The sequence below is a fragment of the Rhizobium acidisoli genome (assembly GCF_002531755.2).
Lineage (GTDB): Bacteria > Pseudomonadota > Alphaproteobacteria > Rhizobiales > Rhizobiaceae > Rhizobium > Rhizobium acidisoli.
In genome coordinates this window covers 2,993,727-3,051,397 of record NZ_CP034998.1, presented here as the reverse complement: position 1 = coordinate 3,051,397, position 57,671 = coordinate 2,993,727, and the positions used below count along the sequence as shown (strand labels likewise).

General features: G+C 60.3%; 45 protein-coding genes, 1 tRNA gene and 2 pseudogenes (2 of these 48 cut by a window edge). 24 read left to right on the top strand and 24 right to left on the bottom strand.

All coding sequences use genetic code 11. The annotated features are described in order from the left end of the window. Positions 1-1,156 carry the 5' portion of a peptidoglycan L,D-endopeptidase MepK gene (locus tag CO657_RS15035; protein ID WP_054182822.1) on the bottom strand. It extends 203 nt beyond the left edge of the window, so the window shows 1,156 of its 1,359 coding nt (coding positions 1-1,156); it begins with the start codon at positions 1,154-1,156; the stop codon falls past the left edge of the window. A 428-nt stretch (positions 1,157-1,584) separates the two neighbouring features. Here CO657_RS15035 and CO657_RS15030 point away from each other — a divergent pair, with 428 nt between their 5' ends. From CO657_RS15030 to CO657_RS15020, 3 genes are all read left to right on the top strand, one after another. Next, positions 1,585-2,463, top strand: coding sequence for a hypothetical protein (locus CO657_RS15030; RefSeq protein WP_054182821.1), 879 nt, complete (start codon positions 1,585-1,587; stop codon positions 2,461-2,463). Between the two features lie 666 nt (positions 2,464-3,129). Continuing rightward, on the top strand, positions 3,130-6,255 hold the full coding sequence (locus tag CO657_RS15025; protein WP_164918675.1) for a zinc dependent phospholipase C family protein: 3,126 nt from the start codon (positions 3,130-3,132) through the stop codon (positions 6,253-6,255). Positions 6,256-6,734: 479 nt separating this feature from the next. Continuing rightward, a complete protein-coding gene (locus CO657_RS15020) occupies positions 6,735-7,262 on the top strand; it encodes a hypothetical protein (protein ID WP_128715560.1) in 528 nt (175 codons plus the stop codon). A gap of 534 nt (positions 7,263-7,796) precedes the next feature. Here the strand turns inward: CO657_RS15020 and CO657_RS15015 are convergent. From CO657_RS15015 to xylF, 5 genes are all read right to left on the bottom strand, one after another. Then, positions 7,797-8,957, bottom strand: a complete 1,161-nt coding sequence (locus CO657_RS15015; RefSeq protein WP_054182818.1) for a hypothetical protein — start codon at positions 8,955-8,957, stop codon at positions 7,797-7,799. A gap of 413 nt (positions 8,958-9,370) precedes the next feature. Then, positions 9,371-9,447 (bottom strand) — tRNA-Arg (locus tag CO657_RS15010). A gap of 204 nt (positions 9,448-9,651) precedes the next feature. After that, positions 9,652-10,434 carry an ATP-binding cassette domain-containing protein gene (locus tag CO657_RS15005; protein ID WP_003592835.1) on the bottom strand — a complete coding sequence of 261 codons (783 nt, stop codon included), beginning with the start codon at positions 10,432-10,434 and terminating at the stop codon, positions 9,652-9,654. Between the two features lie 14 nt (positions 10,435-10,448). Further along, positions 10,449-11,762, bottom strand: coding sequence for a sugar ABC transporter permease (locus CO657_RS15000; RefSeq protein ID WP_003592836.1), 1,314 nt, complete (start codon positions 11,760-11,762; stop codon positions 10,449-10,451). 262 nt (positions 11,763-12,024) lie between these two features. Continuing rightward, positions 12,025-13,065 carry a D-xylose ABC transporter substrate-binding protein gene (gene xylF, locus CO657_RS14995; protein ID WP_054182817.1) on the bottom strand — a complete coding sequence of 347 codons (1,041 nt, stop codon included), beginning with the start codon at positions 13,063-13,065 and terminating at the stop codon, positions 12,025-12,027. A gap of 290 nt (positions 13,066-13,355) precedes the next feature. Between xylF and CO657_RS14990 the strand changes: the two genes are divergently transcribed. Next, positions 13,356-14,579 carry an ROK family transcriptional regulator gene (locus CO657_RS14990; protein ID WP_054182816.1) on the top strand — a complete coding sequence of 408 codons (1,224 nt, stop codon included), beginning with the start codon at positions 13,356-13,358 and terminating at the stop codon, positions 14,577-14,579. A gap of 18 nt (positions 14,580-14,597) precedes the next feature. On the opposite strand, the gene aac(6') is transcribed toward CO657_RS14990, so the two are convergent. Both aac(6') and CO657_RS14980 read right to left on the bottom strand, forming a co-directional pair. Further along, the gene (gene aac(6') / locus CO657_RS14985; protein ID WP_063856437.1) at positions 14,598-15,041 is read right to left on the bottom strand and encodes an aminoglycoside 6'-N-acetyltransferase; all 444 of its coding nucleotides are present in this window, start codon (positions 15,039-15,041) and stop codon (positions 14,598-14,600) included. A gap of 1,093 nt (positions 15,042-16,134) precedes the next feature. After that, positions 16,135-17,073 (bottom strand): LysR substrate-binding domain-containing protein, encoded by a 939-nt coding sequence (locus CO657_RS14980; protein ID WP_054182814.1) that lies wholly within the window; start codon positions 17,071-17,073, stop codon positions 16,135-16,137. A 232-nt stretch (positions 17,074-17,305) separates the two neighbouring features. On the opposite strand from CO657_RS14980, the gene CO657_RS14975 reads away from it, so the two are divergent. The 3 genes from CO657_RS14975 to CO657_RS14965 all read left to right on the top strand — a co-directional run bounded on the left by CO657_RS14975 (position 17,306) and on the right by CO657_RS14965 (position 20,626). Continuing rightward, positions 17,306-18,376 (top strand): alcohol dehydrogenase family protein, encoded by a 1,071-nt coding sequence (locus CO657_RS14975; protein ID WP_054182813.1) that lies wholly within the window; start codon positions 17,306-17,308, stop codon positions 18,374-18,376. A gap of 81 nt (positions 18,377-18,457) precedes the next feature. Further along, the gene (locus tag CO657_RS14970) at positions 18,458-19,573 is read left to right on the top strand and encodes a mandelate racemase/muconate lactonizing enzyme family protein (RefSeq protein WP_054182812.1); all 1,116 of its coding nucleotides are present in this window, start codon (positions 18,458-18,460) and stop codon (positions 19,571-19,573) included. Positions 19,574-19,624: 51 nt separating this feature from the next. Continuing rightward, positions 19,625-20,626 (top strand): glycine betaine ABC transporter substrate-binding protein, encoded by a 1,002-nt coding sequence (locus CO657_RS14965; protein WP_054182811.1) that lies wholly within the window; start codon positions 19,625-19,627, stop codon positions 20,624-20,626. Positions 20,627-20,892: 266 nt separating this feature from the next. On the opposite strand, the gene iolG is transcribed toward CO657_RS14965, so the two are convergent. Further along, the gene (gene iolG, locus CO657_RS14960; protein ID WP_054182810.1) at positions 20,893-21,885 is read right to left on the bottom strand and encodes an inositol 2-dehydrogenase; all 993 of its coding nucleotides are present in this window, start codon (positions 21,883-21,885) and stop codon (positions 20,893-20,895) included. Positions 21,886-22,062: 177 nt separating this feature from the next. Between iolG and CO657_RS14955 the strand changes: the two genes are divergently transcribed. Next, positions 22,063-22,347 carry a hypothetical protein gene (locus CO657_RS14955; protein ID WP_054182960.1) on the top strand — a complete coding sequence of 95 codons (285 nt, stop codon included), beginning with the start codon at positions 22,063-22,065 and terminating at the stop codon, positions 22,345-22,347. Here the strand turns inward: CO657_RS14955 and CO657_RS14950 are convergent, their stop codons facing one another. Beyond that, positions 22,348-22,818 carry a hypothetical protein gene (locus CO657_RS14950; RefSeq protein ID WP_054182809.1) on the bottom strand — a complete coding sequence of 157 codons (471 nt, stop codon included), beginning with the start codon at positions 22,816-22,818 and terminating at the stop codon, positions 22,348-22,350. It abuts the gene before it with no gap. A gap of 154 nt (positions 22,819-22,972) precedes the next feature. Continuing rightward, positions 22,973-23,980, bottom strand: coding sequence for a LysR family transcriptional regulator (locus CO657_RS14945; RefSeq protein WP_054182808.1), 1,008 nt, complete (start codon positions 23,978-23,980; stop codon positions 22,973-22,975). A 271-nt stretch (positions 23,981-24,251) separates the two neighbouring features. Here CO657_RS14945 and chvE point away from each other — a divergent pair, with 271 nt between their 5' ends. The 6 genes from chvE to araD all read left to right on the top strand — a co-directional run bounded on the left by chvE (position 24,252) and on the right by araD (position 32,548). Beyond that, positions 24,252-25,316, top strand: a complete 1,065-nt coding sequence (chvE, locus tag CO657_RS14940) for a multiple monosaccharide ABC transporter substrate-binding protein (RefSeq protein ID WP_054182807.1) — start codon at positions 24,252-24,254, stop codon at positions 25,314-25,316. Between the two features lie 99 nt (positions 25,317-25,415). Next, the gene (mmsA, locus tag CO657_RS14935; protein WP_054182806.1) at positions 25,416-26,954 is read left to right on the top strand and encodes a multiple monosaccharide ABC transporter ATP-binding protein; all 1,539 of its coding nucleotides are present in this window, start codon (positions 25,416-25,418) and stop codon (positions 26,952-26,954) included. Beyond that, positions 26,951-28,162, top strand: coding sequence for a multiple monosaccharide ABC transporter permease (mmsB, locus tag CO657_RS14930; protein WP_012558610.1), 1,212 nt, complete (start codon positions 26,951-26,953; stop codon positions 28,160-28,162). The genes mmsA and mmsB overlap by 4 nt, the downstream gene beginning before the upstream one ends. Before the next feature lie 119 nt (positions 28,163-28,281). Next, positions 28,282-29,277, top strand: a complete 996-nt coding sequence (gene araD1 / locus CO657_RS14925) for an AraD1 family protein (RefSeq protein WP_003592854.1) — start codon at positions 28,282-28,284, stop codon at positions 29,275-29,277. A gap of 35 nt (positions 29,278-29,312) precedes the next feature. Beyond that, positions 29,313-30,746, top strand: coding sequence for an aldehyde dehydrogenase family protein (locus CO657_RS14920; RefSeq protein ID WP_054182805.1), 1,434 nt, complete (start codon positions 29,313-29,315; stop codon positions 30,744-30,746). 62 nt (positions 30,747-30,808) lie between these two features. Further along, a complete protein-coding gene (gene araD / locus CO657_RS14915; RefSeq protein WP_054182804.1) occupies positions 30,809-32,548 on the top strand; it encodes an L-arabinonate dehydratase in 1,740 nt (579 codons plus the stop codon). A gap of 110 nt (positions 32,549-32,658) precedes the next feature. Here the strand turns inward: araD and CO657_RS14910 are convergent. Continuing rightward, a pseudogene (locus CO657_RS14910) lies at positions 32,659-32,878 on the bottom strand (HD-GYP domain-containing protein); the annotation flags it as partial. A 162-nt stretch (positions 32,879-33,040) separates the two neighbouring features. Continuing rightward, positions 33,041-33,943, bottom strand: coding sequence for a DMT family transporter (locus tag CO657_RS14905; protein ID WP_054182803.1), 903 nt, complete (start codon positions 33,941-33,943; stop codon positions 33,041-33,043). Positions 33,944-34,110: 167 nt separating this feature from the next. On the opposite strand from CO657_RS14905, the gene CO657_RS14900 reads away from it, so the two are divergent. After that, positions 34,111-34,980 carry a helix-turn-helix transcriptional regulator gene (locus CO657_RS14900; protein ID WP_054182802.1) on the top strand — a complete coding sequence of 290 codons (870 nt, stop codon included), beginning with the start codon at positions 34,111-34,113 and terminating at the stop codon, positions 34,978-34,980. A gap of 13 nt (positions 34,981-34,993) precedes the next feature. On the opposite strand, the gene CO657_RS14895 is transcribed toward CO657_RS14900, so the two are convergent. Further along, positions 34,994-35,611, bottom strand: a complete 618-nt coding sequence (locus CO657_RS14895; protein WP_054182801.1) for a TetR/AcrR family transcriptional regulator — start codon at positions 35,609-35,611, stop codon at positions 34,994-34,996. A gap of 96 nt (positions 35,612-35,707) precedes the next feature. Between CO657_RS14895 and CO657_RS14890 the strand changes: the two genes are divergently transcribed. Then, complete coding sequence (locus tag CO657_RS14890; protein ID WP_245292957.1) at positions 35,708-36,556, top strand: SDR family NAD(P)-dependent oxidoreductase; 849 nt, start codon at positions 35,708-35,710, stop codon at positions 36,554-36,556. Positions 36,557-36,581: 25 nt separating this feature from the next. Here CO657_RS14890 and CO657_RS14885 read toward each other — a convergent pair whose 3' ends face one another. From CO657_RS14885 to CO657_RS14870, 4 genes are all read right to left on the bottom strand, one after another. Then, the gene (locus CO657_RS14885; protein WP_054182800.1) at positions 36,582-37,844 is read right to left on the bottom strand and encodes an MgtC/SapB family protein; all 1,263 of its coding nucleotides are present in this window, start codon (positions 37,842-37,844) and stop codon (positions 36,582-36,584) included. Positions 37,845-38,232: 388 nt separating this feature from the next. Then, positions 38,233-39,057, bottom strand: a complete 825-nt coding sequence (locus CO657_RS14880; RefSeq protein ID WP_054182799.1) for a transglutaminase family protein — start codon at positions 39,055-39,057, stop codon at positions 38,233-38,235. A gap of 12 nt (positions 39,058-39,069) precedes the next feature. After that, complete coding sequence (locus tag CO657_RS14875; protein WP_003592872.1) at positions 39,070-40,011, bottom strand: alpha-E domain-containing protein; 942 nt, start codon at positions 40,009-40,011, stop codon at positions 39,070-39,072. Further along, positions 40,011-41,420 carry a circularly permuted type 2 ATP-grasp protein gene (locus CO657_RS14870; protein ID WP_003592875.1) on the bottom strand — a complete coding sequence of 470 codons (1,410 nt, stop codon included), beginning with the start codon at positions 41,418-41,420 and terminating at the stop codon, positions 40,011-40,013. Before CO657_RS14870 ends, CO657_RS14875 begins: the two co-directional genes overlap by 1 nt. Before the next feature lie 745 nt (positions 41,421-42,165). On the opposite strand from CO657_RS14870, the gene CO657_RS14865 reads away from it, so the two are divergent. After that, a complete protein-coding gene (locus CO657_RS14865; protein WP_054182798.1) occupies positions 42,166-43,065 on the top strand; it encodes a DMT family transporter in 900 nt (299 codons plus the stop codon). 235 nt (positions 43,066-43,300) lie between these two features. Here CO657_RS14865 and CO657_RS14860 read toward each other — a convergent pair whose 3' ends face one another. The 3 genes from CO657_RS14860 to CO657_RS14850 form a co-directional block, all read right to left on the bottom strand. Further along, positions 43,301-44,509 carry an MFS transporter gene (locus tag CO657_RS14860; RefSeq protein ID WP_054182797.1) on the bottom strand — a complete coding sequence of 403 codons (1,209 nt, stop codon included), beginning with the start codon at positions 44,507-44,509 and terminating at the stop codon, positions 43,301-43,303. A gap of 58 nt (positions 44,510-44,567) precedes the next feature. Beyond that, a complete protein-coding gene (locus CO657_RS14855) occupies positions 44,568-45,557 on the bottom strand; it encodes an AraC family transcriptional regulator (protein WP_003592879.1) in 990 nt (329 codons plus the stop codon). Between the two features lie 200 nt (positions 45,558-45,757). Then, a complete protein-coding gene (locus tag CO657_RS14850; RefSeq protein ID WP_054182796.1) occupies positions 45,758-47,530 on the bottom strand; it encodes a DEAD/DEAH box helicase in 1,773 nt (590 codons plus the stop codon). A 455-nt stretch (positions 47,531-47,985) separates the two neighbouring features. Here CO657_RS14850 and CO657_RS14845 point away from each other — a divergent pair, with 455 nt between their 5' ends. The 6 genes and pseudogenes from CO657_RS14845 to CO657_RS14820 all read left to right on the top strand — a co-directional run bounded on the left by CO657_RS14845 (position 47,986) and on the right by CO657_RS14820 (position 53,061). After that, positions 47,986-49,023, top strand: a complete 1,038-nt coding sequence (locus CO657_RS14845; protein ID WP_054182795.1) for a hypothetical protein — start codon at positions 47,986-47,988, stop codon at positions 49,021-49,023. A gap of 153 nt (positions 49,024-49,176) precedes the next feature. Further along, positions 49,177-49,260 (top strand): annotated as a pseudogene (locus CO657_RS37290) (DUF2200 family protein); the annotation flags it as partial. A gap of 36 nt (positions 49,261-49,296) precedes the next feature. Next, positions 49,297-49,977, top strand: a complete 681-nt coding sequence (locus CO657_RS14835; RefSeq protein WP_197283883.1) for a hypothetical protein — start codon at positions 49,297-49,299, stop codon at positions 49,975-49,977. A 126-nt stretch (positions 49,978-50,103) separates the two neighbouring features. Continuing rightward, a complete protein-coding gene (locus CO657_RS14830) occupies positions 50,104-51,315 on the top strand; it encodes an FAD/NAD(P)-binding oxidoreductase (RefSeq protein ID WP_054182793.1) in 1,212 nt (403 codons plus the stop codon). Then, positions 51,249-51,944 (top strand): hypothetical protein, encoded by a 696-nt coding sequence (locus CO657_RS14825; protein WP_128715559.1) that lies wholly within the window; start codon positions 51,249-51,251, stop codon positions 51,942-51,944. Before CO657_RS14830 ends, CO657_RS14825 begins: the two co-directional genes overlap by 67 nt. A 133-nt stretch (positions 51,945-52,077) precedes the next feature. Beyond that, positions 52,078-53,061 (top strand): type IV secretory system conjugative DNA transfer family protein, encoded by a 984-nt coding sequence (locus tag CO657_RS14820; RefSeq protein ID WP_054182791.1) that lies wholly within the window; start codon positions 52,078-52,080, stop codon positions 53,059-53,061. Here CO657_RS14820 and CO657_RS14815 read toward each other — a convergent pair. From CO657_RS14815 to CO657_RS14805, 3 genes are all read right to left on the bottom strand, one after another. After that, the gene (locus tag CO657_RS14815) at positions 53,058-54,173 is read right to left on the bottom strand and encodes a DNA alkylation repair protein (protein ID WP_054182790.1); all 1,116 of its coding nucleotides are present in this window, start codon (positions 54,171-54,173) and stop codon (positions 53,058-53,060) included. The two genes, CO657_RS14820 and CO657_RS14815, sit on opposite strands and share 4 nt — an antisense overlap. A 13-nt stretch (positions 54,174-54,186) precedes the next feature. Beyond that, positions 54,187-55,107, bottom strand: coding sequence for a hypothetical protein (locus CO657_RS14810; protein ID WP_054182789.1), 921 nt, complete (start codon positions 55,105-55,107; stop codon positions 54,187-54,189). A 261-nt stretch (positions 55,108-55,368) separates the two neighbouring features. Further along, on the bottom strand, positions 55,369-55,668 hold the full coding sequence (locus CO657_RS14805; protein WP_054182788.1) for a hypothetical protein: 300 nt from the start codon (positions 55,666-55,668) through the stop codon (positions 55,369-55,371). 309 nt (positions 55,669-55,977) lie between these two features. Here CO657_RS14805 and CO657_RS14800 point away from each other — a divergent pair, with 309 nt between their 5' ends. Continuing rightward, a protein-coding gene (locus tag CO657_RS14800) for a response regulator (RefSeq protein ID WP_054182787.1) crosses the window boundary here: on the top strand, positions 55,978-57,671 show its 5' portion. 1,687 nt of this gene lie beyond the right edge of the window; only the first 1,694 of its 3,381 coding nucleotides appear in the window; it begins with the start codon at positions 55,978-55,980; its stop codon lies off the right edge, out of view.

The window sequence follows — 57,671 nt, the reverse complement described above, 5'->3', positions numbered from 1 at the left end:
GGAAATCTGGATCTTCCCATGAAGCGGTCATGGGCAGGGCGGCGATCATGCTGGCGCTCGGCCTGGAGGCCTCCGCTGCAACAATGCGGGGATGGAAGCGGGCGTGATCAGGCAATGCCGAGATCTGTCTCCCAGGAAGTGCGGCAATCGGGCCGATCGACGCAGTCTCCAGTCCGTCGTCCACATCAGCGTCCCGCACAAGGGCAGGCGGGCGCATCGCCGGTATCGGAATCTGCAAAGATGAAAGATCCGGGGCGGAGCGTTTGTCATCCCGCTCGGTCGCGCCGGTCTGCAGCGCGAGCGCATTCACTGCCCGGCTTTTCGGCGTCGGCAGAAGCGCCGTCACCAGGTTGCCGTCTCTGGTGCCGCCGCTCGGCCTGACCGACTCCACCACCTCTTCGTCTTCTCCAGCGGTGCTGGCAATCTGGATCGCGGTGGGGCTGACGCGCTTCTTGTAGTTCGCAATCGCCTGATTGTATCCCGGCAGCGGCCGGCCATCGGCCGGCAGATGCATGGTCTGCCCATTCGGGAATATTCGCGCGAGTTCCTGCCGGGACATGCGGGGCCAGGCCCTGACATTGCCGACGTCGAGATGCACGAAGGGCGATCCCGAGGTCGGATAATATCCGACACCGCCGACCTGCATCTGCATGGCAAGCGCCCGCAGCGTCGCAAGCTTCACGCCGGGAACGTAGAAATCCATCGCCTTACCAAGCATGTGCTGGCTCTTCTTGGCGACACCCGTGCTGCGTGAGCGGTTGCGCAGCATATTGTTGGTGGTGGGGGAACGATAGGCGGAGACGATGTGGATATAATCCTTGCCGCCGCTGCGCTTATACACCTCCCAGACCAGGTCGAGCAGCCGCGGATCCATCCGGGTCGGCTCGTTCCTTCGCCAGTCGCGCAGAAACCGATTGATCTGGGCAAGGCCCTTGGGGTCGAACTTTCCGTCGCGCTTATAGGTAATCGTCGCCTTCTCGCCGGTATGGGTAAAGAACAGCTTCAGGGCGCGATCCTCCGCCGAGGCAAATGATGCGGAACCGACAAGTGCCGGCAGCGCAAACAGAGCCGGCAGAATGGTCTGCGCTGCGAAGCGCTCAACACGCGACAGGAGTGTGGCAACTCCGCCTGACAAACCTTGCAGTGAATACCTCAACGCCTACAATCCCGTCTCACACAAAACACTCGACGACTGGCGGGAACTCCGCATCCATCAGGCTTAGTAAAGCCAGCTTATGGTCAACAAATTGCTAACGAGTGGGTGGGGAAGCTTGGCAAAGTTGAGGATGCGGGCTATTCGAGGCGCAATCGCATAGTGCGCTCACGGACAGGGAGAGCGCCGAGCGCATTGTGCGGTCGCCGGCCGGATGATCCGAGAGGTGTCGCGAGAGGGCGCACCCCTAGGGGGAGCAAAATGTCTGGACCCTCCCAGGAGTTATCGTCCGGGGCCTTCGTTCGCAGTAAGAGCAAATAAGCGCCCCGGTTTCGTGAAAACAAGGGTATAACTGTCTGTCGGATCGGGGGTTAATATCCACCACGTTGAAATTGTGTTATTCGGAATTGAGGTCTACCGGAGAGTGCATCGTGAAGCGCGTAAATCTTCTCGACTACTATGAATTGGCTGAAACGCTGCAGAGTGCGAAGCAGAGTTTGCAGGCCGACTCTCAGAAAGCTGGATCAGTTTTCTTCGGTACGATGTCGCTTCCCCCCAAGTTGACGAAATTTATCGAAAGCGACAACGGTTTCACTACGTCGATACGCGCCGCCAACGAGCTGCTTGCTGCGGTAAACGAATGGTCAGTGGCACACCTTTACATCGACGGAAAATACTCAGCTGAAAAGTTCGATGAAGAGGTTCACAATTGGCAGTACTCTGCCATATCGAAAAAGATCGACGCATTTCGAAGCGTGTTTGAGGCTGAGTGTCACGACATTGACATTTATTCAGTCGGACAAATAGCGATTTATAAAACCCAGGCACTTGTTGCTGAGGGCGCGAGCATCATCCCTGAGGAATACAGGCGCGACGTGCCTGAAGCTGCCTTAAGCGAGTTCAATAGCGCAGGTAAGTGTTTAGCCTTCGATCTTCCGACATCGTGCGGTTTTCACGCGTTGCGTGGTCTCGAGCTGGTAATGGACGAATACCTGAAAGAGTTCGGAGTCGATACAAAAAAACTCAAGAACTGGTTTGCGTACATAACCGAAGCGAAAAAGCTAATTGACGATCCGGCTGCTTCCCCCAAGCCGTCCCCAAAAGTTGCTGCAATGCTTGACCGGATGCGTGATCTCGATCGTAATCCGCTTATGCATCCCCGCGACACGTTGGACACCAACGGAGCCGATCAACTGTTTAAGCTTGCCGCGATAACGGTTGGAGAATTGGTTCGCGACATCAAGCGCGTTAAGCAAGATCAGGCGGTTGCCCTTCTTGCCAGTGCAGCGGGAGCCGCGCTGCCGAGCTAACACCACGTGGGTAGAGTTTCTGGAACTCGGCCTTGCCACAATTGCCGAGTTTCCATGGAAGGCGGAAAACTGAACCCGGCCTTAGTCCTTTCGCACTCAGGTCACTCACGTACTTTGAGGCCTCGTCGGAGGTGCAAAAAGAGGTTGTGCAGCGAGGCCATTGTCCGTCCAAATAGACTTCACCTACACGAAGTCTCTGCGCACCTGTGACGTCAGACCAAAATCTGATTGACCAGCTAAATGGTATCGGTTTGCGTAGCGCCCGAAGACCCGCCCGGTTCCATTGGTGCAAACCTTCACTGGCTTACCACGCCGGTGCGAACAGAGACACTTATCAGAAACTAGATACACTTTGTGCCCAATTTCCGCCAATGGAAAACAAATCCTGTACCCAATTGGGGCTAGCTAAATGCGGCGGATGTCTCGCGCATTAACTATAGGAATCTGATCATGTGACTGCATTACAACAATAAAATTTTGAATTTTACTTGATTTATTGCAGTATTATCCGGGTGCCTGCTGGGGACGACTTAAATATTCTTGGTCGATTGTATTGAATGGGTAAAGGTCGCGTGCTACCTTAGGTTATCTTTTGCGCGCAATAGTCATCTAAGTTGGGCGAATGCGATGCGGTTACCGTCTTTCCCGAATGCACGAAACGCGAGTATGGTGCCGCAGACGATTGCGCCTAGATCGCGCTCGACGCGGGGAGGAGTGCGCCGCTCGGAAAAATCGGGTCTGCCGATCGAAATTCAAGAACAATCGAATTCCTGCTGGGTGACTGTCTCCCATTCGATCTCGCGGTTTTACAGTGCGTGGACGAAGAAGATCTTAGACGCTGGCTTATCCTTTGTCTGCAGGACGCTTCCGACGCACCGTGCTATGACACTCGCAACCGCAGTCGGAATAGCAAGCAGCCTTGCTTTCGCTAGCTCCGCTTTCGCCTGGAGTCTCAAGACACATTTCTGGATCGGCCAGCAAGTGCTGAACGACGCACTTGACGACGGTCGAGTCGAGCTTGGGGGCAGTTCCTATGAGGTTGCTCCCCCTATACTGAACGCGCTGCGCTCAAATCAGAATCAGTATCGGATGGGTAACCTCGGCCCAGACGTTTTTCCCGATCCAATAGTCGGCCAGATGACGACCCATCCGGGCGTCACTAATGGATGGCAAACCGATGATTGGCTGAGGCAACTTGTGGGCCGCGCCTCCTCTCCTTCCGAGATGGCATTCTCCTACGGCTTCGTCGCACATGCGGCGGGCGATATCTTCGCGCATTCGTACGTCAATGCGTTGGCCGGTGACATCTTCCTGCTCACCGACGGGGAGCGGGATGTGGAGCGGCGGCACTTTCTGCTTGAGAAGTACATAGAGTCCCTGACGCCCACGCCTTTGGATTCCGCAGGCAATGCGATTGACCTCGAAGCTTCGCTCGGAACCCCTGCTGAATTTCTTCGCGATACCCTGATCCTTGACGAAGATGTCGCAACTCAAAACTTCAAAGCGGACCAAACAGGCGCGCACCTCACGGCGATGTACGAAGTTCGCAACGGCGTCCGGATTGCAAGGCAAGAGACACAGAACCTGATCGAGAGCATCACCACGTTTGGTGCCGATCGCTTCAAGGAACAGGCGAAGTTACAAATCGATTTGGCGACGGGCAAAGCGGCGTTGGATGCCGCCGAGGTGTCATTGAATGCTGCGGAGGAACTGCTCGCTGTCAAGAAGAGCGCCACAGATGCCGCGCTTGGCGCTCTGGACGCGGCCAACAAGCTTATCCAGGACTATCCTGAACTTTTGACGTTTCAGGAAAAACTTCTTGCCGAGCAGCTCAAGGCTGCTGCGGATGCGGTCAATTTTGCTGCCCAGACAGCCGCGAATGTTGCCAACCAAGTAAAAGAACTGCAGGGAAAAATTAGCGATCTACGCGGGAAAATTGGTAACCTTGCCTGCGAGGCCCTTCTATATCCTCCGGCCGTCGAAAAATGCAAGGAAGCGGTTGGAAACCTGAACGGCGAAATATCGAAGCTTGAGGGCGATATTTCCAGCCTCAACGCTCAGGTCGCAGCAGCCAACGAGGCCGCACAAATAGCGCAGGCGAATGTCGATGGAACGAAACGCACTATAGATGACCTCACGAAGAGGCAAGAGGAAGCGGTTAAGGGGGTAGCCCAAGGCACATATCAAGCCGCTGTTGATGTAGCCAGAGCAGAGCAAGAGGCTCAGGAAAAGATCGTCGCTGGCGCGCGCAAAGCCGTCGACGAACTGAGAAAGATACAAGAGCGCGTTGCCAGCGAACTCGAGAAGGTCACGGCTATCGTCGATGAAATCAAGAAGGTCATCGATAAATATAATGGCATAACATTCCTGATCGACAACTGGCTCGGCGATATTGACCAGGCTACAGCTAAATATATCGACGCCAGTCACCGCGCCGGTATAAAAATGCTCCTTTCTCAGGGCAACCCGCTATCCGAGTATACTGATTGGTATTCGTGCTACGGCTCTGTGTACACGGCCGCGCCTATCGAGATTGGCGAGGCCACCTGCGCCGTCAAGAATTTCATCGAGGAACTGAACCAGAAGTTCGACGATGCGATCGCGGATTTGCCTGAGTTACTCCAGTGGCTCGTTTTCCCGAGCCGTACAGCGCAGAAGAAGGTCGTTGAGAAGCTCAAGCCTGAACTGCGCAAAGCAGGCTTGGAAATTGTCGGTTTTCTGACTGACGAGACCACAAGCGACTTCCTAGACCTGCTGTCGGATCCGAGCAATGCGAACCGGGACAGGTTGAATGGGGCCTATAGCGGCGACGCCTCCGGAAAGAATTTGCTCAGGTTCAGCGACGTTGCATCCGTGGTCGATGCTGATGTGGCTCTTTCCAATGGTCGGCTTGATCCCGCGGCCTTCGCAGCACTCAATAGCGCTGTTGTGCTCGCCAAGCTGTCACTCCTGCAGCCGGATGCTCTTAACCAGCTCATAGCGGACAAGGTCGGGGCCGGCTATCATTCCCCGCGGTACGGAACGCCGGTATACCCGCCCTATGCAGGCAATTTCAGCGCCTTGTTTGGGGCCGTTCGCAGCATCGACGGCAATCAGCAGTGGCAGGCTCACGCGCTGCCTTACGCCAGAAATCAGGCGCGCCCTGCATCTGGACCTAGCCGGTATAACTATGGCCATGATTATTGGCAGAACCGGCAAATGGGCCTGCGGATATGGGTTGATCCGTATTTGCGGGAAAAAGTGTTCCTGAAGCTCTTTCCTGAAGGGGTACTGGGATCATCCCGCAATCGCAGCGATCTGAGCTGGCCGCTCTACCCGTTTCCGGAATGCCCGCTGAACCCGTTTCCCTCTACCCAGAGCGCTTTCACAGGCGAAATCCTTCGGGAGGACCGGGTCTGCGTAGACGCCGCCAATCCGAACATTCCTGCGGCGGAGTTTGAGACATCGTCTCCTGAAGAATACGCAACTTCATACCTGCAGTGCGGTACAGCGGAATCAGGGTTCGAGTACTGGACTTTCATAGCGTCATACAGGACTGAGCAAGGCGCGCAGCGTTACGCGCGGCTTGTGGAGGCCCGCTATGCTGACCTGAAAACTGCATTGTGGCGTCCCGTTAGGGCACAAGGGCATTGGGGGGTGCTTTTGGCAGCCTGCACGACGAAAGACAGGGCGGTCGCGGCTATGGCGCTCTCGCTCAGGCGCGGTATTGCTTCGGATGCGTTTGTCTGGATGAGCGACAACCCGATTTGGTCAGACCGCGCTGTCATCACCCTTGCAGGCGAACCGCAGTAGCGCTGCCGGGTCATTTTTTTACGACGAGCCCGGCGGCACCATAGAAGTAACATTCCCCCATGCGCTGGGCATGGAGAAAGTCAGCCGATATCATGGCCCACGAGAGATGGCTCAGCGTGGCTGGGAACGGATTTTTGACAGGAAATTCGATCTGGGTAATTCTGTCGACGGGATGACGTTTCATCTGTCGACTGACCGTCCTCAAGCACTTGCCGCAGAAGGACTCATGTACGTCGAGACGCTATTGCGGTAAGTTTGCTGTTGGGGACAGCATCCAAGTCCCACTGGGTATCTATAGCTCGCGTTAGTGCTCGCAACGGCGAATTCCCGTTTCTGTCCGCTGTCGAGTGACCTCTTTCTTATCCGGATTGGACCATTTGAACGATGGGGGGAGCGTTATGGATAGGAGAACTTTCTTACTCGCCGTCACTTGTGTCGCAGCAATGCCAGCAACGGCCCTGGCAAAGGAAGTTCCGGCAATGGCCGAAGATTGGCGCGTCTTTGAGAGGCTGGCTCAGGTCTTCCGAAAAATTGCGGTATCGAGCGATCCGATCGCCGATGGCATCACCACGGAGAGGTTTTCAAGACATCTCGATCGGATGGAGAACACCATGTGGTCTATCGAACAAGCGACGAAGATGGGGTACTACTACGTTACCCAGCCATGCGAGCACCCCAACGACGCCGGCAGTCGTCTTGTCTACGAGCATGGAATGGAGCAACTGAGGTATCTGCGCAATTTCATGGAGGCCCTCGCCGCACAGATCGAAGTGCTCGCCACCTATTTGACGTCGCCGGATGCGAGGGACGAAGCTAAGCTAGTGGCTGACGAGCTTTATGGCCTGATCGATAGGCGGCATGGCAGAATCTATCGAGTGGGACAAGGTTTTTGTTCGATAACCGCTCCTGACATGGAACGGTTAAAGTTGGAAATGGTGCAAAACGCTGGCTTTGAAGGCAATGCACGCAAAGCGCTTTCAGCGGTGATCAACAAGTACAATCGCTAGTGGTTCGAGGAGCTCGCGCGCGTCGTCGCCTCGGTCAAACGGGCGCGGGGTGATGGCGGCAATGGGGGCGTCAAGATCTTGTGGAGCTACGACCAAGATTGACTTACCAGAGAGCGCTGCAAGGGCGGCGCTGGATCAGGCCGGAGGTGCGTTCGGTGGGATGGCTCGGTAGAGGTTGCTGCCCCAGTCATGAAGTCGTAAATCCGAGCCTCTTTGAACGTGGCGCGCCTGCCGACTAGGCGTCAAGGCAGAGAAAGTAACCTCGTATACGAATCGTTGGATGCAGATGAGAAGGTAAGGAATCGCCGATCCCGCTCGACGAAAGCCAGATCTCATTCTGCAATCGGTTTGTGCGGTCCAGCCCGACCGAGGACGCGTTCAAAATCGTCAGCAGACAACCGACGTCGTCGCCGTTTGCCGGTTCGGTGGCTTCCTGAGCTTCTCGACGATAAACTGGCCGAGCTGCTCGAACGCTCGCCCGACGCCGTCGTGGAGGCCCTCTCAAAAGGGGCCGGACCGATATTTCGCGCAGTTTCATTGCAAAATGCGCAGAATATCCCGTGCGATATCTCGGTGATTGATCTGAGTATTATTTGCCTTAGCGCTTTTGATCGCACTCGACGCACCTTTGACCAGCTCGTCATAGCGGACGATTTCAGGCTCGATCCGCTCGTCTATTTCTGGCCATGCGTCCTTGGCATTTGCGAAGGCCGTGGCCACCACTACCCCGACCTTCGATACCGCTTTCGCATTGCTGATCGCGAGGTTATTTTTGCTAGGATCCAAGTTGCTGAGCTGCTTCTTCGCTTTGGTTAGCTTCGTCTCCGCCTCGTTGATCAGCGCGACACCGGCCGCAAAGTCAGCTTCAGCGCTGGCCTGGCGAAGTTTCTTCGCCACCCGAATCCCATCGGTGATCGAAAACAGCTCCACGAAAGCGTCTTCGTACGGGGCGGGATGGAATTTGCCGCTCAACTTTTCAAAAAAGCCAAGCTCCTCGGGCATCTCGACCTTATCGAACCGAGTGTCGGCGGTTACCAACGCTACGTCCCTCGAATCCGCTTGCGAGACGCGTTCCATCACCGTAGTTCGGAGCCAGGTCATGCATTCGTCCGCGTTCTGGCATTCGCCCTCGAGGCGTGACCACACCCTCCACTTGGGGCGGGCCGCCTTCTGTAGCCCCACAATGTCCAGGAGCGTCGGGGCCGAGAGCCCGACTTGGCAGGCCGTAGTTGCCGCCCTGTGAAGGAAGTCGGAATAAGCGATCCGAAATTCACTCGGTGGATTTCCGCTCGAGAAGCCGTTCACGACCTCTGCGAGGTCTTTCGTCAAGGTTGCGACTGGCTTGGACTTGTAGTCGCCCGGCAGGACGAGTTCGGTCGCCCTATCGAAGAACAAATTCACGGGGATCGTCGCACTGCAGGCGGCTTGATCGATGTTCGAGCTAATCACGTCGTCGATCTGAGAGATGTAGCTTTGTACGCTGCTGTCGATGAGTGGCAGCGACTCCTTCAGCATTTGGACGAACTGCTTTCGAAGTTCTGCAGGCAACCTGTTCAGGAAAGCGATCGTCTTGTCGTCGAGACCAACCTCGGCCTCCATGCGGGCTGTGGCGGTTGGATTGAGTTCGAATGTAAAGGCTGACGTTCCGCAGCTCCAACCCACAACGCACGCAATCGCAAAAGCTCCCATTCTCATGGCTGTGCCCTCCACTTCAAGTAGCGGTGTGGGATCACACTACGCCTACTTTTGGGTGCGCTCAATCAGCTATAACTAATAAATGTGTTGCCGACGGAACTTTGATGATGACACGCCGTGCGAGACCCTCTGTGGGTGTCGGCGGCGAAAGTCTCCGCCCTCTAGCGCGTCGGATATCTTCATAGGTGTCTTCTGACATGATCCCAGCGGAAATCTTATCGCAGCCACATCCCCAGCTCAAAAGCGCGTCATTCCGAGGGCAAAGGCATATTTCCGAACGGTGCCGCAGGCCGGTGACGTTAGGCTCAAAGCTATCGCGGGGAATCTATCAAACCAAGGGCTCCAGACGCAAACCTAGGCGGGCTTACCAATGGGGTCGCATTTCATGGCTATGGGGCAGTCTTCAGTAAAAATGGCGCACCCGACAGGATTCGAACCTGTGACCTTTGGAATCGGAATCCAACACTCTATCCAGCTGAGCTACGGGTGCATGCCTGAGGCGGTTTGAATCGCCTGTCCGATGGGTGGTTCTTAGCCTAGCTTGCGGCCGGCTTCAATCGCGAAATTCTCAGAAATACCGATGCTTGCGGTTTGCAGGGTGTTTTTATTCGTCAGTCTCGGGATTGAACGAAAAACTCCGCCGGCCTTGCGGGCGGCGGAGCGGTTGTCTGGGGCAGAGCGCGCCTTACAGCGGTCAGATCTGCATGGCGCCGGGGCCGGGGATGGCTTTGGGCGGCACCTTGCCGAGGATGATCATCCCCAGCACTTCGTCCTTGGTCACATCCTCGGTGCGGGCGTGGCCCACGAGCTGGCCGTTCTTCATCACCGAGACGCGGTCGGCGAGGTCGAAGACGTCGTGGATGTCGTGGCTGATGAGGAAGATGCCGATGCCTTCCTTCTTCAGCTGCTTGATCAGCTCGCCCACCTGCGCCGTCTCCTGGGGGCCGAGGGCCGCCGTCGGCTCGTCCATGATCAGGATGCGGGCGTTGAAGAGGATGGCGCGGGCGATCGCCACCGATTGCCGCTGGCCGCCCGAAAGCGCCTTCACCGGCTCCTTGAAGCGCTTGAAGTTGGGGTTGAGCCGCCCCATCACCTCGCGTGCCGAAGCTTCCATCGCCACGTCGTCGAGCGTGCCCCAGCGGGTCTTCAGCTCGCGGCCGAGATAGAGGTTGGCGGCGGCGTCGACGTTGTCGGCGACCGCCAGCGTCTGGTAGATCGTCTCGATGCCGTATTTCTTGGCATCGCGCGGATTACGGATGTCGGCCGGCTCGCCATTGATCAGGATTTCGCCGGAGTCGCGCTTATAGGCGCCGGAGAGGATCTTGATCAGCGTCGATTTGCCGGCGCCGTTATGGCCGAGAAGGGCGACCACTTCGCCGGGGTAGAGATCGACCGAGGCATTGTCCACGGCATGGATGCCGCCGAAGGAGATCGAGATGTTTTTCAGTTCCACAAGGGGAGTGCGTTGATCAGCCATGTCTAGGGCTCCTCTCACTTGGCACGGGCGCGATAGACGGTGTCGAGCCAGACCGCCACGACGAGGACAGTGCCGACGACGACGCTCTGCAGCGGCGTGTCGACATGGGCGAGAACCATGCCGGATTGCAGTGATTGCATGACGAGCGCGCCAAGCATGGCGCCGGCAATCGTGCCCGTGCCGCCCGCCAGCGACGTCCCGCCGATGACGGCGGCGGCGATGGTGTAAAGCTCGTCGAGCGTTCCCTGCGAGTTGGTCGCGGCGTTGAGGCGGGCGGTGGAAATCGCGGCTGCGATAGCGGCGAGCACGCCCATCAGCGCGAAGATGCGCACCGTCACCCAGCGGGTCTTGATGCCGGCGAGTTCGGCCGCCTCGGGGTTGCCGCCGATTGCGAAGACATAGCGGCCGAAGCGCAGCCTTGTGGCAATGAAGGTCATGATGATGCCGACGACGATGGCGATCAGCACCGGCACGGCGATGCCGTAGGGAATGTCCAGGCCGGTCTCCGGCCAGGGGATATTGTTGGTCTCGGCATATTTCTTGGCGATGTTGATCGGCCAGTAATAGCTGTTGGCGATGGAGACGGCGCCGAGGATCAGCACGCAGCTGAGGATGGCGAGGAAATATTCAGCCCAGATCGGCCGGCGCGGAAAGCCGAAGCGGCGGCGCTGCCGGCGCGAGCCGATGATGCTGGCGATAACGAACAGGCAGGCGGCGATACCGACGATCCAGCTCCAGGTGGCGCCGATCGAGCCCTCCGCGCCGCCGCCCATGATGCGGAAGGTCTGGTCCATGGGGGCGACCGTCTGGCCGCTGGTGACGAGCCAGGTCGCGCCGCGCCAGACCAGCAGGCCGCCGAGGGTGACGATGAAGGAGGGTACGTTCAGGAAGGCGATGATCATGCCCTGGAAGGCGCCGATCAGAAAACCTGCCGCAATGCCGACCAGCAGCGTGATCGCCCAGGTGAAGGGGCTGTCGAAGCCGATATACTCAGGCAGGATCTTCGCCTGGGTCACGCCCATGATCATGCCGCAGAGGCCAAGCACGGAACCCACAGAAAGGTCGATGTTGCGGGTGACGATGATCAGCACCATGCCCGTCGTCATGATCGCGATATCGGTCGTCTGGACCGAGAGGTTCCAGAGATTGCGCGGGGTCAGAAACAGGCCGCCGGTGATGATGTGGAAACCGATCCAGATGATGATGAGCGCGCCGATCATGCCGAGCAGGCGCGTGTCGATCTCGGTCGCGCGGAAGAAGCGGGTCACCGGATTGGCTTCCGCCGTTCGCGGCCCGCTTGATGCTGTTGATTTTACCATTTCGGCCATGGGTTTGCCGTTCCCCCATTATGTTTGGACGGCTGCGCCGGCGTGCCCGAAACTCTGGGCGGCGTCATTCGTCTGTTCTTCAACTGACCATCGCGATGCTTCCGGAAACCGTGGCGTGGCGTCGCGACACCCTTCCGGCAGGGAATGCAGGTCCGCGATGGTGCGGCGAGGCGGAGAAAGCTCTGTGGTCGGAGTTCTCATCCGCATCCGGCGCCGCAACGGTCTTTCCGCTGCGGCGCCGGCAATTTCGTTCGAAGCTTGCTTACTTGCAGGCGGCGACCGTGCCGGCCTTGACGCCCTGGCAGGCTTCAGCCTTGGAGATCCAGCCGGCGTCGATGACGACGTTCAGATTGTCCTTGGTGATGGCCAGCGGCTTCAGGAAAACCGACTGCATTTCCACGCCCTTCGGGCCGCCCTTGAAAGCCTGGGCGCCGTCGATCTTGCTCATGTCCTTGCCGCCGGCGAGGTCGAGAGCGATTTCGGCTGCGCGCTTGCCGAGTTCGCGGCTGTCCTTCCAGACGGAAACCGTCTGCGTGCCGAGAGCGATGCGGTTCAGTGCCGCCTTGTCGCCGTCCTGGCCAGAAACCGGAACGGAGCCGGCGAGGCCCTGGGCGTCGAGCGCTGCGATCGCGCCGCCGGCCGTGCCGTCATTGGAGGCGACGACGGCGTCAACCTTGTTGTTGTTGGCGGTCAGGAACTGCTCCATGTTGCGCTGGGCGTTCTCCGGCAGCCAGCCGTCGGTATAAGCCTCGCCGACATTCTTGATCTTACCGGCGTCGATCGCGGCCTTCAGCACTTCCTGCTGGCCCGAGAACAGGAAGTCGGCGTTCGGGTCGGAGGACGAGCCCTTGATGAAGACGTAATTGCCTTCCGGCTTCGCCTTGAAGACGCCTTCGGCCTGCAGGCGGCCGACTTCCTTGTTGTCGAAGGTGATGTAGAAGGCAGCCGGATTTTCGATCAGGCGGTCGTAGCCGACGACCGGGATGCCTTCGGCAGCAGCCTTTTCGATCGCCGGGCCGATGGCGTCGGAATCCTGGGCGAGAATGATCAGCGCGTTGGCGCCCTGCGAGATCAGCGATTCGACGTCGGTCAGCTGCTTTGCGGCTGAGGACTGCGCGTCAGCGGAAATATACTTGGCGCCCTTGGCTTCGAGAGCCTTCTTGATGGCGGCTTCATCGGTCTTCCAGCGCTCTTCCTGGAAATTCGACCAGGAAACGCCGACGACGAGATCGGCAGCCATGGCCGCGGTATGCACGGAAACGAGAATGGCCGCGCCTGCCATCAATCTAAAAATAGACTTCATAATGTCCTCCCGAGTGAGTTGCGACCGGCCCAGCCCATGCTTCCTCCGGCCACCGCGAAAAGCTGTCGAGGGAAATTCGGATTATTTTCTCGACAGTCGAGAAATTTGATGTCAGAGATTTTTTCGGCTGTCAACACTGGGCCGTCAGCTTATTTTTCTTGCGGAACGGCGGCCGGCGATGCAGTGGAAGCGAGGGCGGAGAGAAGCATGATGCCGAAAAGTGTGAGCGGTTTTCTCATGATATCATGCTCTAACTTTTGAATTTTAGCGGGAAGGAGAGGGCGGCATTCATGCTGACCAAGTCGAGCACGGAGCTGGTCCGGCAGAGAAACAGCGTGCTCGTGCTGTCCGTGCTGCGCCGTCACGGCGCGCTCGCCCATACCGAAATATCGGATTTCACCGGCCTTTCCTCGGCCACCATCTCGGCGATCACAGCCGATCTGGAACGCGCCCATATCATCGAAAAATCCGAGCAGCAGGCGGCGAGCGGCCGCGGCCGGCCGCGCGTGCTCCTGCGCCAGCGCCGCGATTGCGGCTATCTCATCGTCGTCATCATCTCGTCCGATGCCGTACAATATTCGCTGGTGGATTATGCCGGCAAGCTGATCGACCGCTTCAGCGAGGAGCGCTCGCATGATCCCGCAGGCGCCGCCCGCTTCGTTGAAGGCGTGCGCGCCGGTCTCTCGCGCATTCTCGAGCGCTCCAGGATTTCCCAGGAAAAAGTGCTGCTGATCTCGATCAGCAGCAAGGGCCTGGTCAACTCAACCGAGCCGGTCCTCGTCTGGTCGCCGATCTTCGGCAGCGATCGGATCGATTTCGAATCGGTGCTGCGGCCGGACTGGCAGGCCAAGGTCATCCTCGACAACGAGACGCTGCTGGTCGCAGCCGCGCTCGGCGCCCGCGAGGAGATCGTCAAGGGCGCCGATTTCCGCTCGCTCGCCGCCTTGTCGCTCGGCCACAGTATCGGCCTCGGCATCGTCAGGCGCGGCGGCCAGACCGGCCAGGAAATCTCGGCCCCGAATTTCGGCCACATGCTGCACATGGCGGGTGGCGGCCTCTGCCGCTGCGGCACCCGCGGCTGCATCGAGGCCTATGCCGGCTTCTACGCCATCCTGCGCAGCGCCTTCGAAGTGCCGCTCGATACCATCCCGGCAAAATTCGTCCCCGTCACCGAACTCGACAAGATCGCCGCTAAAGCCCGCCAGGGCCACCGCACCTCCACCATCGCCTTCCGCCAGGCGGGCCTGGCGCTCGGCAACGGCCTGTCGCGCATGCTCAGCCTCACCGAACGCATGCCCATCGCCATCACCGGCCCCGGCACCCGCTATTATGACCTGCTGCGCCAGGGCATCGAAGAGGGGCTGGGACAGTCGCACATCGTGCGCATGGAAGGCATGCCGGAAATCCGCGTGGTGGCAGACGAACCGATCCTCGTCTTCGAAGGCCACCTCAACCGGGCGCTCTCGGTGATCGACCAGGACATCGTGATCTCGGGAGGGCAGGGCGGGGATTAAAGCCACCCCCAACCCGGCCTACAGCGGCTTTCGGAAGAACACGACGCGCTGTGTCTCCTCAAATCCTAAAGCGGCATGGAGTGCGTGGCTGGCCGAATTCTCAAGCGGCGCGTCAGAGCCAAACTCAACACACCCAAGCGACTTCCCCCAAACGGCAACGGCATTGCAAAGCAATCCTGCGATACCCTTTCGCCTGTCAACCGGCCTGATATAAATCCCTTCGAGGAACAGAACGGGCGAGCTGCTGCATCCATTCACATAATCATGCCGCAACGTGGCCTCAGCAAACCCGACAGCGTCATTCGCAGCATTTCGAGCGATGAACGCGACGGCTTCCGCATTTTCCGAAAGAAATGCCCGGCTCAACTCAGCGCGATGATCTTCAAGCGAGTGATGCGGCCATAGCGCAAGGCGAAGCCGCGCCCATGGCTCGAGATCTTTTATAGTCCCGACTTCAATCATCGATTCCATATTGCGGTTCCCTCCTGTCGAAAAAATCCCATTTAAAGCGGTGAGTGCGCAGATGCTTCATGAAGATATTTCCAAACACCCATGCCACAAGGGGTTTCGGCAGTATCGACTTGGATTACACATTTCGGCTGCGGGCATGGATTCCAGGCTCAAGGCCTGGAATGACAGAGGTTGGAGGTGCGCTGCCGCCAAACGGGCTGTCGATATTTCGGATGGCGCGAGGTGCTTTCGCGTGCCTGTTATAGCGCCCGCCCGGTAACGTCTCATCCCCTGCGCCGACGGCGAGTTTGGCGCAAACACAACCCCACCCTCCGTCATCCCAGGCCTCGAGCCTGGGATCCATGCCACGACTGCCAGTGGATGCGGCATGGGTCCTCGGGTCAAGCCCGAGGAGGACGGAGGATGGGGTAGCTTCCGGAGCAGACGGCGAGGGGTGGCGGCACCAGGATGACAGACCGCTCGCGGCACCGCCTTCGACCAGGAACCGAACGCCTCATCCGCTGCGCCGACGGCGAGTTTGGCACAAACGCAACCCCCACCCTCCGTCATCCCAGGCCTCGAGCCTGGGATCCATGCCACGACTGCCGATGGCTGCGGCGTGGGTCCTCGGGTCAAGCCCGAGGACGACGGCGGGTGGGGTTAAAGTCGCTGGAGATAGCTCGCCCCGCCAAAGACTTAGCGGCAGATCCGACCCTACCGACGGCAAGTTTGGCACAAACGCAACCCCCACTCTCCGTCATCCCAGGCCTCGAGCCTGGATCCATGCCACGACTGCCGGTGGATGCAGCGTGGGTCCTCGGGTCAAGCCCGAGCAGGACGGCGGGTGGGGTTAAAGTCGTTGGAGATAGCTCGCCCCACCAAAGACTTAGCGGCAGATCCGACCCTACCGACGGCGAGTTTGACGCAACCGCAACCCCCACTCTCCGTCATCCCAGGCCTCGAGCCTGGGATCCACGCCACGACTGCAATTGGATGCGGCGTAGGTCCTCGGCTCAAGCCCGAGGACGCCGGAGTGTCGGCAACCGCTGACGATTCTGACGGTGAGCTCAGGCCGCACATGAAGCAAGCAACCATCCGGACGGTTTTAGGAGAATGGCCGCGCCAAAGGCATCGGCGTCCGTCTTTCCTCTTCGGCGAGCATCCTGATCCAGTCGCGCAGCGATAGCGCAGCGGCAGGCAGCGCGCGGGTGCTGTTCCAGGTGAGGTAATAGGCCCCGGGGTCGGGGACGACCAGTTCGGTGAAGCGCACCAGATCCCCCTTTTCCACAAGGGGGCCGACCATGCGGTGCCAGCCGACGACCAGGCCCTGGTCGGCCATGGCAGCCTGGAGCGCGACGCTGAACTTGCCGAAGCGTCTGCCGCTGGCGGCGTGATACGGCACCCCGCCGCGTGCCAGCACCTCTTCCCAGCCGGTCCAGCCGGGCTCGACCCACTCGACGTTCAACAGCGGCAGATCGGCAAGATCGGCGGCCGAGGCGCCGGCATGCCTTTCGGCAAAACCCGGACTGCAGACCGGATAGAGACAGTCGTCGAACAGGAATTCCGCCGCCTCGTCGATCCATTTTCCCGATCCGTAGCGGATGCGCAGCTCCAGCTGCGATGGGCGGAAGGTCTTGAAGTTGTCGCCGATCAGGTGATCGACCGATATGTCGGTGAAGCGCCGCCAGAAATCCGGCATCCGGGGAATAAGCCACATCGTCCCGAACACGTCGCTGCAGGCAATCGTCACGTTGCGCGCGCTGTTTCCCTGCTTGATCGAATTGACGACTTCGGATGCCCTGGCGAAGCCGGTTGCCAGCGCCCGGTACAAATCCTCGGCCGGCGCGGTCAGCATCACGCCCTTGCCGGTGCGCAGGAAAAGAGCGACGCCGAGCTCCTGCTCGATCGACTTGATCTGCCGGCTGACGGCCCCTGTCGTGACGTTGAGCTCGGCTGCCGCCAAGGTGAAATTGCCGTGCCGGGCCGAGGCCTCGAAAGTGGCAAGCGCGGTCAGGGATGGCAGACCATAGAAGCGGCGAACCATTGATCTTCCCCCATCCATCCCTAGCGCCTGTCGGCGCGGCGTTGATATTTCCGCCATGATAACACAGCCAAACCCACTCGTCTTGAGTTTAACTCAACACATGGCGGATTTTTATGGGCCTTGTCTTCAAGGCCTGCCTGCCGCTTTCATAGGACCCATCGACAGCCTGTCGCGAGGAGAAGGCGCCTATCCGGCGATTTGGCAAGGCTGTTTTTCGAGGTCCCAAACAGACATGAACATCGAGACATCAAAGTCGAAACAGGCCTCGCAGAGGCTGCCGGACCGGATGAAGGGCGTTCTCCTCACCGGCCATGGCGGTTTCGAGAAACTGGAATATCGCGAGGACATTCCGCTTCCCCGGCCGAAGGCCGGCGAGGTGCTGATCCGCGTCGCTGCGGCCGGCGTCAACAACACCGATATCAACACTCGCATCGGCTGGTATTCCAAGGCGGTGACAACAGGCACGGAAAGCGGCGGGGCAACAGGCTTCCAGTCGGCGCAGGATGCCGACGCCAGCTGGTCCGGCGTGCCGCTCGCCTTTCCGCGCATCCAAGGGGCAGATTGCTGCGGGCGTATCGTCGCGGTCGGGGAGGGTGTGGATCCCGGCCGGATCGGCGAGCGGGTGCTGGTGCGCAACATGCTGCGCTCCTATACCGATTATCGGCCCTTCGAGTGCTGGACCTTCGGCTCGGAATGCGATGGCGGCTTTGCCCAATATACGGTGGCGCCGGCGCGCGAAACTTATCGGATCGATTGCGATTGGAGCGATGTCGAACTGGCGTCGCTGCCCTGCGCCTATTCCACAGCCGAGGGCATGCTGCACCGGGCGGCCGTCGGCGCCGGAGAGCACGTCCTGATCGCCGGCGCCTCCGGTGGCGTCGGCTCGGCGGCGGTCCAGCTGGCGAAACGCCGGGGCGCGATCGTCACGGCGATCTCAAGCCCGGACAAAGCCCCGCAATTGCTGGCGATCGGCGCCGACCGCATCCTTTCGCGCGGCGAGAGCATCGTCGCCGGGATCGGCCACGAGTCGGTCGACGTCGTGCTCGACGTCGCCGCCGGTCCGTCCTTCGGCGAGCTGCTCGACGCCCTGAAAAAGGGCGGACGATACGCCGTTGCCGGCGCCATCGCCGGGCCGCTCGTCGAGCTCGATGTCAGAATCCTCTATCTCAAGGACCTGACCTTCTTCGGCTGCACCTTCCAGGAGGACGTGGTTTTCGAAAACCTCGTCTCCTATGTCGAGCGCGGCGAAATCAGGCCGCTCGTCGGCAAGAGCTACCCCTTGAGCGATATCGTCGAGGCGTAGCGCGATTTTCTGTCGAAGCGCATCGCCGGCAAGCTCGTCCTCGTGATCCCCGAATAGACGCCATCCCGGAATAAGAAGCACATGAGCGAACTCAAAATCGAAAAAATCGATGTCTTCCAGGTCGACCTGCCCTATTCGGGCGGCGTCTACCGCCTGTCGGGCGGCAGGGAATATAGAAGCTTCGATGCGACGATCGTCAGGATCACGACGCAGAACGGGCTGGAAGGATGGGGCGAGAGCACGCCGTTCGGCTCGACCTACATCGCCTCTCACGCGCTCGGGGTGCGCGCCGGCATTGCGGAAATCGCGCCCAGCCTGATCGGGCTCGATCCGCGCCGCGTCGATCGCATCAATGACGCCATGGACAATGCGCTGCTCGGACATCTGCATGCCAAGACCGCGCTCGATGTTGCCTGCTGGGATCTGTTCGGCAAATCGGTCGGCCTGCCGGTCTGCGAGTTGCTCGGCGGCCGTACCGATGTCCAGATGCCGGTGATCTCGTCGATCTATATGGGTGACCCGGACGATATGCGCCGGCGTGTCGCCGAGCATCGCCAGCTCGGTTACCTCGCCCATTCGGTCAAGATCGGCGACGAGCCGGCTGTCGATGCCGCCAGAATTGCCGCGTCGCTCGCCGACAAGCGGCCGGGCGAATTCTTCATCGTCGATGCCAATGGCGGCATGGCGGTGGAGACCGCGCTGCGCATGCTGCGGCTCTTACCGGCCGGGCTCGATTTCGTGCTCGAGGCCCCTTGCGCGACCTGGCGCGAATGCATGTCGCTGCGCCGGCGCACGGATGTGCCGATCATCTTCGACGAACTGGCGACGGATGATGCGGCGATTGCCCAGCTCCTCAGTGACGACGCCGCCGAAGGCATCGGCCTGAAGATTTCCAAGAATGGCGGGCTGACCCGCGGCCGCCGTCATCGCGATATCTCGGTCGCTGCCGGCTACACCGTCAGCGTCCAGGAAACGGCGGGCTCGGACGTCGCCTTCGCGGCCATCGTGCATCTCGGCCAGACGGTGCCGGAAAAGAACCTGCGCTGCGTGCTCGAATGCCGGGACATCGTCAAGCTCAAGACCGCCGACGGCGATTTTACGGTGCGCAATGGCCGGGTCACCGCGCCCACAGCACCGGGCCTCGGCATTACACCCCGCCTCGATGTGCTCGGCGAGCCGGTGGCAAGCTACTTCTAAACAGGGATGCGGCGCCCTGTCTTATCGACGCCGCAAAAAGAGGGAACGAAAATGAAAAAACTGCTTGCATACACATGCCTGCTGGCCGGTCTTGCCGGCTTCGCATCGCTTTCTCATGCCGCTGAATGCGGCGACGTCGTGCTCGCCGTGCACAATGCGCAGAGCGCTGAACTGCTGACCTTCGTCGACAAGTTCATCCTCGAAAACGGTTACGGCTGCAATGTCGAGACCGTTCCCGGCGATACGGTGCCGACCACGACATCGATGGTGGAGAAGAGCGAGCCCGACGTCTCATCCGAAACCTGGGTCGACCTGCTGCCGGAGATCGTTCCGCGCGGCGTCCAGGAAGGCAAGATCGTCTTCGGCGCTCCGGCCCTTCCCGACGGCGGCATTCAGGGCTGGTGGATCCCGAAATATCTGGCCGACGCCCATCCCGAGATCAAGACCGTCGAGGATGCTCTTGCCCATCCCGACCTCTTTCCCGATCAGGAAGACCCGAGCAAGGGCGTGATCTTCAATGGCGCCGAAGGCTGGGGCGCGACCGTCGTGACGACACAGTTGTTCAAGGCCTACAAGGCGGCCGATAAGGGCTTCACCCTGATGAACCCGGGCTCGGCAGCCGGCCTCGACGGCGCCATCGCCAAGGCCTATGAGCGCAAGCAGGGCTTCATCACCTATTACTGGGCGCCGACGGCGCTGCTCGGCAAATATCAACTGGTGAAGCTCAAGCAGAATGGTTCGGCCGATCCCGTCGAATGGAAGCGCTGCATCACCAACCTTGCCTGCCCCGACCCGAAGGTCGCCGACTGGCCGGTCGACAAGGTGATGACGGTCGTCACCAAGAAATTTGCCGATCGCACCAGCCCCGAAGTCATGGCCTATTTCAACAAACGCGGCTGGAGCAACGACACCGTCGGCAAGATCATGGCGTGGGAAACGGAGAACCAGGGCACCGGCGAAGACGGCGCCAAGCATTTCCTCCAGCAAGACGAAAGCACCTGGTCGCAATGGGTCCCGGCCGATGTCGCCGAGAAAATCAAGGCCGCCCTTTAAAGAACGAGGAGAAGGCCGGCGAACAGCCCTTCATCCGGCTGCCGCCGCCTTCTTCCCGCCTGCGGGGAGAAGAGACATGCCGCGATCCCTCTGTTCGTTAGGTGTGTTGCTTCTCCCCGTCAGACCATAAGGTCGAGGATGACGCCGCGTAGAGAACGGCCCTTGCCACAAACGCAAAGTGGCCGGGCGAGTGCCCGGCCATCTCATGATAGATCTGTTAAAGAAGGCGCATCTTTCTTGCGATCGATTTCGATCGAGTCGATGCGTCAGCCGATCTTGACCAGTTTGCCTTCCTTGACCGACTGCACCGCCGCATCGGCGAGCACCAGAGCCGCCAGGCCATCGGCGCCGGACGGCGAGATCTTCGTGCCCTTTTCGATCGCGGCGATGAAGGCGGCGATTTCGTTGGCGTAGGCTTCGGTGTAGCGGGTCATGAAGAAATCATGCAGCGGCGGGCGGGTATAGCCGTCGCCGTTTGCGACTTCGATCGAGACCGGGCGCTGGTTTTCGGCCGAGGCCATGCCCTTGGCGCCGTGCACTTCGATGCGCTGGTCGTAGCCATAGGTGGCGCGGCGGGAGTTGGAGATGACGGCCTGCTTGCCGGATTTGGTCTGCAGGATCACCGAGACGCTGTCATAGTCGCCGGCTTCGCCGATCGCCTTGTCGACGAGGACGGCGGCGGTTGCCAGCACCGAGACCGGCTCTTCGCCGAGCAGGAAGCGGGCCATGTCGAAATCGTGGATCGTCATGTCGCGGAAGATGCCGCCCGAACGCTTGATATAATCCACCGGCGGGGCGCCGGGGTCGCGCGAGGTGATCGTCACCATTTCGACATCGCCGATCTTGCCGTCGTCGATCACCTTGCGCACCGCCATGAAATGCGGGTCGAAGCGGCGGTTGAAGCCGACCATCAGCTTGGCGCCGGTCTCTTCCACCACCTTGATGCAGGCCTTGACGCGGGCGACGTCGAGATCAACAGGCTTTTCGCAGAAGATCGCCTTGCCGGCGCGGGCGAAGCGCTCGATCAGGTCGGCATGGGTATCGGTCGGCGTGCAGATGACGACGGCGTCGATATCCTTGGCTGCCTCGATCGCCTCGATGGTGCGGACCTCGCAGCCATAGGCCGAAGCAATGGCGTCGGCCGCCTGCGGAAAGGCGTCGGCCACAGCGACGAGCGTCGCATTGGCGTCGCCGCTGACGGCTTTCGCGTGAACCTTGCCGATGCGGCCGGCGCCGAGAAGACCAAATCTCACTGTCATAGCAACCTCCATTGAATTCGGAACAAATAAACCGAATTACCCAAAATCTGGAATTTTCATTCCATCTTCTCCACGCGACGTCAAGCCCGCGGGCTCTTTCACATTTGCAAGATTCGAACTAAAGACAAGCGCGGCGCATGCCGGGGCATGTGCGACATATCCGACCGCGGGGCAGAGATGCAACTGATTGATCCGAACCATCCGGCATACCGGCGCCTTTGGGTGCGTGTCGCCATCGTTGCCGTCTGCTTCGGCTGGGCGGCGTTCGAGATTGTCGGCGGCGATCCCTTCTGGGCGGTGCTTTCGGCCGCGGCGGGCGCCTATTCCTTCTATATGCTGTTTTGGACCTTCAAGCCGCAGCCGGCGACCGTCGAGCCTGCGGCCGAGCCTGAGGCAGATGAAGACGAAGAGCCGGCGGAGACATCCACGGAAAAGCCCACCAAGCAGGCAGACCAAGACTAGTCAGCGGCTCAATCGCCGCAGCGCCTCGTCGATCAGCAGATTGGCCAGCATCATCCGTTTCGTCGCATTGTCGCGGAAGGGCAGGGCGACACCGTCGGGATGATTGGCGCGGGCGAAGGCGCGGCGCTTCTCGCTGAGCGTCAACGGCGTGTCGGCGGCCGAGATCGCCAGTTCGGTGGCAACCTCTTGCGGCGCCGTGCGGGTGAGATGGTCGGGCATGGCGGGCTCTGGTTCCGGCAAAGGCGCCGGTTTCTCGACGAACCCGGCGGCGGCGTCGAGATCCAGATTGTCGAAATAGGCTTCGCCGATCCGCTGCGAGGCGACCGAGACGCCCTCCATGACATCGAAAGCAAAGCCGGTGCCGAGGCCTGCCACACGGTGGCTGGCTGGCGCTTCGGCCTCCTCAACCGTCTCGTCCTCGGCCTTCAGCCGCTCGAGCACTGATTGAAATACCGACTGTCCGAACAGCATCCCGCATCCTCAAGAGCATTCCGTTTCTTCGAAACACCCGACGTGCTCTAATTTTTTACGCAATTCCCGGACGCAAAAACCGCTGCGCCCTTTGCTGGAATTGCTCCGGCGCGCATTAGAGACGGGCAAGATGGCGCCGGGCTTGCGGGCCGCGTCAGCCGGCCTGCTTCAGGCTCTCCTCCAGAATGATGTCATAGAGCAGCCTTGCGCTCGGCGGCAGCGCCCGTTCCCTGGCGGTGATCAGGCTGTAAGGCTTGACGTTGATGTCGAAATCGATTGGCAGCATGCGCACGTCGGAAGCCCTGGCGCTCTGGCTGGAGAGGAACTGGGCGACGTCGGTGGCGACAGGAGCGATCGCATCGGTTCCGCAGACGATGGCGCAGGTCAGAAGCAGCGACGAGGTGTTGACGATATTTTCCGGCAGCGCCACGCCGCGCGACAGGAAAATATCCTCGATCGTCCGGCGCAGCAGCGTGCCCGGCGGCTGGAACACCCAGTCGTAATCCTTGATGTCGGTAAGGCTGCTGATCTTTTTCTTTTTCAGCAGCGGATGGCGGCTGCGCACGATCAGGCAGGCGCGCTCGATGCCGATCTCCGTCACCTCGAACAGGCGCGGGTTGAGATCGTCGGGAATGCGGCTGATGATGAAGTCGTGGCGGGCGGCGAGCAGCTCGCGGGCGAGCACGTTGCTGGTCTCCACCTGGATGTTGATCTCGATGCCGGGATAGGCCTTGCGCACCCGGTTGATCGCCGGCACGACGAGGCTCATGGCCGGCGCCGTCACCGCGCCGATGAAGACCGAGCCGCCCTTGCCGCTCTTCAGTTCGCCGATCTCGCGGCTCGCCTCGCGCAGCTCTAGGAGGATCTTCCGGGCGCGTCTGGCAAGTGCTGCGCCGAAGGTCGTCAGCACCACGCCGCGGGCGACGCGTTCATAGAGCTGAGTCTTGGTGATCGATTCCATTTCGGACAGCATGCGCGATGCGGCGGGCTGCGAAATGTTCAGGACTTCCGCAGCTGCGGAAATCTGTCCGCTATCTTCGATTGCGACGATCATCCGCAGGTGATTCAGCTTAAGTCCTGCACGTAAAAGGCTGTCATTGCCGAAACTATCGCTGTGGATATCGACATGATCCATCGAAATGGGCTCTGAAACAATCGTCATGGTTGCAGCCTCCTCGCTGCGCTCCATCAAAAGTAATACTTTTTAACGATATACCAAAATTGTTATGCACTTTACCACTTATTCTATTTGACAGTTATAGGAATCCATACCAGTTTGCCGCCGTGTGCTGGTTGGCACTCAACACGTGTGAGATCGTGGAGGAGACCTACTTCGTTTCTCACCATCTGAAGTAACTATCCAATACGGAACCTGCCACAGTTTCGGGGCGGGCGATTTTTCGTCCGCTGCTCTATTAACAAGGGAGAGAGAAATGAAGTCCATTATCTCATTGATGGCTGCGGCTGCCTTCGGCGTCGCTTCGTTCGTTGTACCGGCAATGGCCGCCGACAAGGGCACCGTCGGCATTGCCATGCCGACCAAGGCTTCGGCCCGCTGGATCGACGACGGCAACAACATCGTCAAGCAGCTCCAGGCTGCCGGTTACGGCACGGACCTGCAGTATGGCGACGACGATATTCCGAACCAGCTTTCGCAGATCGAAAACATGGTCACCAAGGGTGCCAAGGTTCTGGTCATCGCTTCGATCGACGGCACGACGCTTTCCGACGTTCTGCAGAAGGCTCATGACGCCGGCATCAAGGTCATCGCTTATGACCGTCTGATCCGCGATTCGGGCAATGTCGACTACTACGCGACCTTCGACAACTTCCAGGTCGGCGTTCTGCAGGCTGGCTCCATCGTTGACGGCCTCGGCCTCAAGGATGGCAAGGGCCCGTTCAACATTGAACTCTTCGGCGGTTCGCCGGACGATAACAACGCCTTCTTCTTCTATGATGGCGCAATGTCCGTCCTGCAGCCCTACATCGACTCGGGCAAGCTCGTCGTGAAGTCCGGCCAGACCGGCATGGACAAGGTCGGCACCCTGCGTTGGGATCCGGCAACGGCCCAGGCCCGCATGGACAACCTGCTCTCGGCTAACTACACCGACGCCAAGGTCGACGCCGTTCTGTCGCCTTACGACGGTCTGTCGATCGGTATCATCTCCTCGCTGAAGGGCGTTGGTTACGGTACGGCTGCTCAGCCGCTGCCGATCGTCACCGGCCAGGACGCTGAAATCCCGTCGGTCAAGTCGATCATCGCTGGCGAACAGCACTCGACGATCTTCAAGGACACCCGCGAACTCGCCAAGGTCACTGTTGCCATGGTCGATGCCGTCATGTCCGGCAAGGAGCCTGAGGTCAACGACACCAAGACCTACGACAACGGCGTCAAGGTCGTTCCGTCCTACCTGCTGAAGCCGGTTGCCGTCGACAAGACCAACTACAAGCAGATCCTCGTCGACAGCGGTTACTACTCTGAAGACAAGCTGAAGTAAGACGTTAAGCAGGAGGCCGGAACCCGCGCTTGCGGGTTCCGGTCTTCGATTTTATGATCGCCAAGCCGCTTGGCGGCTCACGGCGCTGGAACTTTGACTATGGACAATACCATCCTCGAAATGCGGAGCATCACCAAGACGTTCCCGGGCGTCAAGGCGCTGGAGAACGTGAACCTCAAGGTTCGCAAGGGTGAAATTCACGCATTGGTCGGCGAAAACGGGGCCGGCAAATCGACCCTGATGAAGGTCCTATCGGGCGTCTACCCCACCGGAAGTTATGACGGCGACATCGTCTATGAAGGCGAGACGCGCAACTTCAAGGTCCTGAAGGATTCCGAAGAAATCGGCATCGTCATTATCCACCAGGAACTGGCGCTGGTGCCGTTGCTGTCGATCGGCGAGAACATCTTCCTCGGCAACGAGAATGCCAAGAACGGCGTCATCAGCTGGGACGAGACGTTCAACCGCACCAAGCAGCTGCTCAAGAAGGTCGGCCTGTCGGAATCTCCGAACACGCTGGTAACCGACATCGGCGTCGGCAAGCAGCAGCTCGTCGAGATCGCCAAGGCGCTGTCGAAGAGCGTCAAGCTGCTCATCCTCGACGAGCCCACCGCCTCGCTCAATGAAAGCGATTCCGACGCGCTGCTGACGCTGCTGATGGAATTCCGCAAGCAGGGCATCACCTCGATCATCATTTCCCATAAGCTGAACGAAATCCGCAAGGTCGCCGACCAGATCACCGTGCTGCGCGACGGCATGACGGTCAAGACGCTCGACTGTCACGCCGACGAGATCAGCGAAGACATCATCATCCGCAACATGGTCGGCCGCGATCTCGAAGACCGCTATCCCCCGCGTTCGGTGCCGATCGGCGAAACCATTCTCGAAGTGAAGAACTGGAACGCCTATCACCAGCAGCACCGCGACCGTCAGGTCCTGCACGATATCAACGTCACCGTCCGCAAGGGCGAAGTCGTCGGCATCGCCGGTCTGATGGGGGCAGGGCGCACCGAATTCGCCATGAGCCTGTTCGGCAAATCCTATGGGCACAAGATTTCTGGCGATGTGCTGATGCATGGCCAGCCGGTCGATGTCAGCACCGTGCGCCGGGCGATCGACGCCGGTCTTGCCTATGTCACCGAAGACCGCAAGCAGCTCGGCCTCGTGCTCAACGACACGATCCTGCACAATACGACGCTCGTCAATCTGAAGGCGGTGTCGAATGCGTCGGTCATCGACAGCGTCAAGGAATCCCGGGTAGCGTCCGACTATCGCTCGAAGCTGCGCATCCGCTCTTCCAGCATCTTCCAGGAAACGGTCAATCTTTCCGGCGGGAACCAGCAGAAGGTGGTGCTGTCGAAGTGGCTGTTCTCCGATCCCGATGTTTTGATCCTCGACGAGCCGACGCGCGGCATCGATGTGGGTGCAAAATACGAAATCTATACTATCATCAATCAGCTCGCGGCTGACGGCAAAGCCGTTCTGATGATCTCGTCGGAAATGCCGGAACTTCTTGGCACCTGCGACCGCATCTACGTCATGAATGAAGGGCGTATCGTTGCGGAACTGCCGAAGGGAGAAGCGAGCCAGGAAACCATCATGCGCGCCATCATGCGCTCAGGAGAGAAGAAACAATGACGCCGATCAACCAACCCATCGCTGAGCAAGGGCGTGTCGTCTCGATCGGAGACTACGTTCGCGGCAACATCCGGGAATACGGCATGTTCATCGCGCTGATCGCGATCATGGTGTTCTTCCAGATTTCGACCGGCGGCGTTCTCTTCAGGCCGCTCAACCTGACCAACATCATTCTGCAGAACTCGTTCATCGTCATCATGGCGCTGGGCATGCTGCTGATCATCGTCGCCGGCCATATCGATCTTTCGGTCGGCTCCGTCGTCGGCTTCATCGGCGCCATTGCCGGCGTGATGACGGTGCAATGGCATGTCAACTATGTCGTTGCGGCCGTCGTCTGTCTGGCCATGGGCGCGCTTGTCGGCGGCATCCAGGGCTATTTCGTCGCCTATCACAAGATTCCGGCCTTCATCGTCACGCTGGCCGGCATGCTGGTCTTCCGCGGCCTGACGCTGTTCGTGATGACGGCTTCGGGAACCGGCACCAGCATCGGTCCTTTCCCGCCGGAGTTCCAGCTGATCAGCATCGGCTTCCTGCCGAACCTGTTCGATATGGGCGGCATCAACTCGACCTCGATCATTCTGACCGTGATCGGCGCCGTCACCCTCTTCTATATGGCATGGCGCAAGCGGCTGTCGAACGAGAAACATGGCAATGACGTCGAGCCCATGGGTTTCTTCCTTGCCCAGAACATCATTGTCGCGCTCGCCATTCTGGGGCTCGGCCTCCAGCTGTCGATCTATCGCGGCTTCCCGAACGTGCTGGTGATCATGCTCGCCCTCGTCGCCGCCTACGCCTTCATTACCCGTCGCACCACCATCGGCCGCCGCATCTACGCCATGGGTGGCAATGAGAAGGCGACCAAGCTTTCCGGTATCAACACCGAGCGGCTGACCTTCCTGACCTTCGCCAATATGGGCCTGCTCGCCGGTCTCGCCGGCCTGATCGTTGCGCTGCGCCTCAACTCGGCGACGGCCAAGGGCGGCTTCGGTCTCGAGCTCGACGTCATCGCCGCCTGCTTCATCGGCGGCGCGTCGGCCCAGGGCGGCGTCGGCAAGGTGACGGGTGCGGTCATCGGCGCTTTGATCATGGGCATCATGAACAACGGCATGTCGATCCACGGCCTCGGCACCGACTCGCAGCAGATGGTCAAGGGCGCGGTGCTTCTCGCTGCCGTGTTCTTCGACGTCTACAACAAGAACAAGGGCTGAGCGCTCAAGCGCAGCCCAGGCATTCGCAGTCATATGAATGATCAATTCCGGCTCCTGATGGAGCCGGACAGGCGGAGCTTTTTCTGAAAGTCTTCACTGGAACGAGAAGGATCGAAGTCGTGCTTATTTCCCAGATCAAGGGTGCCAACGGAGAGATCGTCGTCGCCGTGCGCGAGCAGGGCGGCGCTGCAAGATCGGTGAAGAATGCCGGCAGCGTCTATGCGCTGGCAATGGAAGCCGCCGACGGCGGCAAGTCGCTTGCCGCGGTTATCGAGGCGCATGGTTACGGCGATGCCGTCGATCTTGAAAAGGTCTATGCGGAAGGCCGCTTCCTGCCGCCGATCACCCATCCGGACGCTGCCCACCTGCATCTGACCGGCACCGGTCTCACGCATCTCGGCTCCGCCGCCACCCGCGATTCCATGCACAAGAAGACCAGCGAGGCGGCCGAGGAAACGCTGACCGACTCGATGAAGATGTTCAAGATGGGCCTCGAGAACGGTAAGCCGAAGGCTGGCGAAAAGGGCGTCCAGCCCGAGTGGTTCTACAAGGGCAACGGCTATGGCACTGCCGCCCCCGGCGCGCCGCTGGTCTCGCCCTCCTTCGCGCTCGACGGCGGCGAAGAGCCTGAAATGGCTGGCATTTACGTCATCGCCAAGGACGGCTCGCCCTTCCGCATCGGCTTCGCTTTGTCGAACGAGTTTTCGGACCACGTCACCGAACGGATCAACTATCTCTATCTGGCCCACTCGAAACTGCGCCCGGCCGCCTATGGTCCGGAAATCCGTATCGGCGCCGCCCCGGACGACATCCGCGGCACCTCGCGCATCAAGCGCGGCGACAAGGTGATCTTCGAAAAGCCCTTCCTATCGGGCGAAGCGAACATGTCGCACACCTTCGCCAATCTCGAATATCACCATTTCAAGTACGGCATCTTCCGTGTTCCGGGCGATGTCCATGTCCATATGTTCGGCACGGCAACACTCTCCTTCGCCGACGGCATCAAGGCGGAAGAGGGCGATGTCTTCGAAATCGAAGTCGCCGAATTCGGCCTGCCGCTGCGCAATCCGCTGAAGGTGGCCGCCGAAGAAGAGATTGCCGTCAGGCAGCTCTGATTTCTCATAAACGGTAAAGGAGGCTCATTCAGCCCATGACCATTTATCAAAACCTGATCGCCGGCGAATGGGTCGGCACCAACGCGACGAAGAACATCAACCCGTCCGATACCAACGAAGTCGTGGGCCTCTATGCCGACGGCAACGCCGAAGACACCAAGAACGCCATCGCTGCCGCCAAAGCGGCTTTCCCGGCCTGGTCGCGCTCCGGCATCTGGGAACGCCACGTCATCCTGAAAAAGGCCGGCGACGAGATCATGGCGCGCAAGGACGAGCTCGGCGCGCTGCTTGCCCGTGAAGAAGGCAAGACCCTGCCTGAGGCCACCGGCGAAGTGATCCGCGCTTCGCAGATCTTCGAATTCTTCGCAGGCGAAGCCCTGCGGCTGGCCGGCGAGGTCATCCCCTCCGTGCGCCCGAATATCGGTGTCGAAATCACCCGCGAGGGCCTCGGCGTCATAGGCATCATCACGCCGTGGAATTTCCCGATCGCTATCCCGGCCTGGAAGATTGCGCCGGCGCTCTGCTATGGCAACACGGTCGTCTTCAAGCCGGCCGAACTGGTGCCGGCCTGTTCCTGGGCGATCGTCGACATCCTCAACCGCGCCGGCCTGCCGAAGGGCGTGTTGAACCTCGTCATGGGCAAGGGATCTGTCGTCGGCCAGGCGATGCTCGAAAGCCCGGACGTTCACGGCATCACCTTCACCGGCTCCACCGGCACCGGCCGGCGCGTCGCCGCCGCCTCGATCGAGCATAACCGCAAGTTCCAGCTGGAGATGGGCGGCAAGAACCCGATGGTCGTGCTCGACGACGCCGATCTGTCCGTCGCCGTCGAAGCCGCCGCCAATTCCGGCTTCTTCTCCACCGGCCAGCGCTGCACCGCCTCGTCACGGCTGATCGTCACCGAAGGCATCCACGACAAGTTCGTCGCGGCGCTGACCGACAAGCTGAAGACGCTGGTCGTCGACAATGCGCTCAAGGCCGGCACCCATATCGGTCCCGTCGTCGACGAGCGGCAGCTGAAAACCGATACCGACTATATCGAGATCGGCAAAAAGGAAGGCGCCAAACTCGCCTTCGGCGGCGAAGTCATTTCCCGCGAGACGCCCGGCTTCTACCTGCAGCCGACGCTGTTTACCGAAGCGACCAACCAGATGCGTATTTCGCGCGAGGAGATCTTCGGACCGGTGGTCTCGGTGATCCGGGTCAAGGATTACGAAGAGGCCTTGGCGACCGCCAACGACACGCCGTTCGGGCTTTCGGCCGGCATCGCCACGACGAGCCTGAAACATGCGACGCACTTCAAGCGCAATTCCGAGGCCGGCATGGTCATGGTCAACCTGCCGACGGCTGGCGTCGATTTCCACGTTCCCTTCGGCGGCCGCAAGGGCTCGTCCTACGGCCCGCGCGAGCAGGGCAAGTACGCCGCCGAATTCTACACAACCGTCAAGACCGCCTACACGCTGGCTTGAGACGAAGCGCGATAACCCTGATCGTACGAGGCGGTCAGGGGATATCCTGAAGGACAGAGACGATGAAGAAGAAAGCAGAATGGCCGCGCAAGCTGCGCTCGCAGGAATGGTACGGCGGCACCAGCCGCGACGTGATCTACCATCGCGGCTGGCTGAAGAACCAGGGCTATCCGCATGACCTGTTCGATGGCCGTCCGGTCATCGGCATCCTGAATACCTGGTCTGATATGACGCCGTGCAATGGCCATCTGCGCGAACTCGCCGAGAAGGTGAAGGCGGGTGTCTGGGAGGCCGGCGGCTTCCCGCTCGAGGTGCCGGTATTCTCGGCATCCGAAAACACTTTCCGCCCGACGGCGATGATGTATCGCAACCTCGCCGCACTCGCGGTGGAGGAAGCGATCCGCGGCCAGCCGATGGACGGCTGCGTGCTCTTGGTCGGCTGCGATAAGACCACGCCGTCGCTGCTCATGGGTGCTGCCTCCTGCGACCTGCCTTCGATCGTCGTCACCGGCGGGCCGATGCTGAACGGCTATTTCCGCGGTGAGCGTGTCGGTTCGGGCACGCATCTGTGGAAGTTCTCCGAAATGGTGAAGGCCGGCGAGATGACGCAGGCCGAATTCCTCGAGGCTGAGGCGTCGATGAGCCGTTCGTCGGGCACCTGCAACACCATGGGCACCGCCTCCACCATGGCCTCCATGGCCGAGGCGCTCGGCATGGCACTATCAGGCAATGCCGCGATCCCGGGCGTCGATTCCCGCCGCAAGGTCATGGCGCAGCTGACCGGCCGCCGGATCGTGCAGATGGTCAAGGATGACCTGAAGCCCTCCGAGATCATGACGAAACAGGCTTTCGAAAACGCCATCCGCACCAATGCGGCGATCGGCGGATCGACCAATGCCGTCATCCACCTGCTTGCGATTGCCGGCCGCGTCGGCATCGATCTATCGCTCGACGACTGGGACCGCTGCGGTCGCGACGTTCCCACAATCGTCAACCTGATGCCCTCGGGCAAGTACCTGATGGAAGAGTTCTTCTATGCCGGCGGCCTGCCGGTGGTGCTGAAGCGCCTCGGCGAGGCCGGCCTGCTGCATAAGGATGCGCTGACGGTCTCCGGCGAAACCGTCTGGGACGAGGTCAAGGAGGTCGTCAACTGGAACGAGGACGTCATCCTGCCGGCTGAAAAGGCGCTGACCTCTTCTGGCGGCATCGTCGTGCTGCGCGGCAATCTGGCGCCGAAGGGCGCGGTGCTGAAGCCGTCGGCGGCCTCACCGCATCTCTTGGTGCACAAGGGCAGGGCAGTCGTGTTCGAGGACATCGACGACTACAAGGCCAAGATCAACGACGACAATCTCGACATCGACGAAAACTGCATCATGGTCATGAAGAACTGTGGGCCGAAGGGTTATCCAGGGATGGCCGAAGTCGGCAACATGGGACTGCCGCCGAAGGTGCTGAAGAAGGGCATCCTGGACATGGTGCGCATTTCCGACGCCCGCATGTCCGGAACGGCCTATGGCACCGTCGTGCTGCACACCTCGCCGGAAGCGGCGGTCGGCGGCCCGCTCGCTGTCGTGAAAAACGGCGACATGATCGAGCTCGATGTGCCGAACCGTCGTCTGCATCTCGACATATCAGACGAGGAACTGGCGCGGCGGCTGGCCGAATGGCAGCCGAACCACGACCTGCCGACATCGGGTTATGCCTTCCTGCATCAGCAGCATGTCGAAGGGGCCGATACCGGCGCCGACCTCGACTTCCTCAAGGGATGTCGCGGAAACGCAGTCGGCAAAGACAGCCACTAACCGGGTGCATCCAAAATTGATAGCTGATGAGGCGGGGCAAAACCCCGCCTCTTTATGTTCGCCGGTTCCGTAGCGGATGATGGTGGCGCTCAGACGCTTGAGGCCGCTGTGCGCCGGAAAGCGGCAATGCAGGCGGGTCGAAATGAGATCCGCTGCAGGCAATGATTCTTGCGTAAGCCTGCTCGACCGGCGAGGCCTGTTACACGGCCGATCGGAGCAGAGCGCTTCGAAGACGTCGGAGACCGCGACGATACGTCCTTCGATGGGGATTGCGTCGCCGGACAGGCCCTTGGGATAGCCGGTTCCGTCCCATTTTTCATGATAACTTGCAGTTCCCTCGGGTCGAAGGGCTTGGCCAAAAATCCGTGGCGCCGGCCTCCAGCGCTTCCAGCTGAACCGACCGTTTTGCCTGCAACGTGAACCGCACCCGGCGCGCGATGAAACGGCCGGCAGAGACGCTTCGAGGAGGGTTAAAGGAAATTCGTCCTGACATCAGAGACGAAAGCGCCTGACAAAAACGGCCAGTCGAGGCGTTGGTGAAAAAACCAGCACGTTTCCAACCAGCACTGCGCAGAGCCCGAGAGCTGCCAATGGGCCGAGCTGATAATTTTCGAAAAACATCGAAATCGTCAGGGCAACGATGGGAAAGAGGACGGTCATGTAAGCGGCTTTGGCTGCTCCTAGCCGGTTAACGACGGTGAGATAGGTGGTAAAGCCGATCACGGAGCCGAAAATCGCGAGATAAAGGAGAGAACCGACATAGGACGCTGAAGGATCGAAGGTAAATTCGACACCCCGAATGGCGGCGAATGCCGAGACGATGCCCGCACCGTAAAGCATTCCATATGCGTTTACCGAAGTGACCGACAGTCCGTGCTTCCTGTTGCGTACGGACACCAGGTTGCCGACCGAAAAGAACCATGTCCCAAGGAGTGCAAGCATCACGCCGATCACCACGTTGCGGTCGAATGCGGCGGCGGCAGCTTCGTTCCAGAAGAGGCAGACAATGCCGGCAACGCCGAAGGCCGCGCCCAGGAGAATGCGCGCCGACGGCCTCTGGCCAAATGCGACCATGCCATTGGCAAGATTGAAGATTGTCGCAGCCGAAAAGATCACCGAAACAATGCCGCTCGGCACCAAGGTTTCGGCGATATAGAAACAAAGAAAATTGCAGGAAAAGAGACAGATCGACTGCAGGAACACATAGGGATGATGGCGCAAGGGAATGGGCTGAAGCCTCTTCGCAATCGTCAGGCCTGCAAATAATATCGCGCCGGCGAGGGCGAAGCGGTAGGCGATCGACGCTTCAATCGGAACGACGCCAAGCTGGTTCTTGATGGCGATCCAGGTGGTGCCCCAGATCAGCACGGTTAAAGCATAGCAGAGGCCGATCATGGTCTTTCACTCCGTCAACGACAATGGGAGGATCGATACCGAGCCGAACAGCCGGGTCTATGCCGCAGACCGCGGAGGCATTGTATATTCTTGGGTTTTTTGCCTCTCATCCTATTGATCGGCTGCGCCGTCCCATTCAAACTCGTGAGACGAGGCCCCGATGGATCATGGAACAGCAACACCGTCTGACAGTTAAAGAAGCGCTCTCACGATCCGGCGCATGCCTTCAGCGCTCCGGCTCGGTCGACCTGGGACTGTCGCTTGCGGAGTGGACCAACAGCGCAGGCCAAGCGTTCTACGAGCGCCCCGATCACCACACGCTGAGCATCTATCTTGACGGCGGCGAAAGGGTCATTCGCGAGGATAAGCGGCTATCGGGCGGAGCACCGGGCAAGCTTTGCCTCTTGCCGGCCGAACACAAAAGCCAATGGCATATCGGCGGGCCATTGAGGATGTTTCATCTTTACGTCGATCCCGAGCTCCTCGCATATGAAGCGCTGACGTCGTTCGACATCGACCCGAGACATATCGATCTGATGGATCTGACGTTCTGCGATGATCCGGCGATGGCGATGATCGTCCGGGGAGGAGTTTTGCCTCTGAACTGGCAGGAAAAGAGCGACCGTTTCGCCCTCGATGCGGTTTGCAGGCTTCTCATTCATCGTATCCTGAAATCGCACAATCGGCAGGCGCGGCAGGAGGCCGTGCGCGGCGGCCTCTCACCCTCGGTGCGTCGCCGTACTGCTGATTACATCGACGCCAATCTCGAAAAGGCGCTGACGCTTGATCGGCTGGCACGGGAAGCCGGCTTGAGCACCTTTCATTTCGCCAAGATGTTTCGCGTCAGTTTCGGCATGCCTCCGCATCGCTACGTGGCGGCGCGGCGGATCGAGCAGGCAGAAAGGCTCCTTCGCAACCGCGAAAACAGCCTTGCAGCCGTTGCCTCCGCCTGCGGGTTCGGTTCACAAAGCCATTTTTCCAAAGCTTTCAAAGCCACGACCGGCGTACCGCCAGGGGAGTGGCGAAGCCTGCCGTGAGACAGGGCTCCCGCTAGCGAGAGTTCTTGTCTGACATCCACGGAGAAATGAGAGCCCTCGAATGGCGGGGGATTGTCAGCAGGCGCTCCTTGGCAAGACCATCTCGGGCGCCCTGAGCGAGGCCTTGAAGGATGGCAGCGTAAAGGTCCGACAGTTCCTGAACGGGCGTATCATTTCGAAGTCTGCCGCCGCGCACATCTTCGGTCAGGCGCTCGGCAATCTGCTTTGACCGTCCCTGCCGCAGCTCTTTCAGGGTCTGCTCTATTTCCATCCCGTTCGGAGCATTGCTCGCCACGGAGTTCACGACAAAGCAGCCATGCGGCCTATCCGGGCGCGTGAACAGGTCCACCGCCGCCTCCAGCATGGCTTCGATGCCGCCGGCGGCGTCGGGCGCGCTCTTCAGTACTGCCGGCAGTTCGTCCGCATAGGTCGTGTTATAATACTGCACGGCCTCGGCGAACAGCGCTTCCTTCGATCCGAATGCCGCGTAGATGCTCGGCGAGTTGATCCCCATTGCCTCGACAAGATCGTTCATCGAGGTCGCCGCAAAGCCGTTCTGCCAGAACGCCATCAGCGCCCGGTCCAGTGCCTGCGCGCGGTCGAAATTCCTTGGTCGCCCTCGTTCAGCCATGGGTGCCTCATTCTGTGTCGATCAACATATAAATCTCTCGACAGGGTGAGTGCAATCACCTATTTCTGTGCTGATCGACACATAAATAGGTGAGCCATGGCCAGCTTAGAGTTTTCCGGCAAGACAGCCCTTATCACCGGCGCCGGCAGTGGCATCGGGCGCAGCATCGCGATTGCCTTCGCCAGTGCCGGAGCCAGGGTGGTGTTGGCCGGGCGGCGGCTGGAGGAACTGGAAGAGAGCGCGCGCCTCATCCGTGAGGGGAGTGGCGAAGCACTCGCCGTTCCAGCCGATGTGACCGATGAGCGGTCGGTCGGCGCCTTGGTCGACCAGGTGGGACCGTTGCATGTTGCCGTGAACGCCGCCGGTACCGTGCTCGGCGGCGCGGTCGACGAGATGGAGGCTGAAGCCTTCGCTCGTGTCTTTGATGTCAACGTGACCGGGCTTTGGCTGTCGATGAAGCACGAAGTCCGCGTCATGAAGGCGACGGGCGGCGGTGCGATCGTCAACATCGGCTCGAATATCGGCGCGCGGATCGTGCGCCCCAGCATGGGCGCCTATGCCGCCTCAAAGGCTGCCGTCAGCAGCTTAACGCGGACGGCGGCGCTGGAAGCCATTCCTCATGGCGTCCGCATCAACTGCCTTTGCCCGGGGCCGGTGGATACACCCCTTTCCATCCGTCCCGGTGAGGATCGAGCGGCGCGTGACGCGCGCGTGGCCGCCACCAATCCTTCCAAACGGGTGGCGAAGACCGACGAGGTTGCCGCTGCCGCGCTTTGGCTTGCATCCACAGCCGCCTCCTATATCGCCGGTCAGGATATCGTCATCGACGGCGGCGCCTCCGTGCGAACATCGACATTGGCGACGATACACCGCCGAAAACAATGTCGCCCCGCTGCCGATATCGTCGATGCTTTCGTCCATGATCTGAAAAAGCGCCGGGGCTGAGAGATATCGCGCCCGCGACGGCCGTTCACGCCAGAAACAAGCCGGCGGCGCCCGCAAGCGTCGCTATGCCGGTGGTGATCGCCAGTCGAACCGCATAACCGATGCTTCCCGCCGTTGCCGCAAGACCGGTTTTCGCCAGAAGATTGGCGAAGGCGGCGACCGCTATCGCATGCGCGGCCGCGTCCGCAGGCACGGTCTGCGACGACAGCTTGGCGATGGAGAGGGTTATCGCATCGAGATCGCCGAGCCCTGTGATGAACGCGACCGCGACGAGCGACTGGGTTCCAAAGACTGCCAAAGTCGCCCGCGTCACGATGGTCACGACGGCAAGCAGAAGCGCAAAGCGGATGACGACCATCACCTCCAGCGGATTTCGCGGTGAAAAATCGGAACCGCCATCGGAGCGCCGCGACAATCCGGCGAGGCCGCCGCCCACGGCAAGGATCGCGGCAGCCGGGCCGAGCGATGCGGCAAGCTCCTTCAGTATATCAGGGGCGATGACGCCGCAGATCAACAGCACCCGGCTCAGGGACACGGCTCCCGCCAGCATCGCTCCGGCCGAAAGCAGCGGCGAGAGGGCGGGCGTCTGCGTCGACTGGCGGGCGAAGGAAAGCGTCAGCGCCGTCGACGAGACGATACCGCCGCAGGCCCCGGTCAGCAATATTCCGGCCTTGGCGTCGCTGAGCCTGATCATGACGTAACCAGCGAATGAAACCGCACCGATCAGGATGGTCATCATCCAAAGCTCGAAAGGGTTGATCGTCTGCCAGGGATCGACCGCCTCGTCGGGGAGAATCGGAAGAATGACGACCGTCATCGTCAGCAGGATCAGCGCGGCCCGTAATTCGAGCCAGGTCAGTTTCCGGAGAAACCCATGCAGCGGCTCCCGCGCCGCCAGAAGCGCGGTGATCGCCACGGCACTCGCCGCAGTCGCCGTCATATCCGCGACGACGGCGCTGAAGCCGAGTGCAAAGACCGTTATCGCGGCGATGGTGCCGGTCGCGCTGTAATCTTTCTCCCGTGCTGCCTGCATGCCGCTGAAGACGAGCACCGTGATACAGAAGAACACGAAGATGGCCGTCGGCAGGATCGGTCCTGTGATCGGCTGCAGAAAACCGCAAAAACCGCCGAGGAAGCTCGACAGGCCATAGGTGCGGATGCCCGCCACTCTCTTGCCCGGCGCAGCTTCGCGTTCGCGCCATCCGCGCTCGATCCCGACGAGGATGCCGATCGCAAGCGCCAGGCTGAGACGTTGGAACGCGTCCGTCATCACCAATGAAGTCATCATCCGAAGATCCAGACATTGTCGGCCAGCCCGCCTTGGCGGGAACTTCTGCCCAATATGCCACGACGACGGTGCAGTCCGCTCTGCTTGTTTCTGAAATCCAACCATGGCCATGCGGCCCGGTCATTGCGACGGATCAAAGTTGGCTGTGTGCTTTCGATGAGAACCGGGATGCTTCTCGTTGAGCCATGTCCGTGCGCGATACAGGACAGGTGTTAGCGTGGCGGATATCGGGCCTCGATGGGCCGTCCGAATTCCGCATCGACTGGCGGGGTGACGCGCTGGTGAAACGGCGCGGCCATATCAGCCCTGGAAGACCGTCGAAATCCAGTGTGCGCATGCAAGGGAGCCCCCAGATTTGGATCTCCCTCTGTCGAGCGGCTGATGCCGCTCAGCTCTGGCTCTGGCTTTGCATCTGGCCGCCGTCCTCGACTTTCACGGTCACCGACAGCGTTTCACCCGGCGTGCCGATGCGCATGCCGGAAATCGGCGCGGCGTCGCGGTAGCAGAGGCCGGAGGCGACGCGGACATAACGTGCATCCGGGCAGATTTCGTTGGCGGGATCGAAACCGACCCAGCCGAGGCCTGGAATATGGGCTTCGGCCCAGGCATGGGTCGCCGCCTGTTCGACCTTTTCTTCCATCATCAGATAACCCGAGACATAACGCGCCGGCACCTGCAGGGCGCGGGCGGCGGCAATGAAGATGTGGGCATGGTCCTGGCAAACGCCGCTCTTCTTTTCCAGCGCCTGTTCGGCCGTCGTTGTGGTGTTGCTGGTGCCGGGCTTATAGTCGACCGTCTCATGGATTGCCGCCATCAGCGCATGCATGCGGGCAAGCTCGTTATCGCCAGTGACGCCCTTGATTAACTCCTTGACCAGCTTGCCGCCCTTGGTCAGCGGCGTTTCGCGCAGGAAGAGCCAAAGCGGGCAGAAGCCGGTATGCGGCCCGGTGACGCCGTTATTATCCGCCGTTTCGACCTCGCCTTCGGCGAAGATGCGCGTCAGGTGCTGTGCGCCTTCCAGCGAGACCAGGTTCACGTGATTGCCGTACTGGTCGTCATACTCCACCTCGGGCTTGGCGCCCTCGACGTTCAGCGACCAGCCGAGCACCTTCTGCGCGGCCGTTGTCGGAGGCGTCAGCCTGAGGCGCTGGAGCGAGAACTGCGCCGGTTCGTCGTAGCGATATTCGGTGAGGTGGCTGATTTTCAGTCTCATGTTCTGATCCGCTTAAACGTAGAACCGGTAGCCGTTGGAAATCTCGGCGCCGAGCTGGTTGTTGCGCGAGACGAAATCCTCCAGGAACTCATGCAGGCCCTGATCCATGATATCGCGGATCGCCCGCGTCTGCAGCGTGGTGCGGATCGCATCGGCGGTATCGTGGGCAGGCAGCCGCTCCTCGTAATCCTGGGCGAGATAGCCGAGATTGCTGACGATCTTCTCGTAACAATAGGCGAGCGAACGCGGCATCTGGACGTTCAGCGTCAGGAAGTCGGCGATGTTCATGGCGCGATATTCGCCGTCATAGGCCCAGCTATAGGCGCGGTGGGCGGAGACCGAGCGCAGGATCGATTCCCATTGCACATTGTCGAGCGAAGAGCCGACCGCCGAGACCGAGGGCAGCAGCACGTAATATTTTACGTCGAGAATACGGCTGGTATTGTCGGCCCGCTCGATGAAGGTGCCGATGCGGGCGAAATTATAGAGTTCGTTGCGCAGCGTCGAGCCATGGAAGGCACCGCGGATGAGACCGGCACGGCGCTTGATGGCGTCGATCACTTCAGGCATTTCGGCCGGCTTGACGCGCTTTTCGAGCAGCGACTTCAGGTCGATCCAGCATTCGTTGGTCGCTTCCCAAGTCTCTCGCGTCAGCGCGGTGCGCACCATGCGGGCATTGTTGCGGCCGGACTCGATGCAGGACATCACGCTCGACGGGTTGGCCCGATCGCGCAGCAGATAGTCGATTGCATCGGCATTGGTCAGCTTCGTGTGGCCCTCGTCATAGGCTTCGCGAACGCCGGCACTTTGCAGTACGCCATCCCAGTTGTCGTCGCCGGCGCTGCTGCGGGTCAGCGACATGCGCAGCCCGGCATCGACCAGGCGGGCAATATTTTCGGCGCGCTCGATGTAACGGAACATCCAGTAGAGGCCGTTTGCGGTTCTTCCGAGCATCAGTCCTCCAATACCCAGGTGTCTTTGGTGCCGCCGCCCTGGCTGGAATTGACCACCAGCGAGCCCTGCTTCAACGCCACGCGGGTGAGCCCGCCCGGAATGATCTGAACCTTGTCGGAGACGAGCACATAGGGACGCAGGTCGACATGGCGCGGCGCGATGCCCTTGTTGACGAGGATCGGCACGGTGGAGAGCGACAGTGTTGGCTGGGCGATATAATTGTTCGGCTTGGCCTTCAGCTTCTCGGCAAAATCGGCGCGCTCCTTTTTCGATGCCGTCGGTCCCACAAGCATGCCGTAGCCGCCGGAGCCGTGTACTTCCTTGACGACCAATTCCTCGAGGTGCTCCAGCACGTATTTGAGGCTTGATGCTTCCGAACAGCGCCAGGTCGGCACGTTTTCGAGCAGCGCCTTGCTGCCGGTGTAGAATTCGACGATCTCCGGCATATAGGAGTAGATTGCCTTGTCGTCGCAGATGCCGGTGCCCGGTGCGTTGGCAATGGTAATATTGCCGGAGCGGTAGACATCCATGATGCCGGGAATACCAAGGGCGGAATCGGCCCGGAAGGTCAGCGGATCGAGGAAATCGTCGTCGACGCGGCGGTAGAGCACGTCGATCGCCTCGTAACCGCGGGTCGTGCGCATCTTCACCTTGCCGTCGATGACACGCAGATCCGAGCCCTCGACCAGTTCGACGCCCATCATGTCGGCGAGGAAGGAATGCTCGTAATAGGCCGAATTGTAGATGCCGGGGGTCAGCACCGCGACGCGCGGCTTGCCGCTGCAGCCGGGAGGGGCGAGCGAAGCAAGGCTCTGGCGCAAAAGGTAGGGATAGTCTTCGACGCGCTGCACCTTGTTCTCATGGAAGAGTTCCGGGAACATCTGCATCATGGTTTCCCGGTTTTCCAGCATGTAGCTGACACCGGAAGGTGTGCGGGCATTATCCTCCAGCACGTAGAACTGATCCTCGCCGGTGCGCACGATGTCGGTGCCGACGATATGGGTGTAGACGCCGCCGGGCGGGCGGAAGCCGATCATCTCGGGGATGAAGGTGACGTTGTTCTCGATCAGCTCGCGCGGGACGCGGCCGGCGCGGATGATCTCCTGCTTGTGGTAGATATCGTCGAGAAAGGCGTTGAGTGCGATCACCCGCTGCTCGATGCCCTGGGCGAGCTTGCGCCATTCGCGGGCGGAGATGATGCGGGGAATGATGTCGAAGGGGATGAGCTTTTCGGAACTATCGGCATGGCCGTAAACCGCGAAGGTGATGCCGGTCTTCCGGAAGATGTTTTCCGCATCGCGGGATTTGGCAATCAGATGCGACCGGTCTTGGCTGTTGTACCACTCAAAATATTTTTCATAAGGCGGGCGAGGACTTTCGTCCCCGGTAATCATTTCATCAAATGCCAAAGGTGCGTGCTCCCCTTTTTTGTTCATTTGAATACAACGCAAATTGCAATGCAAGAACCATGCGCAGTTCGAGGAAAAGATTTTGCGTTGCGGGAAACAGGGGGAATTGGGCGGCGGAAGCGAGGTGGCGATTGTCGTTCGCCAGAGACTGCTGAAAATATGAGCAGCTGATTGTTTTTCGTTCGGCGGGTATGTTGCGTACAGCCTTCCCGCTTGCTCCCTCATCAAGTTAGTTTGGCCGAGGTGCCGGCATTGTTTGGTTCCGTTGGTGGATGGCATTCCAGAACCGGCTGTGAATAGCTCTTTGTGCCCACCCTGCCTCCGTCATGCTCGGCCTTGAGCCGAGCATCCACACTGCATCCGCAGGCGTCGTGGGATGGATCCTCGGCTCAAGGCCGAGGATGACGGAGGGTGGGGTTGGCTTTCCAGCCAAACTCCCTCGGAAGCACGCAGCGTTTCAGATGCTTCATCAAGTAGGAGAGTCATTCACCGCGCGGACGCGCGGTGGCTGGATTCCTGTGACGAGCACAGGAATGACGGTGGATGGGAGGAGCGTCTGCGATTCTTTGCTGCGGCGGTATGGTGTGAAGCTGTCGATAGGCTCATCCATCAAATTAGAGTATCGTCGGCCAGCCCTGTCGTTTTCACCATCAGCGAAATTTCAAATAAGCATCAACGCTTCGCCTTTGACTGTGACCGCCCGGTGCGGTTATCAGCGCGGCGAACCTTATTTCCGAGCAGCTTCATGTCCCTCGACCGCTTCGCCCCCGCTGTTTTCGTTCTGCTCTGGTCCACGGGCTGGGTGGTGGCGAAATATGCTTCGCTGCATTCCGAGCCCTTCACCTTTCTTTCGATACGCTACGGGCTGTCGGCCTTGGCATTCCTCGCCTTTTGCCTGGTGACCAAAGCGCAATGGCCGAAAAGCCGGGCGACGGCGCTGCGCGCCGTCTATTCCGGTTTTTTCCTGCATGGGTTTTATCTCGCCGGCCTGTGGTGGGCGATCGCCAACGGCGTGCCGGCCGGCATATCGGGGATCATCGCGGCGCTGCAGCCGCTGTTGACGGCGATGGCGGCTCCCTTTCTGGTCGGCGAGCGGTTGCAGCAGACGCAGAAGCTCGGCCTTGCCTTCGGCTTCATCGGCATTGCCATCGCCATTTCGCCGAAGCTCCTCGATTCGGCGACAGCTGATCTTACGCATGCCGCCCTGCCGCTGGCGATCAACCTCATCGCCATGGGATCGGTCACCTACGGCACGCTCTATCAGAAAAAACACCTGCAATCCGGCGACCTCAGGTCCATCGCGACGCTGCAATATGTCGGAGCGCTGATGCTGACCCTGCCGCTTTCGCTGATCTTGGAGCACCAGCATTTCGACGGCACCGCGCAGGCCTATGCCGCGCTCGTCTGGTCGGTCTTCGGCCTGTCGATGGGCGGCGTCGGGCTGCTGCTTTATCTGATCCGCCGGGGGCAGGTCTCCCGCGCGGCCTCGCTGATCTATCTGATGCCGCCGGCCGTCGCGCTCGAGGCCTTCATCGCCTTTGGGGAGCCGCTAACCCTGCCGTTGATTTTGGGCACGGCGATCGTGGTAACGGGTGTCTACATGACAAACCGCAGAGTCGTTCAGCAGGTGCCCGCGAGCGTATAGGCCGCCGGCCGCGCCAAGGCCGGCCGCCCGGACGAGGAGCGTCCCTTCGTAGACGCAATCGGCGACGGCTACCGGTGCCGCTAAGAAAGTTTTCTTTCCCGACGACATTCCACTCTTGCCGCTAGTCACCGAACCTCGGACGGAACGCATTGGAGGTCGCCGGCGATTGCCGGTGACCTGTTATCCAGAGCATCTTCAGTTCGACTGTGCGTGATCCGCAGGCAGAAAGCAACGATCAGCTGCGGGGCTGCAGCAACGCCAAGGCAATCGTCGACGCAGCCAGGAGCACCGTCACAGTCAATGGTCCCACGGCGCCGTAGTGGTCGACGATATAGCCGCCAAAAACCGCGCCGATACTGATGGCCACCTGAAAAGAGACGACCATCAGGCTACCCGCCGCCTCCAGAGCGTCGGGGGCTGCGCGGGAAAGATTGGTCGGCAGCACGACCGGCGCCATTCCGAAGGCAAAGCCCCAAAGTGCGACGAGGGCGAACGCAATGCCGGTATGGGCGCCCCAAAGCACCAGAGCGAGTGCTGCAGCCGTCATCAGCGCGGCGGTGACAGCGAGTGCTAGCCGGATACTGGCATCGGCCATTCGGCCACCGGCAACATTGCCGATCACCGAGGCGATGCCAAATCCGAGCAGTGCCAGGGCGATTGATCGGGTATCAAGCAGTGTTACCTGTTCGAGGAAAGGACGCACATAAACCGACCCGGCAAAATGCCCGGTCATCAACAAAAGGATGGCAAGCATTCCCAGTTGAATACCGCCCCGTCGTGTCAGCCGGAAAACATCAGCGATACTGTTGCTTGTGCTTGCAGGGAGCGTCGGCAAGCTGAGCAGTTGCAGCAGCATGGCAAGCGCGGCAAGCCCGGCTGTCATCGCCATGGCGCTGCGCCATCCCAGCCAATCGCTGATCAAAGCACCCATTGATGGTGCAGCTATCGTGGCGAGCGAAACGCCGAGCGTGACGATAGCCATGCCACGACCTGTCGCATTGGCGCCGACCAGCCTCGCCACGACGGCTACTGAAAGCGCCCAAAAGCCACTAAGCGCGATGCCCAACCCGGCCCGACCCAGCAACAACAGCCAAAAATCAGTCGCCACTGATGCCAGAATATTGGAGCCGATCGCCAGTGCACTGAGGCTGACCAGCACGGTTTTGCGGTTCAGTCGGCCGATGAGGACGTTGCTCAACAAGGCCGCCACGGCGCCGACAGAAGCGGTGGCGGTGACGACTTGTCCGGCCGTTCCCTCGGAAATGCCGAGATCGCGCGCCATCGGCGTCAACAGGCCCGCCGGCAGGAACTCAGCGGACACCAGCGCAAAGCTGGTGGCTGCCATCGAAACAACGGCAAACCAGGTCGCCGTGTTCCACGCGGATGGTTCATCCGTCTCCAGGCCAATTGCGACCCCGTCGAACTGTGATGTTGAGTCCGTCATTGAAATATCTCCTATGTTCGGAGATTTGATAGACGAAGTTTTCAGGATGATATGTGTCTTAAAATCCGAAATCTATATCCATTCGTCCGGAACTTGTGCGGCGCACAATCCCCGGTGAAACGTTGGTGACGCGTTTGAAGGCGCGCGCGAAAGACGCCTCGGACTCATAGCCCAGCCGGGAAGCAACTTCCGCGATCGACATGCCGCTTTGACCCAACAAATCGCGGGCAAGCTGCATACGCAGACGGACGAGGTAATGTGCCGCGCCTTCACCCAAGATAGCGCTGAAGCGCTCGGCGAAGATCGAGCGCGACTGGCCAGCCACACCAGCGAGGCTTTCGAGGGTCCAGTTATGGCCGGGGTCCCGGTGCATGGCCGCCAATACACGACCGATATGAGGATCCCGGATGGCGGCGAGCCAGCCGGTGGTCGAAGCTCCGCTGCAATTGACCCAGCAGCGGATAAGCCGCGCCGCGAGCAAGTCCGCCATTCGCGATAGCACGGTCGCGCTTCCCATTTGGGGCTGTGTCGCTTCCGCCGACATGGCGGCCAGAAGGGGGCCAACGATCGGGTCATTGCCGGCCACATCGCAGCCCTTGATGATTGGCGGCATCAGAGCGATCAAGGGGTGAAGCGCATGCGCGCCCAAAGCCATGGAGCCGCAGAAGAGGGTGCTATTCGCCCCCATTCCCTCCCGCACGACATCGCAGACATTGCTTCCCACTCTTGTTATCTGACAGCCTTTAAGTGAATCTCCTTCAACATCCGGCGCGCTGGCCAACCGATGTGCGATGCCTTGAGGCAGCAGAACCAGATCGCCATCATTCAACTCCTGCCATCCTTCGACTTCGGTATGGATCCAGCACGGACCTTGGCTGACGAAGTGGAAACGAAGCAGCTGTTGTTGCGGAAAGGCGATGCTCCATGGATGCCTGAGCTCGCAGCGGCCATAGTTGACCCCGCTCAAGCGAAAGTCTTGCAGGACTTCGCTCAGGGCATCCATTGGGATAGTTGACGGCGACAACGGCCGGGACGGATGGTCAAGCATTTAGCCAATTTAGGTCTCAAGCGTCCGGCATTCAAGCGGATGTGCCTGCCTCGATGTGCGAGCGAAGGACCGGCTGGGGCCCAGGACCGCCGTTGTGATTGCCACCACAAAGAGAAAAGGCCGGAGCACCTGTCAGATGCTCCGGCCTCCCAACGTATAAGACCGGAGATATTCGGCCTTTCCTTTAAATCAATCGATGCTCAGGCGCGTTCGCGGCGCTGGCCGCCGCCATTGCGGGAGCCGGAGCCGCCGCGGCGGTTGCCGCCATTGCCCTCGCGGCGCGGTTCGCCGCCCTGGGCCTGCTGCGGGCCGCGGTCTTCGCCGTGCTTGCGGGCCGGGCGGCCGTGGGCGTGGCGGTTATTGCCGCGGTGATGACCGCTCGGCTCGCCATTGGCATGATGGCTATTGGGGCCGCCATGGGCAGGACGCTGCGGCTTTGCCGAGGGACGGAAATCCGAGGTCGAGACCAGATCGTTGTCGGGGCCGAGATTGGGGGTGGCTTCGCCGCGGCGCTGGCCGCGGAAATCCTCGTTGCGGCTCGTGCGTTCGGGACGCGGACGGCGCTCCCGGCGCTCCTCGCCACCGGCACGCACTTCGCTGCCGCTGGCGCGATTTTCGCTGCCTTCGCCTTCACGGCGCGGCCGGCGTTCCTGGCGGCTGCCGCGATGCTCCGAGCGGTTCTGGTCGCCACGGCCTTCGCCGCGACCCTGGCCTTCGCGACCCTGGCCGCCACCGCGATTGCGGTTGTTGCCATTGCCGTTGCCGCGGCGCGGGCCGGCGCTGCTGATATTGGCCGGTGCTTCGCCGCTTGCGACTGCGATGTCGATGCCCATCAGGCGCTCGATATCACGCAGCAGCTTGGCTTCGTCGGGGGCGCAGAAGGCGATCGCGATGCCGTCGCGGCCGGCGCGCGCCGTGCGACCGATGCGATGGACATAGGCGTCGGGCACTTCGGGCAGGTCGTAATTATAGACATGGCTGACGGCCGGGATGTCGATGCCGCGGGCGGCAACGTCCGTGGCGATCAGCGTCTTGATGCTGCCATCGCGGAACGCCTTCAGCGCCCGCTCGCGCTGGCCCTGGCTCTTGTTGCCATGGATCGAGGCGACGGAATAGCCGATGTTTTCGAGATGCTTCATCAGCTTCTCCGCACCATGCTTGGTGCGCAGGAAGACGATGGCGCGGCCATCGGGGTTTTCGGTCAGCGACTTGCGCAGCAGTTCCGTCTTGTCGTTCTTGCCGGCGACGAAATGGACATATTGCTCGACCTTGTCGGCAGCCTTGCCGGGAGGTGTGACTTCGACCTTGACCGGATCGACGAGGTAGTCGCCGGCGAGATCGGCGATTGCCTTCGGCATGGTGGCCGAGAAAAGCATGGTCTGGCGCTTCTTCGGCACCATCTTGGCAATCTTGCGCAGATCGTGGACGAAGCCGAGGTCGAGCATCTGGTCGGCTTCATCAAGCACGAGATAGCGGACCGTGGTCAGCGAGATGGCGCGGCGATTGATGAGGTCAAGCAGGCGGCCGGGCGTTGCGACCAGGACATCGGTGCCCTTTTCGAGCTGAAGCTGCTGCTTGTTGATCGAAACACCGCCGACGACGACGTTGATGCGCAGATGCGACTTGCGGATGAATTTCTTCAGGCTCTCGGCGATCTGGTTCACCAGTTCGCGGGTCGGCGCCAGGATCAGCGTCCGCGTCGTGCGGTTGTCGGGGCGGCGCTCGTCGGCAAGCAATTTTTCGATGAGCGGCAGGCCGAAGGCGGCGGTCTTGCCGGTGCCGGTCTGGGCAAGGCCGATCAGGTCGCGGCCTTCGAGGAGGAGAGGGATGGCCTGTTCCTGGATCGGCGTCGGCGTTTCGATGCCGAGCTGGAACAAGGTGGCGACGATCGGCTTGGAGACACCAAGCGATTCAAAATTAGTCAAGGCAAAACCTTTCGGGGCGCCACAACGACTATCGCCGGAACGCACCATGCGATCCGGTTTCATTCTGGCGTCAAGAACCCCGCGTGAAGTGGGAACTTGTGAGTTGGAAAAAGCTTTCCAGCGCTTCAGGCCGCGGATGGGAGTGCGGCCTCTATCGAAATGCGCTTTTGTCCCTTCTTCCTGCGTCCGTATTTTTTAGCAGGGGCACGCTCACGCGGCGGCCGGAAGGGTGAAAGCTGGGCTGCATTTGGGCTAGTTCGCGCGGAAAGTCAAGTGCAGTGCACAAGAAAGCCTAGCTAGGCGAGGTTCAGCGAATGGCCAGAGTTGACCAATTGCGTCCGTTAAACGTTATGGTAGTGAACGTTCAGGTTTGAGAAAATTTCTGTTCATCCCGACCGACGCCGCCCTTCGATTCAACGACAAACTTCAAAATATCGCGTTGCTACCAGCTTTATATGGAGCGCGACTTGGTACATTGTACCGATGCCAGCTCGGAGCCGACCATGCGATCCGCCATCTACTATCCCCGATCCCAGGTTCACAGCCGCCCAATCATGCAGTCGTCGTTGCTGCTTTGGGACAAGCTGCACACAATCGTTCCGATGAAGCATTACCGACCTGACTATTTGGATCGCCAAGACATGGCGGAGGCCTGGGAGTTGATCGGCGCCTCGATCGTGCCGAACGACGCGCAGCGGAAGCGGATGCACATCGATATGGAGACGACGTTGAAGGCCGGGACACTTCCGCCTGACCTCTATTATGTCGGTCAAGTCGACCAGCCGAGCGACCCATATGAAATTTGGCCGCAGAAGCTCTCGGAGCAGACCTGGGACCTGATGCGCAGCCACCGTCTCACCGATCTGCCGCTTCCGAACGGGGATTATCCCTTCACGCAGGAAGGAGGCTTGCTTGTTATGGCTAAGCTCGCGGACGCGTGCGCCGGTTCCCAATTCGCGCGCGTGACCGATCGACTAATGGCCTATGGCATGATCGGAAGCGGGGATAAGCGATCCGCGACGGAAGCCGAAGTTGTTCCGATCACCCTTGATCTGATCGACGCGACGAGCATCCCTATTGAGAGGCTGATCGCGCTGCGAAAGCGCGAGGCGTCCGAACGCCGCGGGAGTGACTTTACTAAGATGCGGCATGCTTATGCCGACGCAGTCCAAGCGCACACAATTGCGCTGGGTAAGGCCCTTGATCAATTCGAACGCGACGAGCTCAATCGGCAATTCAAAGAGAAGATGGAGTTCGACCTCAAGGATCTGCGAGAAGCGCTTGGCGCTAACAAATTGGATCTTTTGATGAAGCCGGTCGTCGTCGCGACGGTGGTAACGGGCGCCTCACTCGCCTCTGGGCTCGGCTTGCCCGTGGCCCTGACCGCTGGCGCAGCCGCAGCCGCCGGTTCCGAATGGAAGGACATTGCCAAGGCGGTCGCGGATTTCTTCAGCAGCGGATTCAATTTCAATCGCAAGCAGCGCGAGACAATGACGAAGCACCCGATGGCATATATGTATTCGCTATCGCAAACCCACTGATTCGTCCGTTCGCGAAGACAAATACGCAGTTGACCATCGGGATTATAGACGATCGAAGTTGAGCAGTATGTCGACGCCATGCGCCGGCGGCACCGGCTCAGCGGCATAGATCGCGCGTTCAGCCGAGATCGTCCGCTCGATCTCGGCGACCCGCTGATGAGGGAAATCCGCTACCTCGATAAGTTGATCGACGAGCTTGCTAATGGCAAGGCGATGGAGAAGATCTTGCGGAAATGACGCGATCACGTCGGACGCTTCGAAAAAAGAGACAGCATGGGCACGACGCCCGCTTTGCCGGGGTCCCAGGAAACCTTCATGAATGACCCTAAGATCGAACTTCCGCGGATATTTCAAGCCAACCTCTCCCGATTCTACCTGAATGTCGTCGCGCCGGTGCTGGCCGACCTACCAGAGCCGGTACTAGAAGAAATCGCGGTGACGAATTCGATGAATGAGAACCTCGATCTCATGGCGGCGCAAGTCCAAGCGCATACGCGCAACGAGGCCGCCAAGGCGTTCGTGCTGGTGGTATCGGGCTTGTTCGAGCGGCAGGTGCGTCATTGGGCGCTGCATCTGTTCGCGCCTCAAAACCCGCGCGAGATCCAGCACGGCGATTTCGAAAAGCTGCTGGATAAGTGCCTCGACGCCAAGCAGGTCGATGGTGCTCGAGATGACATGCGAAAGGACCTGGTGGAGGCAATTTTCGTAGCAAATGTCGTCCGCCACGGCGACGGGCGCACAAGCGATGAATTGCGGAAGGTCGCGCCGCAACTATGGATCTACGACCCGAGCGAATATGTAGACATCAACGCTGGACCATCACCTGACAGCGAACAGATTCGCATTCGGGCTGGCGATGTAAAACGGTATGTTCGAGCAGGCCTTCGCTTTTGGGGTCGCGTCGATACGCAACCGATGGCGGTCACCGAACCGCCTTTCGGGGTGATAGACTGACATGCGCGAAACCGCAGTCGCATTTTGATGGGTTGGACCTGCGATCAGGAATCCGTCCTCACAATCTTCAGTGCATCTGCCGCACGGAGCCGGGCTAGCGGCGAGTTGGAAAAAGGGAGCGACCGCATGGCGATTTCAGATCGCAAACGTCTGAAGATCATTGCGGAGGATATGCTTGGCGAGGCGCGGGCGGTCGGGCGCGCAAGAGTATATTCGGCGACCGGATTTTCGCAGCAGAACATTTCGATCGTTCATCAGCAGGTCCGCTGCACGAATCTCGCTTGGGCCCTCGGCCACCGGCGGAAGGTCCGCAAGGGGGATGTCGTCGCGATCGTCGGCGGTTCGTTTTCAGGCATTATGCTGGCTTGCTCGCTCGCGATCGCCCACGACGTCATCGTCTATATCCTCGAAAAGGAGAGCCGCCTGCTTCATCGGTTCCTGGACAAGAGCCAGCGCTTTCTCTCGCAGAACCTCAATTCGCGCGACCTGCGCAAGGGGTTCGACCCTTCTTATGCGGCGCATATCGATAAACCCGCCATCTTCGAATGGGAAGCCGGCGTTGCTAGCGATGTCGCAGGCGCATGGTTGCGGGAGTTTGACCGCTATGCGTCCAAATTGCCGATTTTCACCATCCGTGACTGTGAAGTCGAACCAAGCGCAATCTCGGAGATCGAAGACAAGGTCATCGTCCAACTTCAAGCACCGACCGACGCTAAGCTGAGGCCCCTTGTCGTAGACCTGCTTATCGATGCGACCGGCTTCGGTCCGGAAGCTAACCCCCTCAAGCTGGCTGACTACAGCTACTGGGAAGGTGGGCATCGCCTCATCTACGATCACCTGCCGCCCGAAAGCCGCGTTCTGGTCTCCGGTTGCGGGGACAGCGGCGTGATCGAACTGATGCACTATGCCATCGCAGACTTTGAGCATGAGATGGTGACATATTTCTGGCCACCCAAGGCGGGCCTAGAGGCAATATTGGATGTGGGCCTGGAGCGGATCAACAACGTCCTCCACAGCGACGAGATTGTTGATTTCGAAGGGCGGTTGATATCAGAGCTTTGCTGGTGGCTCGGCCACTGGTCGTATCTGCAGTATTGGCAAAAAATTATGGAAGCGAGTCGCCGCCGAGTGACTCGTCCAAATCGATTTTTGACGCAATTGAAGCGGAACTCGCCGAGCGCATCGCAATTGCTTTCCCGGGAAGGAAGTCTTCTACGATACCCGAAGACGAGCGTGAAGCGTTCGTTCTGGCCTTGTCTCTGGAAGAGCAATTGGCGGTACGTGCCGCTGTCAGCCCGGCAATTGACGACGCGCTCAGCCTGGAGATTGCTGCGCTGATGAAACCAGTAAAGGTGGCGCGGCTGCTCAATTTACGCACGCTGCGTAAGCGCCTTCGCCCGGGTACCGAAATTGTGCTGAACGGCCTCACGCCGACGCCCTTCACGCGCAACCTATCCCCCTACAATGTTTGGCTCACCCATGTGATGATGGGGCTGCCGAATGTGCATTATCGAAGGGGGCGGATTGTCGATACCGAGCGCATGTCGGGTGGTCAGACGCGCGTGATATTTGGCGACGGCACCTCGGACGTCTTCGACCGCGTTGTGACCCGTTACGGACCCGGACGGCGAGAGCCGAGTAAGCAGTTGTCGATGGGGAACCTGCGCGATCCCTATCCAGGGGACTTTCTGCTGGATTATCCAACATACTCTGTGCCCACGGACAGACCGCAGATCTGGCAGAACATTCGAGTGGGGACTCATCGCGTCAAGGCGCGGGTGCCTGTCGTCCAGCGACGACGCGGAACCGATCCCAGCAATCCCATTTTCAAGCCACTCTATATTGCCGAAATGTTGCGCGCCGATCCCAATCCATGGAACGAGGATCCGCGCTACAAAGACCCCCAGACTTGGCTGAGTCAGACTATAAGAACGGGGCACTATCCTGCATATCGGGATCGCTTATAGATTCAGAAATATGCAAGTTATCGCTAGTCTATGGTCGCCTGTCGCATCTCCCGATAGAACATCGACTTATCCCAAATGCACGCCAATGCCGCCATTTCAGCGTCAGCGCATCGCGATGCCTTGAAACCATTGAATGGCTGCCCTGACTTCTCCGCTTTATCTGAAGGGAGGTAGTCGTGTCGGGTACAAAATTCTTTGGGACCAGATCCTTATCGTCTTCCTGATCGTGCTGCTGACCACTTGGGCAGCGACGCACTGGACCGCTTACAGGCTCGGCTTCCAACCCCAGCTTGGCCCGGCCTGGTTCGAGCTCGGCGGCTGGCCGAACTCGCCGAAGGTTTTCGTGGAGGGCGCCTATATCGCGGCGTCCGGCGGCTTCATCACGATCGCCGTCGCGATCGGTATGTCCGTCTGGCGCGCCCGAGAGGCGAAGAATGTGGAGACCTATGGCTCGGCGCGCTGGGCGCGGCCGGACGAGATAGGGCCGAACAACTCGGTCCTCGACAACTGCCATGTCCGGGTGAGCTTCGCCACCAACGACGAGCGGACCGCTAAGCGCGTATCCGACGCGCTCGGCACCGCCACCGAAATGAAGGCGATGAAGAACTATGCTGGCCATCGCCTCTCGCCCTGGCTCGGCCATCTGATGGTATCGCGGTCGGAGACGGCGCGACCGCTCCTCACCCCCGGCGAGATCATGCAGCTCCCGCCAGCCGACGAGATCGTCATGGTCGCCGGTACGCCGCCGATACGGGCGAAGAAGACGCGATACTTCGAGGATCGCCGCTTTCAGGAACGCATCCTGCCGCCGCCCGCGCTCAGCACATCCGACCAAGGATCGGCGGACGACTGGAGCAAGCTCTCCTTGCCGGCGTCGCAGCAGCTTCCGGCAGCAGCAACACCGACCAGCTCCGATGACGAAGACACGACCGAATCCGAGCGCCGCCGCCAGCCAGAATTGAACCGAATCCAGTCGATCGAGAAGACGGCGCCGATCGAGAACGAATTCGAGCTCGATCCTGTCGACGACGGGGACGACGACGTCGCCCGCAACAGCCAACTGCGGGACACCATGCGCCAAGCCGCGCTCGATCCGCGCGATGGCATCGAGCTCTAGGCCGGCTTGGGCGACGGCATTTTCAGGATGAAGCTTTCCGACGCGCTTTCTGCGCCGTTGACGAGGATGGCGATGCGGTGCTGCCCGGGATAATAGCGCCGTGTCGTGATCGGCCGCATGGCGTGGCGGCGCTCGATCGCCTGGCTCTGCCCGGGCGCAAGCAGGATCGTCTTGCACTTGAAAACCTTTGGCGATAACGAGCCGTCAGCCTTCATATGATGGATGGCGTAGTCGATCATCACCGATTGCGCGGCCTTGCCGGCATTTGTCACCCGGATTGCGAAATCCAGCCCATCGCCGAACATTACCTCGCCGGTGATGAGGCGCAGTTCGCACTGGAGCGATGCGGCCGCGCCAAAACCGAAATTGGCGAGCGCCTGCGCGTGGCCTTTTTTCAGAAGCGTCCGCGAGGCATGTTTCAGCAGCCGGCGCCGTTCTTCAGAAGCGTTTTCGATCTGGCCGGCGATGAAGGTGGCGACCAGATCCGGATGATCCTTGGCGATGTCGTTCAGACTGTTGGCGACGGAGCGGCGCACATAATCCTCCGGATCGTCGATCAATGCAGTGAGGATTGGCAGGATCGGCGCCGGATCCTTCACCAACTGCGGCAGGCGCATCGCCCAGGGCAGGCGCGGCCGCGTTCCCTCGCTCGCCAGCCGGCGCACATGCCGGTCGGGGTCACCGACCCAGCCGGAAATGATGGTGAGCGCCCGCTGCTGCTCGCGGTGAATGAAGGGGCGGATGCCGTATTCGGCGGTGAAATGCGGCGTCAGCGCCTTCAGCAGATCGAGACCGAGCTCGAAATGAGCGGGGCCGCGGACGGCGATGAACTGGTTGACCGGCAGCAGCATCCAGCCGGTCAACCCCGGTCTGCCTGATGCAGGCAGGCTCGCCGTCAGGATGGCTGTGGCTTGCGGGAAATCTTCGGGAAGCGTGGCAAACAGCGCGTCGCGGATTAGGGCCGAGCGTTCCATCAGCTCCAGTGCGTCAAGACCGCGCGTTGCCAACGCTATGAAACGATCCCTGTCGAAGGCGGGCGCATGGGCGGCGATGCGATCGGCCATGTCGCCGACCAGCGCCTGATGCAGCAGGTTCTTGAGCGGTTCCGGCATGCTGATCCCCCACCTACCTGGCAGCCGCGAACGTTAAGTTCGGATAGAGCCGTTTAATGACGGCGCACCGCATGGCGATCGCGAGATCGTCGTGAAAGATTTCCAGCGCTTTGCCCGCTTCTTTTGGTGCGAGCCAACCATCGGAAAGGCGCCAGCGGCGGAAGAACAGCCAGTCAAGGTCGTGCCGCCGCAGCAACTCCAAACCCCTTCTTGCCTGGGAGTGGGTGTCGGGTGGATGTATGTTGGCGTTCGGTCCATATTTAGCGCGCGCCTCCGCTACAGCTGCCGCGCGTCGCTGCATGGCAGCCGTGACATCCGTGTCAGTGATGGTGACCAGTTTGTCCATTTCGGTGCGGATATCAGCCGGTATCCTGACAAGAGCTTGCTCCAACGCATCAGAGAAACGGGGATCGGAGATGAAACTCATTTCCCATTCCTCTGGCCAGTCCCGCCAGAACACGGTTTCAGCAATCTCCGTCCAACGGCCTTCGGCCAGCAGCCCCAATACCCGAATGACAGACAAGACCTCGGGTGTTGCGAACGCGGGACCAAGACCGTTTGCAGCCGCGATATTCGGCGGAGGCGGAGGTGGTGCGCTTATCCGGTAAATGAGAAAGCCGCCCGTCGATAGAGGCATACTGCCATCAGGCCGGCGATAAGATAGCAGCCTCTGTTGTGCCGCCAGTCGAAGCACAGAGACGCAAAGGTCGTCCCAGCGTGGCAGTTCGAGAGGTAGTTGAGCATTCTTACGTGGGAGTGCGCCCCAGCGGGTTTCATCCGCTTGACCAAGTGCCACCAGAGCTTCGCAACCGATCTGATAGGCCGTAAGGAACATATGGTCCCAGCCCTCTTCCCCGTCGCCGCGCGGGATGTTTCGGGACAGGAAATCGACTACGTCTGCCGCCCAATCGGCAGCCGGGATATTTACGGCCATTCCGTCTCGCCCCTCCATACGTTGAATGTCCGGCCGAATGCTTGCAAATGCGTTCGATGGCGACGAACGCAATGCGCGAACTCTAGCTGTCTTCTGCGATAATCGACAGAGGGATGGGCGGATTGCTCACCTGGATTTAGCGCGAAATTGTTACCACGCCATCGTGCGACAACAGCATTTGCGCCGTTAGGGGAAGATGCCGAAGTTCGCCGTTGGGGTGGGCCGGCGCCGCCGGGAGGTCAAGCGGCGCCGGGTGCGGTTCTATTCCGGGCAGACCTGGACACGGTAGGGCTGGCCCCAACGGTCGTAGCGCCATTCGAGGTGGCAATAGGACGGCCGGTAATAGGTTCTGTAGACGGGGTAGGGGCGGTAATAGGGATAGGCGGGATAGGCGGGGCGGGCGGCCTCGGACAGCAGGGCACCGCCGACGACGCCGGCGGCAAGGCCGCCCCAGAAGGCATCGCGTGGACGGGCATCGGCGGTGGTGGCGGTGGCGAGTGAGGCGCCGGCAAGGGTCAGCGCGATCAGGCCCGTCGCCATGGTCTTATGAAGAACGGACATGCTATTTTCCTTGATCTAGACTGGCTTCCATAAAGCCGTGTTCAGACTCCGCCCGGATCGCGGCGGCGCGATGGCCGTGCAAGCGTCTCGCGCATTAAATTTTCGTCATGATTTCAACGAAAATCGGCGCGGCAAGGGAATGAGCGGGTGGTGAAGATAGGAAGTCCGGGTGCCGATGTGCGGCGGCTTAGCTTGATGAGCCGACTTGTAAAAATACGCTGCTGAAATTTATGGTTAAAACCTTGTTAAAAGCCTTGGCGTTATAATCTTTGTAGTTGATATTTCATTCATTGCGGGAGCGATAATTTCTTGAAATCAGCCGGGGACATACTGGAATTGGCTTGCCGCCGGATCGCCGATCTGGACACCCCGGCCTATGTCAAGAACAGCGAACTGCGCTATGTCGCCGTCAACGAGGCCTATGCCGATTTCCTCGGCCGCGAGATTTCCGATTTCATCGGCAGGCGCAGCCGCGAGCTTTTCGACCGTCCCGAGGAAGAGGAGCGCGAGGATAGGGAACGCCGCGCGCTGGTGTTCGGCACCGAGGAAAGCGCCATCTGTTTCGATGCTGCCGGCCTCGGCCACGAGCGCATCCAGATCGAAAGTTTTTCACCGTCGCCGGAGCGGGCCTATGTGCTCGGCATTTTCGAAGTACGCGATAGCCGCGCCGTTGGCAGGAAGACCGGCGGCAGCCCTCGGACTGTAAACGATTCCGATCTTGCCCAGGTGCGCGAGGCACTGGAAAAGCTCGACCATCCGATCGGCATCTTTGCTGAGGACGGGCGCCCGCTGGTCGTCAACGCCGCCTACCGCACCGGAGCAAAGCCGGTTGCTCGCAGCGATACGCGCTGGCACGAGAGCGTCAACGAAGGCGATCTGTTGCGCACCATCATGGAGGACCTGCCGGTCGCGGTTTTCGTGCGCGACGACAAACATCGCCTCGTCTATGCCAACCAATATTACGAGACCTTCGGTGGCTACGACCGCTCTCAGGTGCTGGGGATGACCGAGCACGAAATGTTCGGGCCGGAGGAGGGAGAGGCGATCTACCAAGAAAACCGCTTGGCGCTGGAAGACGGACTGTCGAAGGAAATCGAAAGCCAGATGCCGGGTAGGGATGGCCGCATTCATCCGCTGATCTCGCGGGTCAACCGCGTCGTGACGGCGGATGGGCGCACCTATGTCGTCGGCTCCTTTTCCGATATCGCGCCGCTCAAGGAGCGGGAGAAGGCGCTGATCGAGGCGAAGAGGCAGGAAGAAGCGCTGCATCGGGATATCGAGAACATCCTGCGCTCGCTGCCGATCGGCGTGCTGATCCTCGATAACGACCACCGGATTCTCTCCGCCAACGACGAATTCTACAGCATCTGGGAGCTGCCGCTCGACGATCCTTTCGACGGCCGTCATTTCGTCGACGTCATCCGCCGCAACAACGAGCTCGGCCGCTACGACGGCACGCAGACGCCGGAAGAGATCTACGCCTTCCGCAAGCACCTGTTCGAGACCGACGAGCCGGAGCCGATCGAGCTCGGTTGGGCGGGCGGAAAATCCGTCATCTTCGACAGCCGCCGCATCTCCAACGACCGCATTCTGCTCACCTATGCCGACATTTCGGCGGTGCGCGAGCGGGAAAAGGAAATCCATGAGACCCGCGCCGCGCTGGAGCGGGTCGGCGAAATGATGCGCGATGCGACGCATGCGATGTCGCAAGGTCTTGCCATCGTCCAGGACGGCATCATCAAGATGTCCAACGAGGCGATGGCCGCTATCCTGCAGATTCCGCCCGCCTATATCGAGGCCGGGCAGGGCTGGCTCGGCATGTTCGAATTCTGTGCGGCGCGCGGCGATTTCCACGGTGCGGCCGACGAGATCCTGGAGGGCTGGCGCGCCAATATCGCCGCCAGGCAGCCGATTTCCACCGTCTTCCATGTCGGCGGCGAGCGCTGGGTGAACATGGATGCGATGGTCAGCGAGGGACAGCATTGGGTGGCGCTGTTCACCGA

Excerpts from the sequence above, each read along its gene's own strand:
- CO657_RS15025 (WP_164918675.1), top strand. The coding sequence starts at position 3,130 with ATGGTGCCGCAGACGATTGCGCCTAGATCGCGCTCGACGCGGGGAGGA.
- CO657_RS15020 (WP_128715560.1), top strand. The coding sequence starts at position 6,735 with ATGGCCGAAGATTGGCGCGTCTTTGAGAGGCTGGCTCAGGTCTTCCGA.
- CO657_RS15015 (WP_054182818.1), bottom strand. The coding sequence starts at position 8,957 with ATGAGAATGGGAGCTTTTGCGATTGCGTGCGTTGTGGGTTGGAGCTGC.
- CO657_RS15005 (WP_003592835.1), bottom strand. The coding sequence starts at position 10,434 with ATGGCTGATCAACGCACTCCCCTTGTGGAACTGAAAAACATCTCGATC.
- CO657_RS15000 (WP_003592836.1), bottom strand. The coding sequence starts at position 11,762 with ATGGCCGAAATGGTAAAATCAACAGCATCAAGCGGGCCGCGAACGGCG.
- xylF (WP_054182817.1), bottom strand. The coding sequence starts at position 13,065 with ATGAAGTCTATTTTTAGATTGATGGCAGGCGCGGCCATTCTCGTTTCC.
- CO657_RS14990 (WP_054182816.1), top strand. The coding sequence starts at position 13,356 with ATGCTGACCAAGTCGAGCACGGAGCTGGTCCGGCAGAGAAACAGCGTG.
- CO657_RS14980 (WP_054182814.1), bottom strand. The coding sequence starts at position 17,073 with ATGGTTCGCCGCTTCTATGGTCTGCCATCCCTGACCGCGCTTGCCACT.
- CO657_RS14975 (WP_054182813.1), top strand. The coding sequence starts at position 17,306 with ATGAACATCGAGACATCAAAGTCGAAACAGGCCTCGCAGAGGCTGCCG.
- CO657_RS14970 (WP_054182812.1), top strand. The coding sequence starts at position 18,458 with ATGAGCGAACTCAAAATCGAAAAAATCGATGTCTTCCAGGTCGACCTG.
- CO657_RS14965 (WP_054182811.1), top strand. The coding sequence starts at position 19,625 with ATGAAAAAACTGCTTGCATACACATGCCTGCTGGCCGGTCTTGCCGGC.
- iolG (WP_054182810.1), bottom strand. The coding sequence starts at position 21,885 with ATGACAGTGAGATTTGGTCTTCTCGGCGCCGGCCGCATCGGCAAGGTT.
- CO657_RS14955 (WP_054182960.1), top strand. The coding sequence starts at position 22,063 with ATGCAACTGATTGATCCGAACCATCCGGCATACCGGCGCCTTTGGGTG.
- CO657_RS14950 (WP_054182809.1), bottom strand. The coding sequence starts at position 22,818 with ATGCTGTTCGGACAGTCGGTATTTCAATCAGTGCTCGAGCGGCTGAAG.
- CO657_RS14945 (WP_054182808.1), bottom strand. The coding sequence starts at position 23,980 with ATGACGATTGTTTCAGAGCCCATTTCGATGGATCATGTCGATATCCAC.
- chvE (WP_054182807.1), top strand. The coding sequence starts at position 24,252 with ATGAAGTCCATTATCTCATTGATGGCTGCGGCTGCCTTCGGCGTCGCT.
- mmsA (WP_054182806.1), top strand. The coding sequence starts at position 25,416 with ATGGACAATACCATCCTCGAAATGCGGAGCATCACCAAGACGTTCCCG.
- mmsB (WP_012558610.1), top strand. The coding sequence starts at position 26,951 with ATGACGCCGATCAACCAACCCATCGCTGAGCAAGGGCGTGTCGTCTCG.
- CO657_RS14920 (WP_054182805.1), top strand. The coding sequence starts at position 29,313 with ATGACCATTTATCAAAACCTGATCGCCGGCGAATGGGTCGGCACCAAC.
- araD (WP_054182804.1), top strand. The coding sequence starts at position 30,809 with ATGAAGAAGAAAGCAGAATGGCCGCGCAAGCTGCGCTCGCAGGAATGG.
- CO657_RS14905 (WP_054182803.1), bottom strand. The coding sequence starts at position 33,943 with ATGATCGGCCTCTGCTATGCTTTAACCGTGCTGATCTGGGGCACCACC.
- CO657_RS14900 (WP_054182802.1), top strand. The coding sequence starts at position 34,111 with ATGGAACAGCAACACCGTCTGACAGTTAAAGAAGCGCTCTCACGATCC.
- CO657_RS14895 (WP_054182801.1), bottom strand. The coding sequence starts at position 35,611 with ATGGCTGAACGAGGGCGACCAAGGAATTTCGACCGCGCGCAGGCACTG.
- CO657_RS14890 (WP_245292957.1), top strand. The coding sequence starts at position 35,708 with ATGGCCAGCTTAGAGTTTTCCGGCAAGACAGCCCTTATCACCGGCGCC.
- CO657_RS14885 (WP_054182800.1), bottom strand. The coding sequence starts at position 37,844 with ATGATGACTTCATTGGTGATGACGGACGCGTTCCAACGTCTCAGCCTG.
- CO657_RS14880 (WP_054182799.1), bottom strand. The coding sequence starts at position 39,057 with ATGAGACTGAAAATCAGCCACCTCACCGAATATCGCTACGACGAACCG.
- CO657_RS14875 (WP_003592872.1), bottom strand. The coding sequence starts at position 40,011 with ATGCTCGGAAGAACCGCAAACGGCCTCTACTGGATGTTCCGTTACATC.
- CO657_RS14865 (WP_054182798.1), top strand. The coding sequence starts at position 42,166 with ATGTCCCTCGACCGCTTCGCCCCCGCTGTTTTCGTTCTGCTCTGGTCC.
- CO657_RS14860 (WP_054182797.1), bottom strand. The coding sequence starts at position 44,509 with ATGACGGACTCAACATCACAGTTCGACGGGGTCGCAATTGGCCTGGAG.
- CO657_RS14855 (WP_003592879.1), bottom strand. The coding sequence starts at position 45,557 with ATGCTTGACCATCCGTCCCGGCCGTTGTCGCCGTCAACTATCCCAATG.
- CO657_RS14850 (WP_054182796.1), bottom strand. The coding sequence starts at position 47,530 with ATGGTGCGTTCCGGCGATAGTCGTTGTGGCGCCCCGAAAGGTTTTGCC.
- CO657_RS14845 (WP_054182795.1), top strand. The coding sequence starts at position 47,986 with ATGCGATCCGCCATCTACTATCCCCGATCCCAGGTTCACAGCCGCCCA.
- CO657_RS14835 (WP_197283883.1), top strand. The coding sequence starts at position 49,297 with ATGGGCACGACGCCCGCTTTGCCGGGGTCCCAGGAAACCTTCATGAAT.
- CO657_RS14830 (WP_054182793.1), top strand. The coding sequence starts at position 50,104 with ATGGCGATTTCAGATCGCAAACGTCTGAAGATCATTGCGGAGGATATG.
- CO657_RS14820 (WP_054182791.1), top strand. The coding sequence starts at position 52,078 with ATGGCTGCCCTGACTTCTCCGCTTTATCTGAAGGGAGGTAGTCGTGTC.
- CO657_RS14815 (WP_054182790.1), bottom strand. The coding sequence starts at position 54,173 with ATGCCGGAACCGCTCAAGAACCTGCTGCATCAGGCGCTGGTCGGCGAC.
- CO657_RS14810 (WP_054182789.1), bottom strand. The coding sequence starts at position 55,107 with ATGGCCGTAAATATCCCGGCTGCCGATTGGGCGGCAGACGTAGTCGAT.
- CO657_RS14805 (WP_054182788.1), bottom strand. The coding sequence starts at position 55,668 with ATGTCCGTTCTTCATAAGACCATGGCGACGGGCCTGATCGCGCTGACC.